Annotated in this window: 53 protein-coding genes (2 of these 53 only partly in view); 22 read left to right on the forward strand and 31 right to left on the reverse strand. The window is 55.7% G+C overall.

All coding sequences use genetic code 11. From position 1 onward, the window contains the following. The 9 genes from rlmC to nfsA all read right to left on the reverse strand — a co-directional run. Window positions 1–371, reverse strand: partial view of a 23S rRNA (uracil(747)-C(5))-methyltransferase RlmC gene (gene rlmC / locus VSX58_RS04405; protein ID WP_327616974.1) — the start only. Its footprint begins 769 nt before the window's first position; 371 of the gene's 1140 nt are visible here — the first part of the coding sequence; it begins with the start codon at window positions 369–371; its stop codon lies off the left edge, out of view. A gap of 96 nt (window positions 372–467) precedes the next feature. Continuing rightward, complete coding sequence (locus VSX58_RS04410) at window positions 468–953, reverse strand: YbjO family protein (RefSeq protein WP_327616975.1); 486 nt, start codon at window positions 951–953, stop codon at window positions 468–470. Between the two features lie 117 nt (window positions 954–1070). Then, a complete protein-coding gene (gene potI / locus VSX58_RS04415; RefSeq protein ID WP_327613263.1) occupies window positions 1071–1916 on the reverse strand; it encodes a putrescine ABC transporter permease PotI in 846 nt (281 codons plus the stop codon). Further along, the gene (gene potH / locus VSX58_RS04420; protein ID WP_327616976.1) at window positions 1913–2878 is read right to left on the reverse strand and encodes a putrescine ABC transporter permease PotH; all 966 of its coding nucleotides are present in this window, start codon (window positions 2876–2878) and stop codon (window positions 1913–1915) included. Before potH ends, potI begins: the two co-directional genes overlap by 4 nt. Window positions 2879–2892: 14 nt before the next feature. Continuing rightward, the gene (gene potG / locus VSX58_RS04425) at window positions 2893–4026 is read right to left on the reverse strand and encodes a putrescine ABC transporter ATP-binding subunit PotG (protein WP_327617072.1); all 1134 of its coding nucleotides are present in this window, start codon (window positions 4024–4026) and stop codon (window positions 2893–2895) included. A 154-nt stretch (window positions 4027–4180) separates the two neighbouring features. Beyond that, window positions 4181–5290, reverse strand: coding sequence for a spermidine/putrescine ABC transporter substrate-binding protein PotF (gene potF / locus VSX58_RS04430; RefSeq protein ID WP_327616977.1), 1110 nt, complete (start codon window positions 5288–5290; stop codon window positions 4181–4183). Window positions 5291–5713: 423 nt separating this feature from the next. Next, window positions 5714–6193: a type III secretion system chaperone family protein gene (locus tag VSX58_RS04435; RefSeq protein WP_327616978.1), complete on the reverse strand. Its 480-nt coding sequence runs from the start codon at window positions 6191–6193 to the stop codon at window positions 5714–5716. Window positions 6194–6355: 162 nt separating this feature from the next. Continuing rightward, a complete protein-coding gene (gene rimK, locus VSX58_RS04440; protein WP_327613259.1) occupies window positions 6356–7252 on the reverse strand; it encodes a 30S ribosomal protein S6--L-glutamate ligase in 897 nt (298 codons plus the stop codon). A 136-nt stretch (window positions 7253–7388) separates the two neighbouring features. Further along, the gene (gene nfsA, locus VSX58_RS04445) at window positions 7389–8108 is read right to left on the reverse strand and encodes an oxygen-insensitive NADPH nitroreductase (protein WP_327616979.1); all 720 of its coding nucleotides are present in this window, start codon (window positions 8106–8108) and stop codon (window positions 7389–7391) included. 289 nt (window positions 8109–8397) lie between these two features. Between nfsA and VSX58_RS04450 the strand changes: the two genes are divergently transcribed. Next, window positions 8398–8664 carry a GrxA family glutaredoxin gene (locus VSX58_RS04450; protein WP_327613257.1) on the forward strand — a complete coding sequence of 89 codons (267 nt, stop codon included), beginning with the start codon at window positions 8398–8400 and terminating at the stop codon, window positions 8662–8664. Between the two features lie 63 nt (window positions 8665–8727). On the opposite strand, the gene VSX58_RS04455 is transcribed toward VSX58_RS04450, so the two are convergent. After that, window positions 8728–9099, reverse strand: a complete 372-nt coding sequence (locus tag VSX58_RS04455; RefSeq protein WP_327613256.1) for an inner membrane protein YbjM — start codon at window positions 9097–9099, stop codon at window positions 8728–8730. Window positions 9100–9682: 583 nt separating this feature from the next. On the opposite strand from VSX58_RS04455, the gene VSX58_RS04460 reads away from it, so the two are divergent. Beyond that, entirely contained in the window at window positions 9683–11371 is a 1689-nt protein-coding gene (locus VSX58_RS04460; protein ID WP_327613255.1) for an aspartate:alanine antiporter, read from the forward strand. A 178-nt stretch (window positions 11372–11549) separates the two neighbouring features. Here VSX58_RS04460 and VSX58_RS04465 read toward each other — a convergent pair whose 3' ends face one another. Genes VSX58_RS04465 through rbsK form a run of 3 tightly spaced genes read right to left on the reverse strand, consistent with a single transcriptional unit; the run spans window position 11550 to window position 14861 of the window. Next, window positions 11550–12563, reverse strand: a complete 1014-nt coding sequence (locus VSX58_RS04465; RefSeq protein WP_327616980.1) for an aldose 1-epimerase family protein — start codon at window positions 12561–12563, stop codon at window positions 11550–11552. Window positions 12564–12585: 22 nt separating this feature from the next. Continuing rightward, window positions 12586–13917: an L-fucose:H+ symporter permease gene (fucP, locus tag VSX58_RS04470; RefSeq protein ID WP_327616981.1), complete on the reverse strand. Its 1332-nt coding sequence runs from the start codon at window positions 13915–13917 to the stop codon at window positions 12586–12588. A 14-nt stretch (window positions 13918–13931) separates the two neighbouring features. Further along, on the reverse strand, window positions 13932–14861 hold the full coding sequence (gene rbsK, locus VSX58_RS04475) for a ribokinase (protein WP_327616982.1): 930 nt from the start codon (window positions 14859–14861) through the stop codon (window positions 13932–13934). Window positions 14862–15061: 200 nt separating this feature from the next. Here rbsK and deoC point away from each other — a divergent pair, with 200 nt between their 5' ends. Together deoC and deoR are read left to right on the forward strand one after the other, a co-directional pair. Continuing rightward, window positions 15062–15742, forward strand: coding sequence for a deoxyribose-phosphate aldolase (deoC, locus tag VSX58_RS04480; RefSeq protein ID WP_327616983.1), 681 nt, complete (start codon window positions 15062–15064; stop codon window positions 15740–15742). Between the two features lie 280 nt (window positions 15743–16022). Further along, a complete protein-coding gene (gene deoR / locus VSX58_RS04485; protein ID WP_327616984.1) occupies window positions 16023–16796 on the forward strand; it encodes a DNA-binding transcriptional repressor DeoR in 774 nt (257 codons plus the stop codon). On the opposite strand, the gene VSX58_RS04490 is transcribed toward deoR, so the two are convergent. The 4 genes from VSX58_RS04490 to VSX58_RS04505 all read right to left on the reverse strand — a co-directional run bounded on the left by VSX58_RS04490 (window position 16793) and on the right by VSX58_RS04505 (window position 20931). Further along, window positions 16793–17998 (reverse strand): serine hydrolase, encoded by a 1206-nt coding sequence (locus VSX58_RS04490; protein WP_327616985.1) that lies wholly within the window; start codon window positions 17996–17998, stop codon window positions 16793–16795. The genes deoR and VSX58_RS04490 overlap by 4 nt on opposite strands. 253 nt (window positions 17999–18251) lie before the next feature. Further along, window positions 18252–18911, reverse strand: a complete 660-nt coding sequence (locus VSX58_RS04495; protein ID WP_327613248.1) for a methionine ABC transporter permease — start codon at window positions 18909–18911, stop codon at window positions 18252–18254. Next, window positions 18904–19920: a methionine ABC transporter ATP-binding protein gene (locus VSX58_RS04500; protein WP_327616986.1), complete on the reverse strand. Its 1017-nt coding sequence runs from the start codon at window positions 19918–19920 to the stop codon at window positions 18904–18906. The genes VSX58_RS04495 and VSX58_RS04500 overlap by 8 nt, the downstream gene beginning before the upstream one ends. Before the next feature lie 165 nt (window positions 19921–20085). Continuing rightward, window positions 20086–20931, reverse strand: coding sequence for a MetQ/NlpA family ABC transporter substrate-binding protein (locus tag VSX58_RS04505; protein ID WP_327616987.1), 846 nt, complete (start codon window positions 20929–20931; stop codon window positions 20086–20088). A 159-nt stretch (window positions 20932–21090) separates the two neighbouring features. On the opposite strand from VSX58_RS04505, the gene VSX58_RS04510 reads away from it, so the two are divergent. Continuing rightward, a complete protein-coding gene (locus VSX58_RS04510) occupies window positions 21091–21708 on the forward strand; it encodes a glutathione S-transferase family protein (protein ID WP_327616988.1) in 618 nt (205 codons plus the stop codon). 121 nt (window positions 21709–21829) lie between these two features. On the opposite strand, the gene VSX58_RS04515 is transcribed toward VSX58_RS04510, so the two are convergent. Both VSX58_RS04515 and VSX58_RS04520 read right to left on the reverse strand, forming a co-directional pair. Then, the gene (locus VSX58_RS04515; protein ID WP_327616989.1) at window positions 21830–22978 is read right to left on the reverse strand and encodes a PQQ-dependent sugar dehydrogenase; all 1149 of its coding nucleotides are present in this window, start codon (window positions 22976–22978) and stop codon (window positions 21830–21832) included. A 248-nt stretch (window positions 22979–23226) separates the two neighbouring features. Then, window positions 23227–23562, reverse strand: a complete 336-nt coding sequence (locus tag VSX58_RS04520) for a EutP/PduV family microcompartment system protein (protein ID WP_327616990.1) — start codon at window positions 23560–23562, stop codon at window positions 23227–23229. A gap of 162 nt (window positions 23563–23724) precedes the next feature. On the opposite strand from VSX58_RS04520, the gene rimO reads away from it, so the two are divergent. After that, window positions 23725–25038, forward strand: a complete 1314-nt coding sequence (gene rimO, locus VSX58_RS04525) for a 30S ribosomal protein S12 methylthiotransferase RimO (RefSeq protein ID WP_327616991.1) — start codon at window positions 23725–23727, stop codon at window positions 25036–25038. Window positions 25039–25223: 185 nt separating this feature from the next. Then, complete coding sequence (gene sanA / locus VSX58_RS04530) at window positions 25224–25988, forward strand: outer membrane permeability protein SanA (RefSeq protein WP_327616992.1); 765 nt, start codon at window positions 25224–25226, stop codon at window positions 25986–25988. A gap of 18 nt (window positions 25989–26006) precedes the next feature. Here the strand turns inward: sanA and yeiB are convergent, their stop codons facing one another. The 3 genes from yeiB to VSX58_RS04545 all read right to left on the reverse strand — a co-directional run bounded on the left by yeiB (window position 26007) and on the right by VSX58_RS04545 (window position 30063). Then, the gene (gene yeiB, locus VSX58_RS04535) at window positions 26007–27179 is read right to left on the reverse strand and encodes a DUF418 domain-containing protein YeiB (RefSeq protein WP_327616994.1); all 1173 of its coding nucleotides are present in this window, start codon (window positions 27177–27179) and stop codon (window positions 26007–26009) included. Between the two features lie 115 nt (window positions 27180–27294). Continuing rightward, the gene (gene folE / locus VSX58_RS04540) at window positions 27295–27957 is read right to left on the reverse strand and encodes a GTP cyclohydrolase I FolE (protein WP_327613238.1); all 663 of its coding nucleotides are present in this window, start codon (window positions 27955–27957) and stop codon (window positions 27295–27297) included. A gap of 420 nt (window positions 27958–28377) precedes the next feature. Further along, window positions 28378–30063: a methyl-accepting chemotaxis protein gene (locus tag VSX58_RS04545; RefSeq protein WP_327616996.1), complete on the reverse strand. Its 1686-nt coding sequence runs from the start codon at window positions 30061–30063 to the stop codon at window positions 28378–28380. Window positions 30064–30534: 471 nt separating this feature from the next. On the opposite strand from VSX58_RS04545, the gene VSX58_RS04550 reads away from it, so the two are divergent. The 3 genes from VSX58_RS04550 (at window position 30535) to VSX58_RS04560 (ending at window position 33171) form a co-directional block, all read left to right on the forward strand. After that, complete coding sequence (locus tag VSX58_RS04550) at window positions 30535–31656, forward strand: S-(hydroxymethyl)glutathione dehydrogenase/class III alcohol dehydrogenase (protein WP_327616997.1); 1122 nt, start codon at window positions 30535–30537, stop codon at window positions 31654–31656. 25 nt (window positions 31657–31681) lie between these two features. Next, window positions 31682–32527, forward strand: coding sequence for an S-formylglutathione hydrolase (gene fghA, locus VSX58_RS04555; protein WP_327616998.1), 846 nt, complete (start codon window positions 31682–31684; stop codon window positions 32525–32527). A 431-nt stretch (window positions 32528–32958) separates the two neighbouring features. Next, window positions 32959–33171, forward strand: coding sequence for a KTSC domain-containing protein (locus tag VSX58_RS04560; RefSeq protein ID WP_327617000.1), 213 nt, complete (start codon window positions 32959–32961; stop codon window positions 33169–33171). A gap of 77 nt (window positions 33172–33248) precedes the next feature. On the opposite strand, the gene VSX58_RS04565 is transcribed toward VSX58_RS04560, so the two are convergent. Further along, the gene (locus VSX58_RS04565; RefSeq protein ID WP_327617002.1) at window positions 33249–34355 is read right to left on the reverse strand and encodes an oxidoreductase; all 1107 of its coding nucleotides are present in this window, start codon (window positions 34353–34355) and stop codon (window positions 33249–33251) included. A 250-nt stretch (window positions 34356–34605) separates the two neighbouring features. Here VSX58_RS04565 and VSX58_RS04570 point away from each other — a divergent pair, with 250 nt between their 5' ends. Next, window positions 34606–36120 (forward strand): sugar ABC transporter ATP-binding protein, encoded by a 1515-nt coding sequence (locus VSX58_RS04570; RefSeq protein ID WP_327617003.1) that lies wholly within the window; start codon window positions 34606–34608, stop codon window positions 36118–36120. A gap of 71 nt (window positions 36121–36191) precedes the next feature. After that, entirely contained in the window at window positions 36192–37112 is a 921-nt protein-coding gene (locus VSX58_RS04575; RefSeq protein ID WP_327617073.1) for an ABC transporter permease, read from the forward strand. A gap of 53 nt (window positions 37113–37165) precedes the next feature. On the opposite strand, the gene VSX58_RS04580 is transcribed toward VSX58_RS04575, so the two are convergent. The 3 genes from VSX58_RS04580 to yieE form a co-directional block, all read right to left on the reverse strand. Beyond that, window positions 37166–38146: an NAD(P)-dependent oxidoreductase gene (locus VSX58_RS04580; protein WP_327617005.1), complete on the reverse strand. Its 981-nt coding sequence runs from the start codon at window positions 38144–38146 to the stop codon at window positions 37166–37168. Between the two features lie 668 nt (window positions 38147–38814). Next, a complete protein-coding gene (locus tag VSX58_RS04585) occupies window positions 38815–40305 on the reverse strand; it encodes an amino acid permease (protein WP_327617006.1) in 1491 nt (496 codons plus the stop codon). Window positions 40306–40445: 140 nt separating this feature from the next. Further along, entirely contained in the window at window positions 40446–41318 is an 873-nt protein-coding gene (gene yieE / locus VSX58_RS04590) for a DNA-binding transcriptional regulator YeiE (protein ID WP_327617007.1), read from the reverse strand. Between the two features lie 119 nt (window positions 41319–41437). Between yieE and VSX58_RS04595 the strand changes: the two genes are divergently transcribed. Next, window positions 41438–42532, forward strand: coding sequence for a YeiH family protein (locus VSX58_RS04595; RefSeq protein ID WP_327617074.1), 1095 nt, complete (start codon window positions 41438–41440; stop codon window positions 42530–42532). Between the two features lie 64 nt (window positions 42533–42596). Further along, a complete protein-coding gene (gene nfo, locus VSX58_RS04600; RefSeq protein WP_327617008.1) occupies window positions 42597–43457 on the forward strand; it encodes a deoxyribonuclease IV in 861 nt (286 codons plus the stop codon). 169 nt (window positions 43458–43626) lie between these two features. Here nfo and fruA read toward each other — a convergent pair whose 3' ends face one another. Genes fruA through fruB form a run of 3 tightly spaced genes read right to left on the reverse strand, consistent with a single transcriptional unit; the run spans window position 43627 to window position 47406 of the window. Further along, entirely contained in the window at window positions 43627–45321 is a 1695-nt protein-coding gene (gene fruA / locus VSX58_RS04605; protein WP_327617009.1) for a PTS fructose transporter subunit IIBC, read from the reverse strand. Between the two features lie 16 nt (window positions 45322–45337). Next, on the reverse strand, window positions 45338–46276 hold the full coding sequence (gene fruK, locus VSX58_RS04610; RefSeq protein ID WP_327613226.1) for a 1-phosphofructokinase: 939 nt from the start codon (window positions 46274–46276) through the stop codon (window positions 45338–45340). After that, the gene (gene fruB, locus VSX58_RS04615; RefSeq protein ID WP_327617010.1) at window positions 46273–47406 is read right to left on the reverse strand and encodes a fused PTS fructose transporter subunit IIA/HPr protein; all 1134 of its coding nucleotides are present in this window, start codon (window positions 47404–47406) and stop codon (window positions 46273–46275) included. Before fruB ends, fruK begins: the two co-directional genes overlap by 4 nt. Window positions 47407–47742: 336 nt before the next feature. Between fruB and VSX58_RS04620 the strand changes: the two genes are divergently transcribed. Next, window positions 47743–48921 (forward strand): sugar efflux transporter, encoded by a 1179-nt coding sequence (locus tag VSX58_RS04620; protein WP_327613224.1) that lies wholly within the window; start codon window positions 47743–47745, stop codon window positions 48919–48921. Here the strand turns inward: VSX58_RS04620 and VSX58_RS04625 are convergent. Beyond that, complete coding sequence (locus tag VSX58_RS04625) at window positions 48908–49186, reverse strand: YkgJ family cysteine cluster protein (RefSeq protein WP_327617011.1); 279 nt, start codon at window positions 49184–49186, stop codon at window positions 48908–48910. The genes VSX58_RS04620 and VSX58_RS04625 overlap by 14 nt on opposite strands. Before the next feature lie 214 nt (window positions 49187–49400). Between VSX58_RS04625 and yeiP the strand changes: the two genes are divergently transcribed. After that, a complete protein-coding gene (gene yeiP, locus VSX58_RS04630; RefSeq protein ID WP_249246346.1) occupies window positions 49401–49973 on the forward strand; it encodes an elongation factor P-like protein YeiP in 573 nt (190 codons plus the stop codon). Between the two features lie 73 nt (window positions 49974–50046). Here the strand turns inward: yeiP and VSX58_RS04635 are convergent, their stop codons facing one another. After that, window positions 50047–50370 (reverse strand): hypothetical protein, encoded by a 324-nt coding sequence (locus tag VSX58_RS04635; RefSeq protein WP_327617012.1) that lies wholly within the window; start codon window positions 50368–50370, stop codon window positions 50047–50049. Window positions 50371–50592: 222 nt separating this feature from the next. Here VSX58_RS04635 and VSX58_RS04640 point away from each other — a divergent pair, with 222 nt between their 5' ends. The 6 genes from VSX58_RS04640 to VSX58_RS04665 form a co-directional block, all read left to right on the forward strand. Continuing rightward, entirely contained in the window at window positions 50593–51579 is a 987-nt protein-coding gene (locus VSX58_RS04640) for a CobW family GTP-binding protein (protein ID WP_327617013.1), read from the forward strand. A 42-nt stretch (window positions 51580–51621) separates the two neighbouring features. Next, window positions 51622–52338 carry a phosphatase PAP2 family protein gene (locus tag VSX58_RS04645; RefSeq protein WP_327617075.1) on the forward strand — a complete coding sequence of 239 codons (717 nt, stop codon included), beginning with the start codon at window positions 51622–51624 and terminating at the stop codon, window positions 52336–52338. 435 nt (window positions 52339–52773) lie between these two features. Then, window positions 52774–53355, forward strand: coding sequence for a bifunctional murein DD-endopeptidase/murein LD-carboxypeptidase (mepS, locus tag VSX58_RS04650; protein WP_327617014.1), 582 nt, complete (start codon window positions 52774–52776; stop codon window positions 53353–53355). A 586-nt stretch (window positions 53356–53941) separates the two neighbouring features. Next, a complete protein-coding gene (locus VSX58_RS04655) occupies window positions 53942–55750 on the forward strand; it encodes an extracellular solute-binding protein (protein WP_327617015.1) in 1809 nt (602 codons plus the stop codon). 14 nt (window positions 55751–55764) lie between these two features. Further along, a complete protein-coding gene (locus VSX58_RS04660; RefSeq protein WP_327613217.1) occupies window positions 55765–56850 on the forward strand; it encodes a microcin C ABC transporter permease YejB in 1086 nt (361 codons plus the stop codon). Further along, window positions 56847–57671, forward strand: partial view of an ABC transporter permease gene (locus tag VSX58_RS04665; protein WP_327617016.1) — the 5' portion only. The gene runs 201 nt beyond the window's last position; only the first 825 of its 1026 coding nucleotides appear in the window; the start codon lies at window positions 56847–56849; its stop codon lies off the right edge, out of view. Before VSX58_RS04660 ends, VSX58_RS04665 begins: the two co-directional genes overlap by 4 nt.

Below are 57671 nucleotides of genomic sequence, written 5' to 3' on the forward strand. Positions count from 1 at the left end.
TATTTCAATTCGCCGCGCCGGCGCGAGACGTTATAGGGCGTCAGCCCCGCCCTGGCGATAAAGACCTTCAGCGTCGCAAACACCGGAGCGAAGCCGGCGGGATAGAGCGGACAGTCGCACAGATCGACCGCCGTGCCATCGCGCTGCAATATTCCCAGCAGCGGCCGCTCAACGCTGCCGCTGACCACCATCTTCGCTTTGTTGCGAAAAGCGGACGGCGCCGACGGACAGACGGGCAGCCACTGCTGAACCGAACGCGACCGTAACAGATCGGCGAGATGTTGCTGTTTATCAGCGAGTTGTTGTGGATAGGCCTTTGCCAGCCACTGGCAGGAATGACAGGTTCCCGCGCTATAGCGCGCACAATGCATAGAAAAAATCTAACGATAAGGGTAAAAAACGGAATGGCGCGGATTGTACCACCACAGCGCCGCATCTCCGCGCAGAAAAAACGCCGGGCGCGTTTTTCAACGCCGCTTGCGGCGGCCCGCAGGGCGAGTCTCAGGGACGGGACGAGTAAAAAAACGCCGCGAGCGTCGAGGCAGAAAAAGCAGCGCGATAACCAGCAGATCGGGGATCCGCTGTAATAACAGCTGGCGCAATACAGCCAGATTGTCATCGCCGGGAATATGAAATATCGCGGGGAAATACTCGCTGAAAGAGGCAAGAAGCATATACAGCGTCACCAGGCACTGGCAGGCCACATATCCCCAGCGGCCCCAGTCAGCCCCGGCAAGCACGGCCAGACCGCAGCGTATCTCCACGCCGATCGCCAGCAGCGACAGCAGCAAAACCAGCATGGCGTCCCACTCGCGCACGCTGCTTGCCATCCAGTCCCCCAGTTCGCTCGGCCCCAGTTCCCAGAACAGCAGTAAGACGCCAAGGAAACGCAGCGCAATAATAGCGATGCCCGCCACCATAACCGGAACGGGAGCCTGTTTTTTGCGCGTCATACGTTCGCTTTTGCTGTACAAAATCGCCAGTTTCTCCCTTTAGATAGAACAACAACGCCACCAGACGAAGGTGGCGTTGTTGTTAACGGCGGCCCGGCAACCGGAACAGACGGCGAATTAACCCCGCCTGGCCTTCTGCATATCGCGCTGATGCTGTTTCTCGGCTCTGGCCATAAACCACCAGGCGATAAGACCAATAATGCCGACGACCAACAGTATCAAAGAAGCGAGCGCGTTAATCTGCGGATTAACCCCCATCCTTACGCTGGAGAACACCAGCATCGGCAGCGTGGTGGAACCCGGCCCGGCGACGAAACTGGCGATAACCAGATCGTCCAACGACAGGGTAAACGCCAGCAGCCAGCCTGAAATCAGGGCCGGCGCAATCATCGGCACCGTAATAACGAAAAACACTTTTAGCGGCGCGGCGCCCAGATCCAGCGCCGCCTCTTCGATAGAGCGATCCAACTCCCGCAGGCGCGCGCTGATGACGACCGTAACATAAGCGGTACAAAAGGTCACATGCGCCAGCCAGATAGTGAACATTCCCCGCTCCGCCGGCCAGCCGATGGCATGCCCCAGCGCGACGAACAGCAACAGCAAGGAAAGCCCGGTGATCACATCCGGCATAACCAGCGGCGCGGTCAGCATAAAGGCAAAGCCGTTGGCGCCGCGGAAGCGCCCAAAACGCACCATCACCACCGCCGCCAGCGTGCCCAACACTACGGCCATGGTGGCGGAGGCGGCGGCGATCGTCAGGCTAAGCATCACCGCGCCGATCATCGCCGAATCATGGAACAGTTCGGTGTACCAGCGCGTCGACCATCCCGCCCATACCGTCACCAGCTTGGAGCTGTTGAATGAGTAAATCACCAGCATCAGCATTGGGGCGTAGAGAAAGGTAAAACACAGAACCAGAATAACAATGCGCCACGGCGAACGCACTACCGGCAAATTGTTCATGCCTCTCCCTCCGCCGTTCTGCTTTGATGTTTGTGGAACCAAATAATCGGCATAATCAGCAGCAGCAGCATGATAATCGCCACCGCCGAAGCGACCGGCCAGTCACGATTATTAAAGAACTCCTGCCACAGGATACGGCCGATCATGATGCTGTCGGGACCGCCCAGCAGTTCCGGGATCACGTACTCGCCCACGGTGGGAATAAAGACCAGCATCGAACCCGCGATGATTCCCCCTTTCGTCAAGGGGACGATAACGCTGAAAAAGGTTTTCATCGGGCGGGCCCCCAAATCGAGCGAGGCTTCCACCAGCGAATAATCCAGCCGCGTTAACGCGGTATAGATCGGCAAGACCATAAAGGGCAGATAGGAGTAGACCACGCCGATATATACCGCCAGGTTGGTATGTAGAATCACCAGCGGCTGATCGATAACCCCCAGCCACATAAGAAAGTTGTTCAACACGCCGTTATTTTTCAATATCCCCATCCAGGCATACACGCGAATAAGAAACGATGTCCAAGAGGGCAGAATCACCAGCAACAGTAAAATATTACGGGTGGAAGGCTTGCTGTGCGCCACGGCCCAGGCCAGCGGATAACCGATCAGCAGACAGCACAGCGTCGATACCGCCGCAACCTGCAGGGACTGCAGGTAGGCTTCGACATACAGCGGATCGCTCAGCAACTGCAGATAGTTCGCGAGGTTTAACGAAATATCCAGCTTATCGTCCGCCCAGGAGATCAGGTCGGTATACGGCGGCACCGCGCGCGCCATCTCCGCCAGGCTGATCTTGAATACAATCAGGAACGGCAGCATAAACAGCAGCAGCAGCCAGCAATAAGGCAGCGCAATAACCAGCTTGCGTCCGTGCTTCTGGCGCCAGCGCGCTATCAGCATGGCGAAGCGCCCCCGCTCCTCTGCCGGCGGCACGGCGGCGCGATGTTCAGAAAATAGAGTCATGATGCGATCCCCCGCTATACCGTCAACACCACGCAGCTATCAGCTTCCCAGCACAACCGCACTTCGTCGCCCCAGGTCGGCGCGCCCTTGCGATAGCGATAGGCATTCTGCAACTGCGCGCTGATGACTTGCCCGCTGTTCAGCCTGACGTGATAAATCGACAGGTCGCCCAGGTAAGCGATATGCACCACTTCCCCGACGGCGAAGTTACAGCCGTCGGCCGGCGTCTCGTCGCACAGCATGATCTTCTCCGGTCTTAAGGCGATATACACCGGCACGCCGTCGACGATGGACACATCGGAATCGACCTTCAGCGGATGGACCAGCCCGGGGCTGCGTATAATCAACTCATCGTCCCGGCGCTCCGTCAGCACGCCTTCGAACATATTGACGGAACCGATAAACTCGGCGCTGAAGCGGGTATTCGGATGTTCGTATATCTCTTCCGGCTCGCCGATCTGCACAAACTTGCCGCGGTTCATGATGGCGATACGGCCGGCCATCGTCATCGCCTCTTCCTGATCGTGCGTCACCATGACGCAGGTCACGCCGACGCGCTCCAGAATATCGACCACCTCGAGCTGCATACGGTCGCGCAGTTTTTTATCCAGCGCGCCCATGGGTTCATCCAGCAGCAATAATTTGGGGCGTTTCGCCAGGCTGCGGGCCAGCGCCACGCGCTGGCGCTGGCCGCCGGAAAGCTGATGCGGTTTGCGGCCGGCGAACTCCTGCATATGCACCAGCGTCAGCATCTCCTGCACGCGGTCTTTGATCTCGGCGCGCGAGAGGCGATCCTGCTTCAAACCGAAGGCGATATTCTTTTCCACCGTCATATGGGGAAACAGCGCATAGGACTGAAACATCATATTGATGGGGCGCTGATAAGGCGGCACCAGAGACAGATCCTGACCATCGAGGACAATCTGCCCCTGAGTGGGATGTTCAAAACCGGCCAGCATACGCAACAGCGTGGATTTACCGCAGCCGGATGCGCCTAGCAGAGCGAATATTTCGCCCTTATAGATTGTCAGACTGACGTCGTCGACCGCGGCCTGCCCATCAAAGGACTTGGTTAGATTACGGACTTCCAGCAGCGGCGTAACCGCTTTTTGGGGTTTGGGCTGAGGACGGGGAATGGATTCACTCACTTCGTATTGCTCTCCGGCAAAGCAGAACAAGCCGCCGCCTCTGGCTTCAGGCAATGACGCGGCCTTTGGGCGCATCAAGCGGCGACGCGATAAATTAATCGTGCAAACAGGCGGTATTCGCCGCCTGTTTGCCTAGCTTCAGGATGAAAAACGCCTATTTGCCGCTTTTTACCCTGGTCCATGCGCGCGTACGGGTGCGGTCGATTTGCGGCGATTGCACCTTAAGCGTAAACAGCTTGGCGCGCACGTCCGCCGGCGGATAGATACCGGGATCGTTGCGAATATCTTCGTTCACCAACGGCACCGCTTCTTTATTCGCATTAGCGTAATAGACATGGTTGCTGATATTGGCGATGACGTCCGGCTTCAACAGATAGTTCAGGAACTGATAGGCGGAATCGACATTTTTGGCATCGGCCGGAATGGCGAAAACATCAAAGAACGCCAGCGCTCCCTCTTTCGGGATGCTGTAATGAATATTGACGCCGTTCTTGGCTTCTTTGGCGCGGTTGGCCGCCTGCATCACGTCGCCGGCCCAGCCGATGGCGACGCAGATATCGCCGTTCGCCAGATCGTTGATGTACTGAGAAGAATGGAAATAGCGGATATTGGGACGCAGCTTCAGCAGCAGATCCGTCGCCGAGGTCGTGTAGTCGTTCGCCTTGCCGCTGTTGGGATCTTTACCCTGATAGTTCAATACGGTGGCGAAAATCTCTTCGGGCGCATCCAGGAAAGAGACGCCGCAGCTCTTCAGCTTTTCCAGGTTTTCCGGCTTCAGCACCAGATCCCAGCTGTCAACCGGCGCGTCGGCGCCCAGCGCCGCTTTGACTTTATCCACGTTATAGCCGATGCCGGTGGTCGCCCATAAATACGGCAGCGCATATTTATTATCCGGATCGTGCTGAGCAATCAGTTTCAATAGTTCAGGATCGAGATTTTTATAGTTCGGCAGCTTACTTTTATCCAATGGCTGAAATACGCCGGAAGCGAGCTGACGCTCCAGGAAACTTGCCGAAGGCACAACCAAATCAAACCCGGTGCTGCCGGCCATCAGTTTGCCCTCCAATACCTCGTTGGAGTCAAACACGTCATAAACCACTTTAATGCCCGTTTCCTTCTGGAAATTCTGCAACGTGTCTGGCGCGATATAGTCGGACCAGTTGTAAACATGCAGCACTTTCTCTTCCGCAGATGCGGTGACGGACGCGGCCATCATCAAGCCAGCAACAACACCCGATAACCATTTTTTACGTTGGGTGAACATCCGTTCCTTCCTCCATACCAGGATGTGATTTATGAAAGTAAACTTAATGACTCGAATTATTTAGAGTATATATCCGTCGGATACAAAACTCGCCCTGCGTCTATGCCGTCGCGATGGCAAGCGGTTATATTCTTCATCATTTCCCGGATATCTACGTTGAAATCAGTGTAGTAGACCCCGTCATAAATACGACCATATCGCGAAACTGTTACAGAAATTAAGCATAACCGCACCGCGCCAGCCGTACCATAGCCGAACGTAAAAAATGAGTTTTATCGATTATTTATTCATATTTTATCTATGCAATATGGGAGATAGCCGATAAACGCCAATTAATGCTCGGTGAAAACGGCAAAAATGCAGAATAAATGACGGTTGATATTAAATAAGAAAAACTAATTGCTGCCATTGGCAGCAATGGTTTCAATGCAGAAAGGAGGTATTTACTCTACTAGCAGAGGCGTCTTCTTCATCGCCAACAAACAGAAGATTATTTGCTCCGGCCTCTAAAATGACCATCGAGATCTGTTCTTCCGATTGCTGCATAAAGTGCCTGAACTGTTCCAGCGTCATACCGGCGGCGACGCTGAACGACTGACAGACGATCAGCTTCGGCAAGTTATCATCCTGAACATCGATAAAGGCTTTTACCGTCAGGGAGCTGGCGTTGATTTGGCTCAGATCGCCCACCAGCGGGATCAACGCGCTGGGCTTAACCTCGGCCAGCGCCGAAAACAGCACCACGTTATCCACCAGATCGACCTTCGCATCAAATACGCCGTCAAAATTCTGCATGTGCGGCAAATGAAGCGCCTGACAGGAGTCGCACTCGAAAAACAGAATATTTAATTGATCCAGCCACCGCCGTAGCATAGCCAAATCCGGGACGATGAGTGAATCCATTATTTTGCCTCATACCGACTGTTGTAAAAAAGGGCTCATAGCTTACGGAATATTGCGTTCCGATGCCATGATAAACACGCTTTAACTCGCGAGAAATCACCAAATAGCGAATTGCTATTTTATGGCGGACTGTTTTATGCCCGCCGCCGCCGGCTCAGGAGGCTAACTTTTATTCACCGATAACGCCCGGGTATGCTGTTCGATAAATTCAACGATCATGCCGGCGATATCAATGCCGGTGGTGCTTTCGATGCCCTCCAACCCCGGAGAGGCGTTCACTTCCATTACTAAAGGTCCGCGATCGGCGCGCAGGATATCCACTCCCGCGACGTTCAGTCCCAATGTTTTCGTGGCCTTAAGGGCAATGGCCCGCTCGCGGGCGGTAATTTGCACCTTGCCTGCCGATCCGCCGCGGTGCAGATTGGAGCGGAACTCCCCGGCCTTGGCCTGGCGTTCGATGGCCGCCACAACCCGGTTGCCGATCACCAGACAGCGGATATCCCGCCCCTGCGCCTCCCGAACGTACTCCTGCACCAGAATATGGGCATTCAGCCCGCGAAAGGCGTCGATAACGCTCTCCGCGGCCTGACGGGTTTCCGCCAGCACAACGCCGATCCCCTGCGTGCCTTCCACCAGCTTAACCACCAGCGGCGCCCCGCCGACCATATCTATCAGGTCGCTGGTATCGTCCGGCGAATGGGCGAAGCCGGTAACCGGGAGATCGATTCCGGCGCTGGCCAGGAGCTGAAGCGAATGCAGTTTGTCGCGGGCGTGGATAACCGCCACGGCGTTGTTCAGCGGAAAACTCCCCAGCATTTCAAACTGGCGCAGCACCGCCGTACCATAAAACGTAATTTGCGAACCAATGCGCGGAATAACCGCGTCGTATTTCACCAGCCGGCGCCCCTGATAATGCACCGACGGCGCCGCCGGATTGATATTCATGTAGCAGGAGAGCGGATCGATAATATCAATTCGATGTTTGCGCTCCTCCGCCGCTTCACGCAGACGTCTGCAGGAATATAACGAGCCATCACGAGACAGAATCGCAATCTTCATAAATGTCCTATACCCAATAGATTTATGGCGGGCTCTCCTGCCCACCTCCGGGCAACGCCTTACGCGGTGAAAAACACGTCCGGCGTGTTCTGTTCGCCCTGCCGCCGGGGGGCGCAAAACAACGGCGACGCGCGGACTAACGCACCGCCCACCCTTGCCGGCGTAAGTAGTCCAACATAAACGGGCGCAGCTCCTTTTTCAGCGTGCGCTGTACATGTTCGCTCCAGCTATCGCGACGCTGCGTGGTTCGCTGTAGGTAGTACTCCACTATCCGCTGGTCATATTCGGCCAATTTTTCACCATCGAGCGGCCGGTAGGCGTTTTCATGTACGACGATTTCCGGCGGTAAACGCGGCTTCAACAGCGGATCGGCATCGGGGTAGCCCAGACAGAGACCGAACAACGGCAGCACCTGTTGCGGCAGTTTCAGCAAGGCGGTGACTTCCGCGATGTTGTTGCGGATCCCGCCGATAAACACGCCGCCCAACCCTAACGACTCTGCGGCGACCAGCGCGTTTTGCGCCATGATGGCCGTATCCACGCAGCCGATCAGCAACTGTTCCGCCATTCCGGTTTCGGCCTGCGGAAAGATCTGCAGATGGCGGTGAAAATCCGCGCAGAACACCCAAAATTCCGCCGCTTGCGCCACATACTCCTGATCGCCGGAATAGTGGGCCAGCGCCTGCCGAATCGCCGGATCGGTAATGCGGATAATGGAGCTGCACTGCAAGAAACTGGAACTGGAGGCGCTTTGCGCCGCGGCGATAATCGCGCCGCGCTGTTCGTCCGTCAGCGTTTGCCGGGTAAAGGCGCGGATGGAACGGTGCTGTCGTAATAGATCGATGGTAGGCGTCACGCTGGTATCCTTAAGACATTTAGGGTATGGCAATAAAAAAGTTATCATGCGCGGCGCTATTATATGCCAGCCGCTACGCCAGACCAATGTCCCGCAGCGCCGCGCCATATTGGGACAGAAGACGCCGCCACCGCAGCAGGCGAGGAATGGAAAGTATATGATAGATAAAATAAATTGCTGCGACAGGGAATGACGGCTTTTTTTCATATGCTAATGCGGGCATAGTAGCCGCATTCAATTCCGGCATTCGCCGACAATTTTAGAACATCCCATTTTATAAGGAGCTTACATGTTTGCTGTTATTTTCGGACGTCCTGGTTGCCCATACTGCGTGCGCGCTAAAGAGCTGGCGGAAAAACTGGCCGAACAGCGCGACGACTTCCGCTTCCGCTATGTGGATATCCGCGCGGAAGGCATCACAAAAGAAGATCTGTCGAAAACGGTCGGCAAACCGGTTGAAACCGTGCCGCAGATATTCCTCGATGAAAAACATATCGGCGGCTGTACGGATTTTGAGGCTTACGCGAAAGAAAATCTGAATTTGTTTCAAAAATAACCGGCATAAGAGAAAAAAGGCGCGATACGCGTCTTTTTATCTTTCTCAACGCGCGCCGGCCGCTTAGTGAAAATAACGCCGGTAGGTGGCATGAAAACATAGCATGCCCAACGCGCCCAGCACGCTCCAGAACACCGCGCTCGATATATAAGCCAGTTCTTGCCAGAAAGAGTGATTAGGGGCGCGGCCGAAATGCAATATAAGCAGGCACACCGGCATCGCGATTAGCGCGCCAATCAATGGATACAGCAGCCGACCGCGCGCGGACAAACAGCTCGCCGCCACGCCGGGCAATAAAAACAGCAGCATCCCGGGGTCGCCGCGCAGCCCATCGTCAGTGACCACATCAGGCACGTTCATCTTCTGGCTCAAAAAGACCACGGTAAACAATAAAAAACAGCAGGCCGCACCCATCCAGCCTTTATCGTTCGCCATACGTTTCCTCTCTTGATACGCCGTCCGCTTCTCTATCCGCCGCGGTCTTCCCGATAACCTGCACGGCGCGCCCCGCGCATTCCCTGACGATAGCGCCGGGATGCGTTCGGTTTGCGCCTGAAACCCGATGGATTCCAAGTCCGACACGGTAAATATGAATGGCTGAATATCCCTGATATGACATATACCCGTTATTTTTCAATCTATTGCTGCGTTGTCTTAGCGACTCGCTTGCCGCGTGATTCGGCCTGATGGCCTCCCCTTTCAGGGTCAGCGTAAGCGCCGTTTAAAAACGCGTTGGCGTTTTTGTCCCGCATCACGAAATCTATTGGGTATAAAATGAGGCATCGCCGCTATTTATTCAGCGAATACTGGTTGTAAGACCAACAAACATCTAGAATAGCGACGCCGCAATAATTGCGATGAACAATTTGTACAGCATAAATTATACTGTCGTTCATGCTGATTCCTTTTAGCCGACGGTTATTTATGATGTCAGCGGAATCTGTGTAGCCAATGGCTAAATCTAGCTTTTATAATCATTTATATCAAGCACTTACTGGTAAATAACAAGTTACATCCCATGAATATAAACGTCGCTGATTTGTTAAACGGGAATTACATTCTGCTGTTATTCGTGGTTCTTTCATTAGGACTTTGCCTTGGGAAGTTACGCCTGGGACCGGTACAACTCGGTAATTCTATTGGTGTTTTAGTTGTATCGTTATTACTCGGCCAGCAGCATTTCTCGATTAATACCGAAGCGCTCAATCTCGGTTTTATGCTGTTTATTTTTTGCGTCGGCGTTGAAGCCGGCCCCAATTTCTTTTCCATTTTTTTCCGCGACGGCAAAAATTATCTCATGCTCGCATTGGTCATGGTTGTCAGCGCCATGCTGCTGGCGCTGGGATTAGGGAAGTTATTCGGCTGGGGGATCGGGCTGACCGCCGGTATGCTGGCGGGCGCCATGACCTCTACGCCGGTATTGGTCGGCGCCGGCGACACCTTGCGAACCCTGTCCGGCCTCGGCGCGCAAATAGGCATTGAGCAGGATAACTTAAGCCTGGGCTATGCGCTCACCTACCTTGTCGGCCTGGTCAGCCTGATCTTCGGCGCGCGCTATCTTCCCAAATTACAACATCAGGACTTACCGACCAGCGCGCAGCAGATCGCCCGCGAACGCGGGCTTGATACCGACAGCCAGCGAAAAGTATACCTGCCGGTTATTCGCGCCTACCGCGTCGGTCCTGAGCTGGTCGCCTGGGCGGATGGGAAAAACCTGCGCGAGCTGGGCATTTATCGCCAAACCGGCTGCTATATCGAACGCATCCGCCGCAATGGCATTTTGGCCAATCCCGATGGCGACGCCGTACTGCAGCTCGGCGATGAAATTTCCCTGGTGGGCTACCCCGACGCCCACGCCCGCCTTAACCCCAACTTCCGCGACGGAAAAGAGGTGTTCGATCGCGACCTGTTGGATATGCGCATCGTCACCGAAGAGATCGTGGTGAAAAACCACAATGCGGTCGGTAAACGCCTCAGCCAGCTGAAACTTACCGATCACGGCTGTTTTCTTAACCGCATCATTCGCAGCCAGATTGAAATGCCGATCGATGACGGCGTCGTGCTGAATAAAGGGGATGTGCTACAGGTAAGCGGCGACGCGCGGCGGGTAAAAAGCATTGCCGACAGAATCGGGTTTATCTCTATTCACAGCCAGGTGACCGACCTGCTGGCCTTCTGCGCGTTTTTCATCATCGGCATCATGGTCGGCCTGATCACCATCCAGTTCAGCACCTTCACGTTTGGCATCGGCAACGCCGCCGGTCTCTTGTTCTCCGGTATCATGCTCGGCTTTCTGCGCGCCAACCACCCCACCTTCGGCTACATACCGCAGGGGGCGCTGAACATGGTAAAAGAGTTTGGCCTGATGGTGTTTATGGCCGGCGTCGGCTTAAGCGCGGGCGGCAGTATCGGCCGCAGTTTCGGCGAGATAGGGGCGCAAATGCTGGTATCGGGATTAATCGTCAGCCTGGTGCCGGTGGTTATCTGCTTCCTGTTCGGCGCCTACGTGCTGCGCATGAACCGCGCCCTGCTGTTCGGCGCCATGATGGGGGCCAGAACCTGCGCCCCAGCGATGGAAATCATCAGCGATACCGCCCGCAGCAACATCCCGGCGTTGGGATATGCCGGCACCTATGCCATTGCTAACGTGTTGCTGACGCTTGCCGGCTCGCTGATCATTATTATTTGGCCCGAATTACCGGGATAATGAGAAAGTATAAAAAATTGTCAATATTTCTGACGATGGCAGAACTTTTCATTGGGGCCAGAGTCTGAATTATTGCCACTGCTTTTCTTTGTTATCCCCATATTGAGGAGCCCGTCGTTCCCGCCTTTCAGGTTCAAGAACGATGGGCCTTTTCTTTTTGCCTCTCCGCCCAAAACCCTTAGGCCAGTCCGGTTTCCACATGAAAATGCCGCGTCTCTCCGGCCGCCATTTCAATTAAGGCGCCGGCGCGGCGCGCGGCCTGATGCCCCTCTGGGCGACAGGTCGCCGGCAATGCGAAAGCGGCTACTTTTTGATCGCCGTTATACAAAATCCAGCGGGTCGCATAATTCAGTTGCGCGGTGGAAAAACGGGTAACGAAACGGTGCCCCTGCGGCGCATGCATGCTGAACTCCGCCTGCCGCGCATACTGGGAGAGGTTATCGGCGAAAAAAACGATTTCAGGATCGTAAAACTCGGGTTCGTCCAGCGCATTGAAATTTTCCGGCGCCTGCGCCAGTCTCTCGGTATAGTTCAGCCATTGCGGCGTGGGATGCACATGTCCCGGGATAGAGCTGCGCAAGGCGAAAGCGCGCTCGGGGATATTCTGGCTAAACGTCGCCCCGGCGACATAGGCGTAGTTCATATGGCACATATACTGCAACGGCATTGGCGCGCTCGCCAGGTTCGTTACCGTCATATCAATGCCCAGCAGCGTGCTGTCCGCCGCGATGGTCACCGCCGGCGCCGCCCGGTAATGGTGGCCGAATCCCTTCACATACTCATAGCTCCCCGTCAGCGCCAGGGTGTTATCGCCAAGCACCAGACGCGCGTCGTCCATTGGCGCGCAGGCCATTTCGCCGTGCAACGGATGGCGATCGTCCTCGGCGGGACACCCATTGCTCAACAGGCCGGAATGAAAGGCAAAGCAGCCATAGGTGTCGATAATCGTGCTGCCGGGTTTCGGCTCGGTAAACGGATTGCTCATCGTCAGAGAGTGGCCGTCGAATTCGGCGTCCCAAATCATCTGCCCGTAGAACGGCAATACGATGGCATACCCGCGCGCATTCTGTAATTTGATGGCCTCAATTCCTGATGCATAGCGAAAAGCGGTTGCCGAAAAATGTTCGTTTTCCAGCAATATTCGCGGCAGTTCCGTAAACATCGAACGCGATAAATGAATTTGCGTACTCATTACATTTCCCTCCCTTCAGGCGTCATTGCTGGTTACCGGCCGGCCGGCCGGCGGCCAGACGCTGTTTATTGCGCATTTCGCCCCAGAAATAGAAGCCGACATAGGCGAAGCACAGCAGCGACACGCCGAACGATTTCTGCATGGAGCCGAGATGATCGGAGACATATCCCTGAATAGCCGGCACCACCGCCGCGCCGACGATCGACATCACGATGATGGCGCCGGCGACCTCGGTATATTTTTTATCGACGGTATCCAGCGTGCCGGCATAAATCGTCGCCCAGCACGGCCCGAACAATACGCTGACGAAAACGGCGGCATAGACGGCGGTAAAGCTCGGCACCATGACCACATAGGCCAGCGTCGCCACGCCCAAGGCCGAGTAGGCGATCAGCACCTTTTCGGCGCTGAAACGCGTCATCAGGAAATTGGCCACGAATTTCCCGATAAAGAAGCAGATGAAGCTATAAATCATGAAGTTAGAGGCGTCACGTTCGTTAGATGCCCCTAAGGTTAATGCCAGCCGGATGGTGAAAGACCATACCGCGACCTGCATCCCGACATAGAGAAATTGCGCTGCGATGCCGCGCTTAAAATGGCTGTTGCCCGCCAGGTAGCGCAGGGTTTCGCCGAGCGACGGCAGCGGCTTCTTGTTGTGCCCCTCATCCTGCACCTTGCACGTTGGATAACGCGTCAGCAGGAACAGGAACAGGACGACCAGCAGCACAAAAATCAAATACTTATAGGGTTCCAGCGTGTATTCCAGCATTTGCAGACGAAACGCGTGGATCTGATCCGGCGTCATGTTCGTCATCTGGCTTTCCAGGCTATCGCCCTCCTGGAATACCAGGTATTTGCCTAACACAATCCCCATGAGCGCGCCGACGGGATAAAACGTCTGGCTGATGTTCAGGCGCAGCGTGGCGTAGTCGCGATGACCAATCATCGAGCTATAGGTGTTCGCCGCCGTCTCCAGGAAACTTAGCCCAATGGCGATGGCGAAAATCGCCGCCAGAAACATGGTATAGGTCGCCATGTGCGATGCCGGGTAAAACAGGCTGCACCCGACAATATAGAGCGTCAGGCCGATCAGAATGGCGATTTTATAACTGCTTTTGCGGATCACCACCGATGCCGGGATCGCAATCAAGAAATAGCCGCCGTAAAAGGCGCTCTGCACCAGCGCGCTGGCGAAATCGCTGAGCTCAAATACGCTTTTGAACTGCGTAATCAAAATATCGTTCAGACTGGCCGCGCATCCCCATAGCGGAAACAGACACGACAGCAAAATAAACTGAAACAGTGGCGTCTTATTCAGATAGCCATCCGGCATTTGGATTATGTCCTGACGCATGATGTTTTCCCCGGTTAGTTGGCGAGAGAATGACTGGCAAGAAAATCACGAAATTGCGCCGCATCCGGGTAGGCGCGCTGAGTGCCCTTTCCCGTAACGCTATAGGCCGCAAAAGCAGAGGCATACTCCATCGCCCGTTTTATATTTCCATCCTTCACGAAGTAGTGCGCGAAGCAGCCGATAAAAGCATCGCCGGCGCCGCTGGTGTCAATGGCATGAACGCTGACCGGCTTAATATGCTCAACCCGTTCGCCCGTCATCCATACCGAACCGCGATGCCCCATAGTGATAATCAGGTTCTTCAATCCCCTGGCCAGCAGCGAACGCCCGGCGCTGAAAATATTCTCTTCGCTATCAACCGGCATGCCGGTCAGAATTTCCAGCTCGGTTTCGTTCGGCATAAAGAAATCACACTGGCAGGCATAGCCGATATCCAGCTCGCGGGAGGCTGGCGCCGGATTCAAAATGACCGGGATATGATGCCGGCGGGCAAAATCGATGGCGTAATAAACGGTTTCCAGCGGGATCTCCAACTGGAGGATGAATAACTTGCAGCGCGTAAGCGCTTCGGCCGCCGCGTCGATATCCCGGGGAGACAGATGATTATTCGCGCCCTTAATAATCAAAATCCGGTTCTGCGACGACTTATCGACGAAGATCGGCGCCACGCCGCTTGATACGCCGGGAACAGGCGTAACATACCGGGTGTCCACCGCAAAACTCTGCAGATTCCTGAGCGTATTGCCGGCAAAAAGATCGTCGCCGACCCGGCTGACCAGCATAACCGACGCCCCCAGCTTGGCGGCTGCGACCGCCTGATTCGCCCCTTTACCGCCGCAGCCTATTTTAAAATCCGGCGCTTCCAACGTTTCGCCGGTTTTAGGCATGTCGTCGATATAAGTGATGAGGTCCACCATATTTGAACCGATAACTGCAATATCCATAGCGCGTTTCCCCCAGATGGTTTTTTCATCATTTAATGTTACATTAATAACAATAACAATCGATTAATGTTATTATTGTGACAAAGATCGCAGAGGAAAAGCGATTGATTGCGCATAAAGAAACAAATAAGATTGATGATACAGTTTAAATGTTATAATCATAACACCTGTATTTTATTGAACCGTCAAAGGAGCCAGCCATGACCACCGAAACGCGCGATTACGCCCCCTATATTGACCATACGCTGCTCGCAGCCGATGCCACCGAACAGCAGATCGTCAGGCTGTGCGAGGAGGCGAAAACGCACCATTTTTATGCGGTTTGCGTTAACTCGGGCTATGTCCCCTTAGCGGTCAGCCAGTTAAAAGACACATCGGTTCATGTTTGTTCGGTGATTGGCTTTCCGCTGGGGGCGGGCCTGACATCCGCCAAAGCCTTTGAAGCCAAAGCCGCCATTGACGCCGGCGCCGAAGAAATCGATATGGTGATCAATATCGGCTGGTTGAAGAGCGGCAACATTAGCGCCGTTAGGGCCGATATTCAGGCGGTGCGCGAGGTTTGCGCCGCTATACCGTTGAAGGTAATATTGGAAACCTGTCTGCTTAGCGACGAACAGATCGTACTGGTTTGTGAAATGTGCCGGGATCTGCAAGTCGCTTTCGTCAAGACATCCACCGGATTCAGCACCGGCGGCGCCAGCAAAGAGCATGTGAAGCTGATGCGCGACACGGTGGGCCCAACGGTTGGCGTTAAGGCTTCCGGAGCGGTGCGCGACCGCCAGACGGCGGAAACCATGATTCGCGCCGGCGCGACCCGTATAGGCACTAGCTCCGGCGTCGCCATCGTTTCCGGCGCCTCGGCGGCGGCGGGAAGATATTAGCGGGTAAAATCGCGCCTATTGCGGCATGATGACGGCGAAAACGATCGGCTGAGCCCCCCAGGAGCGCTTCCCCCGAGGAACCCCGGACATATCAGAATGCCGATCGTTTAAGCATCGCAATACAAGGTGCAGCCACAGGGGCGAGGCATCCCGACGGGAACCTCCCCCGGCGTTTTCCCTAAAGACCGGCTTATGTGAAGAGTATTACGGACAGATCAAGCTTTATCTTTATGATGTAGGCGCTACTCCCCGATTACGCAACTCATTATCAGGACACCACATGGAAACGCGGCGCGAAGAACGGATTAACAAACTTGCCCAAGCCTTGAAATCATCCGACAAGCTGCATCTGAAAGACGCCGCTCAGCTATTGGGCGTCTCCGAGATGACGGTGCGCCGCGATCTGAGCGCCGAATCAGCCTCCGTGGTGCTGCTCGGCGGCTATGTGGTTAGCGATTTGAAGGGGGGCAGCGCCACCAACTACTTTGTTTCCGATCAACAGACCAAGCATGTGGCGGAAAAACGCGCCGTCGGCGCGCTCGCCGCGCGCCTGATTGATGCGAACGATACGCTGTTTTTCGATTGCGGCACCACCACGCCTTTTATTATTGAAGCCATTCCTGAAGATCTGCCTTTTACCGGCGTCTGTTATTCCCTGAACACTTTCCTGGCGTTACAGGGGAAAAGCGCCTGCAAGGTGGTGCTCTGCGGCGGCCAATTTCACCCGGACAACGCGATTTTCGCGCCGCTCAGCCAACGCAGCGAGCTTGATAATATCTGCCCGAATAAAGCGTTTATTTCAGCAGCAGGCATCGACCTCGCTGCCGGCGCAACCTGTTTTAACTTCGCCGAGCTGAGTATGAAACACCGGGCGCTGGCGATGTCGCAGCGGGCCGTTCTGGTCGCCGACGGCAGTAAGTTCGGCCAGATCAAGCCGGCCTGCATCGGCTCGCTGACGCTGTTCGATACCCTGATAACCGACCGTCAACCGGCGGCGGATTATCTTCGCCACTTCGCCGATAGCGGTATTCGGTTAATGAGTATCGACCGTTAATCCAATAGGCCGCCAAACCACTGCTGCAGCTTCATCATCACCGAATCCCAAAGCCGGCTAAAGAACCCCGCTTCCGGGATCTCGTCCAACGCCACCAGTTGGCGCTGCCCGATGCTCTTGCCGTCAAGCTGGAAATCAATAGCGCCGACCACCTGATTCTTCGCCAAAGGCGCCGTCAGTTGCGGCTGACGCAGCGTAAAGCTGGCTTTCAGGTTTTTCATCTGTCCCCTGGGGATCGTCAATGCGGCGTCTTGCGCCACGCCAAGCCGGGCCTCTTTTTGCGTGCCGAACCAGACCGGCTGCGTGGTAAAGGGAACGCCCGCCTTGATCGGCGTGACGGTTTCAAAAAACCGGAATCCCCAGGTAAGCAGCTTCTCGCTCTCGCGAAAACGCGTCGCATCCGTCGGCGCTCCCAGCACGACGGAAATTAAGCGCATATCGCCTTCGGTGGCCGACGCCACCAGATTATGTCCGGCGCCGCTGGTGTGGCCGGTCTTAATCCCGTCCACATTCAGGTTGGAACTCCACAGCAGGCGGTTTCGGTTAGGCTGGCGGATGTTGTTGAAGGTGAACTCTTTCTCTTTATGCAACGCATACTCGTCCGGCACATCGCGGATCAACGCCTGGCCCAGTAACGCCATATCGCGCGCGGTGCTGTACTGCCCCGGAGCGTCCAGCCCATGCACGGTAAGAAAATGGGTATTGGCGAGCCCCAGCGCTTTAACATAGTTGTTCATCAGGCTGACGAACGCATCCTGGCTGCCGGCCACATAGTCGGCCAGCGCGATGCTGGCGTCATTGCCCGACTGAATGACGATACCTTTATTCAGTTCCGAAACCGGAATACGATCGCCGGGCTTCAGAAACATCAGCGACGACCCCCGCAGCACCGGATTACCGGTCGCCCAGGCATCCTTCCCGACGGTAACCTCATCCGTGGGGCGAATTTTTCCGGCTTTTATCGCCTGTCCGGTGACATAGCTCGCCATCATTTTCGTCAGGCTCGCAGGGTCAAGGCGTTCATCGGCGTTGGACTCCGCCAGCACTTTTCCGCTGTGATAATCCATCAGAATAAAGGCCTTCACGTCAATCTGAGGCGCGGTCGGGATCTGCTCGGCATGCGCCAGCGGAGTTAACCCCGTCAGCAATACCGCGCCCAGCGTAAAAGATTTTAGATTGGAAACGAGAACAGTTTTCTTCATGAGATCGCCAGATATCCACAATTCATTTAAAAGATTTAACTTTCAATATGTTTCGAAAACTTTAGCAACACCCAAGGTATCCCGTCGTCTCCATCAAGGAAACAACTCACTTTGTAAAGATAATCAAAGAAATGAAAAGGGCTAAAAAAGATCGCCGGCGGAAACATCAGCCCCTCGGCGCCGCCTGCGCGGAACGGGATGGAATGACGCGGCGCCGGACGGCGCCGCGTAGGATTAATGCGTGAAAGGACAATCAGCGGCGTTCGCGCTTATCGGCCCGTTTCGACAGCCAGTCGCCCAGCGTTTGCACAATTTGCACCAGGATAACCAGCGCGATCACCGTGACGATCATCACCTCGGTTTCATAGCGATAATAGCCAAAGCGGATCGCCAGGTCGCCGACGCCGCCGCCGCCGACGATCCCGGCCATCGCCGAGTAGCCGATAAGGCTGACCAGCGTAATCGTCAGACCGCGTAATAAACCGGCTTTGGCCTCCGGCAGCAATACGGTGCAGATAATCCGCATCGGGCTGGCGCCGAAGGCCTCCGCCGCTTCGATAATCCCCGGCTCGACTTCGCGCAGCGCGCTATCGACCAGCCGCGCGTAAAAAGCGATGGCCGCGACCGACATCGGCACCGCCGCCGCCACCGGCCCAATGGTGCTGCCCAGCAGAATCTGCGTCAGCGGCAGCAGCAGCACCAGCAGAATCACGAACGGAATGGAGCGAATAATGTTCACCACCACGGTGCTGAGCAGGTACACCGCGCGGTTCTCCCAAAACAGGCGCCGGTCGGTGACGTAAATCAGGAAGCCCAGCGGCAATCCGCCGATAATCGCCAGCAGGGTCGAAATCCCCACCATCTGGAATGTTTCGCCGAATGCCGTAATCAGATCGATCCATAAATCAGCCATGCAACACCTCCACCTGCGCCGTCGTGGCCTGAATATGCGCTAACGCCTGCGCCACGTTTGCCGGATCGGTCGGGTGCGTTAACAGCGCGACCAGAATGCCTAATGCGCGATTGCCTATGTATTCAATTTTACCATGCAAGATATTGACGGATACGCCATAGCGGGTCGCCACGTCGGACAGCACCGGCTGTTCCGCCGATTCGCCGACGAACAGGATTTTCAACAACGTGCCCTGCAGGTCTTGCCGCAGCCGGGGAGGCAGCTCAAGATTCAGCGTGTGGGCCACCAACTGGCGGGTAAAGGCGTGCCGCGGCGCGGCGAAGATATCGAACACGTCGCCCTCTTCCACCACTTTGCCGCCGGTCATCACCGCAACCCGGTCGCAGACCGATTTGATAACGCTCATCTCATGCGAAATCAGCACGATGGTGATGCCCAGCTTCTGATTTATCTCTTTGAGCAACACCAGTATCGCCGCCGAGGTTTCCAAATCCAGCGCGGAAGTCGGTTCGTCGCACAACAGCACTTCCGGGCGATTGGCGATGGCTCTGGCAATCCCCACGCGCTGTTTCTGTCCGCCGCTTAGCTGCGAAGGGAACGCGGCGGCCTTATCGCTCAGCCCCACCAGGCTAAGGATTTCCGGCACCCGCTGCGCGATTTCCGCGCCGGATTTGCCGGCCGACTTCAGACTAAACGCCACATTCTCCGCCACGGTGCGCGTCTGCATCAAATTGAAATGCTGGAAGATCATCCCGATTTTTTGACGTTGTTCGCGCAGGCTTTTGCCGCGCAGCTCGTTAACCTTGACGCCATTAACCCGCACAACCCCGGAAGTCGGGCGCTGCAATACGTTGATCGTCCGTAACAGCGTGCTCTTTCCCGCGCCGCTGGTGCCGACAATGCCGAACACCTCTCCCGGTTTGATATGCAACGTCACATTATCAACGGCACGATTTCCCTGCTGCTTCCCCTGAGAGAAGTCAACACATACACCTTCTAACTTAATCATTATCCGCAAACTCCTGGCATAGCGGAAAAGAAGAAAGCCGGTCACTGACCGGCCAGACAAATACTACAGATTAATCGCCGGCTCAGCCTTGCGCTGGCCTGAGCCTGATATCTTCCCACTCCCTGGCGCCCTTCCCCGACATTTCGCGCCTTGAACCGACGGCGCTTACTGTGCCGGCGCCGGCGTTGTCGCCCGCATCCATTCCGGTTTCTGGAACTGGCTGAACATGGAACCCGGTTGGTCAATCACCGCGGCATAGGCCGGTGATTCAACCACGGCTTTGGTATCTTTGACAAACGGCTTATCCAGATCTTCCGTGCGCACCGCGATCACGTTCTTCAGATTTTCATCCAGCGTTTCCAGCTTGATCGCCGAAGAGAGCTTCAACCCCGCCGCAAAAGCGAAATTGCCATTAACCAGCGAACCGGCCACGCTATCCAGCGTTCTGGGCAACTGCGCGGCTTCCAGCGGTTTGAAAACCAATCCGCGCGGATTTTCAACAATATCTTTTTCCGATGCTTTGGTCGGATCGATATCGGGCTTAATGGTAATCAAACCCAGCGATTGCAAAAAGCGCAGGCCGCGGGCGAGGTTGGTGGCATCGTTGGACAAGGTGATCACGTCGCCTTTTTTAAGTTCATCCAATGATTTGATTTTATGGGAATAAAACCCCATGCTCGCCGTTGGCACCACGATTAACCGGCTGATTTTCAGATTTTTATCGGCGGCGAATTTTTCCAGATACAGCGAATGCTGAAACAGATTGGCGTCAATGCTGCCGTTGGCCAGAGCGAGGTTGGGCTGAACGTAGTCGCTGAACTCGCGCACCACCACTTTGTAACCTTTTTTCGCCAGTTCGGGCTTAATCGCCTGATTGACCATATCGCCGTAAGGTCCCGGCGCCACGCCGAAGACAATAGTGTGCGGATCGCTATTGGCCCAGGCCAACTGAATCCCGGCCGCCAGCAGCGCAACGCCTAACGTTGCGCGAAGAGAGTACGTCAATTTCATTGAACTATTTCCTGTCAAAACACGACTTTTGGTCATTATTGAGAATAACAAGTTAAATCATAAAGATTAAAAAGGCATATCATTATTTCTCATCTATCATTCACTGGGTAGCTCGCTTGACCCGTCACAGCATAAATTTTTTCTTCGGAGGGGTGTCAGATGGTAACAATTTGGGGGCGTGAAAATTCAACTAACGTTAAAAAGGTGCTGTGGTGCGCGGCGGAACTGGCGCTGCCTTATCGCCACATTCCGGCCGGCGGGCAGTTCGGCCGCAATCATGACGCGGATTATCTAGCGATGAATCCCAACGGCCTGATCCCCTGTCTGCAAGACGATGAACGGGTACTGTGGGAGTCCAACACTATCGTGCGTTATCTGGCCGCGCAGTACGGAGCCGACTCGCTGTATATTGCGGATGCCGGCGCGCGGGCAAGCGCCGAAAAATGGATGGACTGGGCCATCTCGCTGGCAGGCGTTTTTGGCGGCGTGTTCATCAATATGGTGCGGGTCGCGCCGGAAAAACGCGATATGGCCCTGGTGGAAAAAGGAATGGCGGAATGCGAACGACTGCTGGCCATCGCCGACTCCGCGCTGGCGCGCCAGCCGTGGCTATCGGGCGATAAATTCGGCATCGGCGACATTCCGCTGGGCTGCATTATCTATGGCTGGCTTAACATGGATATTACGCGTCAGCCGCATCCCCATCTGGAACGCTGGTATCAGCAGTTAACCCAGCGTCCGGCGTATCAAAAACACGTTATGATCCCGCTATCCTGAGAGTACAGCCATCGTCAGGCGCCCCGGTGGATGCAGATCCCCGCCTAAATAAGCGGGGATGACGAAAAACGGGGCGCCGCCAATGGATGTAGATCCCCGTCGACTCTTAACCCGTCCTTCCCTATTCCAGCCCGACTTTCAGCAGCTTGCCGTTATCGTGATCGGTCAGCACATAGAGATAGCCGTCCGGCCCTACCCGCACATCGCGAATACGCTCATTGCGTTCATTCAATAGGCGCTCTTGCGCGACAATATTGTCGCCGTCCAGCGTCAGGCGAATTAAATTCCGCTCGGCCAGCGCGCCGATAAACAAGGCGTTTTTCCACTGCGGAAAACGGTCGCTGTTATAGAACGTCATACCGCTGACGGCCGGAGACTTTTGCCAGTAAAAAATCGGATCCGCCATGCCCGACCCCCGTTCGCCCTTGGCCTCGGGAATTTTCAGCCCGGAGTAATTAACGCCGTAGGTGGCTAGCGGCCAGCCATAGTTTTTACCGGCCTGGGGAATATTGATTTCATCGCCGCCCCGCGGACCGTGCTCATTCTCCCACAGCGCGCCGGACCAGGGATTCACCGCCATGCCCTGCGGATTCCGGTGCCCGTACGACCATATCTCCGGGCGCGCATCGGGCCGGTTAACCAACGGATTATCCGGCGGAATTTTCCCATCGGCGCTTAGACGCACGATCTTGCCCTGCAGCTTATCCAGATCCTGCGCCGTCGGCCGCTGATTATTCTCGCCTAACGCAATAAACAGGTATCCCTGGCGGTCAAACGCCAGCCTGCCGCCGAAATGGTTTCCGCTAGATAGCTTGGGCTGCTGGCGGAAAAACACCGTGAAATTTTCCAACCGCGCGGCGTCTTCCGTCAGGCGGCCGTAGCCGACGGCCGTACCCGCTTTGCCGCCTCCGCCCTCTTCGGCGAAGCTCAGATAAAGGCGCCGGCTGCGCGCGAAATCAGGCGCTAACGCCACATCCAGCAGGCCGCCTTGCGATCTGGCGTAGACCGGCGGAACCCCGGCAATCGGCGCCGAAAGCCCGGAGTCCGGCCGCCAGCGCCGTAAATTCCCGCTGCGTTCGGTAATCAGTATGCCTTCATCGCCCGGTAGAAAGGCCAGCGACCACGGATGATCGAGCCTATCCTGCAACTCCGTTACCTCGATCTGCGCCGCCAGCAAGGAGCCGGAGAACAGCAACGCCGCGGCCGCCAATAGCCCGCGGAAGCGGCGTGACCAGGATAAAAAACCGTTAGACTGCGCGCGGCGCGCCATAGCGTTCTCTCCGTTCAACTCAATTTTTGTAACTCTAGGCGGCGGATAAGATTTGCGCAAAAAATCGACGGCGGGTTTACATTTATTGAAGAACGGCGAGGGGTAAGGGAACAAGAGTACGGCGTAAAGGACACAACGCTTTGCGTTGTGCAAAACGATAACATTTTATCCTGCAACTCCAATTATCTGGGGTATATATCGGGAAAATTTTGTTATTAATATGGGAAAACAGGCGAATTATCTTGGCTTTATCGTTCTATTTGGTTGACGTTCCATAACTTAATCACATAGCCATAAAACCAACGCGCCTGAACTTTATCAAACGAAGCTTCGACAATATCCAGATAGCCGTCAGGCGTCACTTCGCCAATAAAGGTAAGTATGGTCGTTGAGTTATCAAAAAATAAGAGCGATGGCATAAGCTCACCATTCCCAACAAATATTCCAGGCAAGTCAATATGCTTGGCGATATCATCAGGATTAAGATATTGTCCCAGCGGAACGGAGTAAGTCTCGCGTAACGTTTTCGTCAGCGTCGTCTTTCCTGAACCATTTGGCCCGACAATCAATCTTAGGTGCGGCACAGTAAATCCCTAAGTTTGATCGTCTCCTGACTTTCCGTGCTTTTTATCTCCTCGGTGGCGCCATCGGGAGCCTGCCGACTTGAGTCGTATGACTATAAGGCGCAACAACTATGGTGTAAAATCCCGCGGTTTTTCCTTTTGAATGAATTGTGAGCAAATAACATGCAACAACCCCGTATTGGATTCGTTTCCCTCGGCTGCCCGAAAAATCTGGTGGACTCCGAGAGGATCCTGACCGAGTTGCGTACTGAAGGCTATCAGGTGGTGCCGCGCTATGACGACGCCGAACTGGTGATCGTCAATACCTGTGGCTTTATCGACAGCGCCGTGCAAGAGTCGCTGGAAGCCATTGGCGAAGCGCTGAATGAAAACGGCAAGGTTATCGTCACCGGCTGCCTGGGCGCGAAAGAGAACCAAATCCGTGAGGTTCACCCTAAGGTATTGGAGATCACCGGGCCCCACAGCTACGAACAGGTACTGTCGCACGTGCATCAGTACGTGCCCAAGCCGCAACACGATCCGTTCACCAGCCTGGTTCCGGCTCAGGGCGTAAAGCTGACGCCGCGCCATTACGCTTACCTGAAAATATCGGAAGGCTGTAACCATCGCTGCACCTTCTGCATTATTCCGTCCATGCGCGGCGATCTGGACAGCCGGCCGATTGGTTCGGTGCTGGATGAGGCGAAACGGCTGGTCGATGCGGGCGTCAAAGAGCTGCTGGTGATTTCTCAGGACACCTCCGCCTACGGCGCCGACGTTAAGCAGCGAACCGGCTTCTGGAACGGACAGCCGGTTAAAACCAGTATGGTTAGCCTGTGCGAACAGCTTGCTTCGCTGGGCGTGTGGGTGCGCCTGCATTACGTCTACCCTTATCCATACGTGGATGACGTGATTCCCTTGATGGCCGAGGGCAAGATCCTGCCGTATCTGGACATTCCGCTGCAGCACGCCAGCCCCCGCATCCTCAAGCTGATGAAGCGCCCTGGCGCGGTGGAAAGAACGCTGGAGCGAATCAAACGCTGGCGGGAAATTTGCCCGGAACTGACGCTGCGTTCGACGTTTATCGTCGGGTTCCCCGGCGAAACGGAGGAGGATTTCCAGGTGCTGCTGGATTTCCTGCGACAGGCCAGACTGGATCGCGTCGGCTGTTTTAAATACAGCCCGGTGGAAGGCGCGACGGCCAATGCGCTGCCCGATCAGGTGCCGGAGGAGATCAAAGAGGAGCGTTATCACCGTTTCATGCGGCTTCAGCAGGAAATTTCCGCGCAGCGCCTGCAGGAGAAGATCGGGCGCCGATTACCGGTGCTGATCGATGAAGTCGACGATGAGGGAGCGATTGGGCGCAGTATGGCCGATGCCCCGGAGATCGATGGCGTGGTGTACCTGAATGGCGAAACCGGCGTGAAGGTCGGCGATATCGTCAACGTGAAAATCGAGCACGCCGACGAATATGATTTGTGGGGCAGCCGCATCTGACCGCCATACCCCACCGCCGGTCTTTCACTCACTCGAAGACCGGCATTTTCTTCCCCCGCTTTCACGCCGTTGCGGTAAAAACCATCAATCACCCTCCCCCTGCGACGCCTGCGCCTTGCGTCTAACTTTCAGGTAAAGTAGCCTTGAGGAATGACTATCCCAATCGCCTTACCCGAGGCATAAGCATGTGGAAACGCTTGGTATACAGCCTGTTAACAATTATCGGCGTACTCTTGCTGTCTGCTTTTGCCCTCGATCGCTGGATCAGTTGGAAAACCGCGCCTTTCGTCTACGACGAATTACAGGATTTGCCGTCTCGCCAGGTCGGCGTGGTGTTGGGAACCGCCAAGTATTACCGCACCGGGGTGATCAATCAGTATTATCTCTTTCGCATTCAGGGGGCGTTGAACGCCTATAACAGCGGCAAAGTCAGCTATCTGCTGCTGAGCGGCGACAACGCCCAGCAAAGTTATAACGAGCCCATGACCATGCGACGCGATCTTATCGCCGCCGGCGTATCGCCGACGGATATCGTGCTGGACTATGCGGGTTTTCGCACCCTGGACTCGATCGTCAGGACGCGCAAAGTGTTCGACACCGATGACTTCACCATTATCACCCAGCGTTTTCACTGCGAACGGGCGTTATTCATCGCCATGCATCTTGGCATTCAGGCGCAATGCTATGCGATTCCATCGCCTAAAAATATCATGACGGTGCGCGTACGGGAGTTCGGCGCCAGGCTGGGCGCGCTGTTCGATTTATATATTCTGAAGCGCGAACCGCGCTTTCTCGGCCCCACCATCTCTATTCCCGCACGGCATCAAATTCCTGACGACGCGCAGGACTATCCGGCGGTGCTGCCTGAACAGATCCCGAATATCGCGCCTTCCGCCGCCGATCGGCCGGCGAGCGCGCCCAAGTACGCGACGGAGAAAACGGCGCCGTAGCGGCGCGCGGGCCTGGCTTTAAGATGCGCGCGGCGCGGCTTTGGCGATGCCCACGGTAAGCTTCCGCCACAGCCATTCGCATGGCCCCTGTGGAAAAAACTTCAGCCAGTAGTGGGAAAAGAGCAGATTTACCCCCCAGACAAGCGGAACGATAGCCGCCAGCTGCAGGCGATCCAGGCGCATAAACAGCCCGAGCCGATCGAACAGCATGGTGCACACCAGCGTTTGCAGTAAATAATTGGTCAGCGCCATGCGGCCGACATCAGAGATCCAATACGTGAGACGCCATTTACATAACGTCGGCCAAAAGCCATAGCACAGAGCCAGGTAGCCTATCGCCTGTAGTGGCGCGCTCAGTTCACGCGGGATCTGCAACAACAGGCCGCTCCAGCGGTATTCCCAGTGCGTCAGCCACTGCGCCGCCACCCCGAAGCCGTTGATAAGCAGCCCCAGGGGGATCATCCATAAGGCCAGCTTGCGGTAATGCGCCAGGCGAAACTCCCCCTTGAGCCAGCCGCTGCGCATCAGCCCGGCGCCGAATAACATTGAGCCGGCCAATAGCCAGCCGTACTGAACGCCCAGCGACAATAAACTGTCGATCAGCAGATCCACCCGATTACGCCACGCCTCCGCGCCTCCCGCCGTCCGCCAATAGGTTTCATAGGCGATATCCGCCGCGCCCGGTTGCCAGAATTGCCCCGGCTGCTGGGTAAGCAGCCGGCTTAACACCAGCAGGACGCAAACGCCGACCAGATACATGACGGCGCCGCTGCGCAACAAAACCCGGCTTCCCTGCGCATGGCGAATCATGCCGTAACACACCAGCCCAATCAGGCCGTAGTCCAGCAGGATATCGCCATCCCAAAAGAAAACGGCATGGGTCAGCCCTATCGCCATCAGCCAGAACAGCCGGGCGTGGGTCCACGACGCGCCGCGCGGCAATAGCAGTTGCAGGCCGGCGCCAAACAGAAGAGAAAATAGCGCCAGAAATTTCGCCTGCGCCGTCAGATCCAGGATGGCCCAGGTCCAGGCGTCGCCCGGCGAGGGCAACCCCTGCCAGGCGGGATTGAGATAGGCGGCCTTCGGCAGGCCGAATGCCGTGATATTCAGCAATAAAATGCCAAGCACCGCGATGCCGCGCGCAAAATCCAGCGTCGCAATACGGGGGGACGGAGCGGTTTTAGCAGACATAGCACTCGGGTATCAGACCGTTGGAAAAGATGATTGTATTAACAGACGGCGGGAAATAATACGTATTTTATTTATCGCCGGGCGCTATTTGGCGCAGCGCCCGGCGATGGATGAATCAGTTGTGATGGCGTACCGCGCGCAGAAATTCCTGACGGGTATTCTGGCTGGACTTGAACAGCCCGCCCAGCGACGTCGTGGTGGTGGCGCTGGTCGCGTCGCGGATGCCGCGCGCTTTGACGCAATAGTGCACGGCATCTATCGATACGGCAACATTATTGGTGCCCAACAGCGTTTGCAGAGCAATCAGAATTTGTTGCGTCAGGCGTTCCTGAACCTGCGGACGTTGAGAAAAGAACTGCACGATACGGTTGATTTTTGATAAGCCAATCACCCCGTCCTTCGGGATATAGGCAACGGTCGCCTTACCGTCAATCATCACGAAGTGATGCTCGCAGGTGCTGGTCAGGGTGATGTCGCGCACGGTGACCATTTCATCCACCTTCATCTTATTCTCAATAATGGTGATCTTGGGAAAATTGGCGTAATCCAAACCGGAGAATATTTCATCAACATACATTTTCGCAATACGATTAGGGGTTTCCGCCAGGCTATCGTCTTGCAAATCGAGACTTAGCAGGTTCATCACCTCGGTCATATGCTCGGCGATCCGTCTTTTCCGCGTATCCCGATCCAACAGCTCGCCGCGCAGCGGCGTTTCAAGACCTCGCGCCATCAACGCTTCATGAACCATGACGGCTTCTTTACTTAAGGATGTCATTATTATTCTCCAGCAGGCGTTACTCATATTGACGTTGGCCGGGCCAAAACGTCGTCACCACTGTAGTTGAGAGAGAAACGATTATCCAGTGATAGCGTCTCATGATCGTTGAAATAGATTCAGCTTATCATTAACCGGATATTCCCTTGCCAACCCAATAGGATGGTAAAAAGCAAAAAGCACCGGGAGTGACTCCGGCGCTTGCTTAGAGTTTATCTGTTTCCTCTTTCAGGTTGCAACGGCGTTCGCTCTCTCAAAAACGCCCGCAGGCGTCATACCGATCGTTTCAGCATCGAGATACACGGGGCGAGGCGTCCCTCCGGGAGCCTCACCCTGCCTTTCCCCTAAAAACGACTTAGGCGGCCCGCATTCCCCGAAGGCGACCCTTTTCCTCCGCCTGACAGTTTTCCTACGCCTTAATTAGAACGTTTCCCAATTATCAGCGGCGCTGGCGTTTTTGGAGCTTTTATCCGCGGCGATCAGCACAGGCTTGGCCGCGGGCGGCGTTATTTCCGGCTGCCGATTGCCGCCCGGCCGGCGTTTTTCATTTACCGAGAGTTGGAAAACCGCCACCGCTTCGGTTAACTGGCGGGCCTGCTCTTCCAGCGATGCCGCCGCCGCCGCCGACTCCTGCACCAATGCGGCGTTTTGCTGGGTCACGCCGTCCATCTCTACCACCGCCTGACCAACCTGATCGATGCCGCGGCTTTGTTCGTCCGAAGCCGAGGCGATCTCCCCCATCAGGTCGTTTACCCGGGTAATGGCGGTAATGATTGACGACATGGCGTCCCCGGTTTGCGTGACCTGGTGCGATCCGGTATTCACGCGTTCGACCGACTCGGCTATCAGCCCTTCAATCTCTTTCGCCGCCTGGGCGCTGCGCTGCGCCAGATTGCGAACCTCGCCGGCCACCACGGCGAAGCCGCGCCCCTGCTCTCCGGCCCGAGCCGCCTCCACCGCGGCATTCAGCGCCAATATATTGGTTTGGAAAGCAATACCGTTAATCACGCTGGTAATGTCGGCAATTTTCTTCGAACTGGTGGTGATGTTCGCCATGGTTTTCACCACATCGGTCGTCACTTCGCCGCCTTTTTTGGCGGCAATGGCCGCATCCTGAGCCAGATTGCGCGCCTGATGGACGTTTTCGGCGTTCTGTTTCACCGTGGCGCCGAGCTCTTCCATGCTGGCGGCCGTTTGCTCCAGCGCCGCCGCCTGTTGCTCGGTGCGGGAAGAGAGATCGCTATTGCCGCTTTTTATCTCGCTCGCGCCTTGGTGTATTGAGTGGGAGCTGTCGCGAATCGTGGAAACCGTATTGATCAAGCTGCTTTGCATATCCCGCAGGAAAGGGATCAGCTGACCGACGCAGTTGCGGCCGAAATCTTCAATATTCTCCCCTAACTGGCCGCTCGTCAGCACCTTAAAGTGATGTTTAACGATATTCAGCGGCCTCACCAGGTAATTCACCAGATAGCGATCGGTCAATAGCAAAATCAGCAGACCGGCGATCGCCGCTCCCAGCAGGATACCTTTATTCCAGACCACCAGCCCATACACGCCGTCGAGCGAACGGCTGGAGGAAGCCATAGCGTCGGCCTGGTATCTATCCATGATATTGCCGAACGCGATGCTTAAAGGAGGGTAAACATCTCTGAACAGATGGCGAAACTCATCGGGACGATTGTCGCGCACCGCGGCATACAGCGGCCGCAATCCGCTTTCAATCACCTGCGTCCAGGCGTTTTGCACCCCCTCAACCGTAGCGCGATCGATGGCGCCGTGATCGGCGGTTTTAAATACCGCCAGCTTATCCGAGGTATTTTTTATCGCGTCGTTCGCGGCGCTAAGCAGCTTTTCCACCTCGGCCGTTTCGCCGCTTTGGTTATAATCCATAGCCCGCACCAAACGGATAGCCGCGCGAAAATATTGATCGCTGCCATCCACAATGGTATCGGCATTTCTTTTCTGTATTTCCCCCGATTCCAATAACTTGGTCATCTCACTCAGCGATGATGACATATATAACGATACGCCGCCCCATAGAACCAGGAATACTCCCAGGATGGTTAACAGCATAGCCCTGATGGTGATATTTTTTAAAAAGCCCACGGAAGACCTCTACTCATTATTTAGCTAACGCTTTCATTTACTTAAATATTACCCCCCCCCCCAGAAAATATTTTGTTACATTCGTGGGCGGTAATACACTTTCTCTCATCCGTTATCGGCAGTAATCACCGGGGGTTTACCTGTTTTGATCAATTAATTCGATGGTAATCACTAAAGTAATAGTCAGAGTCTATTATTTAGTCGCAACTATTAATTCGGGCCTTATCCCTCTGTCGTCCTCAATAATTCGCGTCGTAGGAAAACGTTATCGTTTCAAATAACGGAGCGCGCTGGCCCTTGGCGGGCGAGGCGTATTGGTAAGCCCCGAGCCGGCAGCGCCTCGCCGCAATACTGCGGCCAGAGAAAAACGCACTGGCGAACCGCGCCACAATAAAGGTAATCTTCGCTAAAATAATTTAGCAACCAAGGTTAAACTTCCCTGCAACATACTGCCGACATGAGAGAAACACGATGAAAATGATCAAGACGCGTGCCGCCGTCGCCTGGGGGCCAAACCAACCGCTTTCCATTGAAGAAGTGGACCTGATGCCGCCGCAGAAAGGCGAAGTGCTGGTGCGCATCGTCGCCAGCGGCGTTTGCCATACCGATGCCTACACCCTTTCAGGCAAAGATCCGGAGGGCGTTTTTCCGGCTATTCTCGGACATGAAGGCGGCGGAATCGTCGAAGCCATCGGCGAAGGCGTCACCAGCGTCTCCGTCGGCGATCACGTCATTCCGCTCTACACCCCCGAATGCGGCGAATGCAAATTCTGCCGCTCCGGCAAAACCAATCTGTGTCAGGCTATTCGCGCCACCCAGGGGAAAGGTTTGATGCCCGACGGCACCAGCCGCTTCTCCAAAAACGGTCAGCCGATTTTCCATTATATGGGCACCTCGACGTTTGCCGAGCTCACCGTGGTCCCCGAGATCTCTCTGGCTAAAATCAGCAAAGAAGCGCCGCTGGAGGAAGTTTGCCTGCTTGGCTGCGGCGTAACGACCGGCATGGGCGCGGTCATCAACACCGCCAAAGTGAAACCCGGCGATAGCGTGGCCATCTTCGGGCTTGGCGGCATCGGGCTATCGGCGATTATCGGCGCGCAAATGGCGGGCGCCGGACGGATTATCGGTATTGACGTCAATACCGGCAAATTCGATCTGGCCCGCAAGCTGGGCGCCACCGACCTGATCAACCCCAAAGATTACGCCAAGCCCATTCAGGAGGTGATTATTGAGCTCACCGACGGCGGGGTCGATTTTTCCTTTGAGTGTATCGGTAACGTCAATGTGATGCGCTCGGCGCTGGAGTGTTGCCATAAAGGCTGGGGCGAATCGGTCATTATCGGCGTCGCCGGCGCGGGCGAAGAGATCTCAACCCGCCCGTTCCAACTGGTAACGGGACGCGTGTGGCGCGGCTCCGCCTTCGGCGGCGTAAAGGGACGCAGTCAGCTGCCGGGCATTGTGCAGCGCTATCTGGACGGCGAGTTCCCGCTCAGCGATTTTATTACCCACACCATGGGGCTGGAAGAGATCAATACCGCTTTCGATTTAATGCATGAAGGTAAGTCGATCCGCTCCGTCATCCATTTCCGCTAACCGCGACCAGAGAGGCTAAGCTGCGATGAGCACATCACTGGAACTTCTGACGGAACACCGCCTGTTCGGCGGTTGGCAACGGCGCTACCGCCATGCGTCCGATACGCTGAACTGCGGCATGACGTTCAGTATCTATATGCCGCCGGCGTCCGATGATGCCCCGCCGCCGGTGCTTTACTGGCTGTCGGGGTTAACCTGCGATGATGAAAACTTCACCGTCAAATCGGGCGCGCAGCGCACTGCCGCCGAGCTCGGCGTGGCGCTGGTGATGCCGGATACCAGCCCGCGTGGGGAGAACGTCGCGGATGATGCCGGATACGATCTTGGCAAAGGCGCCGGATTTTACGTCAATGCCACACGGCAGCCCTGGGCCGCGCACTATCGGATGTATGACTACGTACGCGATGAGCTGCCGGCGCTGATTCAGCGGCATTTTAACGTAAGCGGTAGCCAATCGATCAGCGGACACTCCATGGGCGGGCACGGCGCGCTGATGCTTGCGTTGCGCAACCCCGAAAGCTATCGGTCCGCGTCCGCTTTCGCGCCTATCGTCAACCCCAGCGAGGTTCCCTGGGGGCGCAAAGCGTTAAGCGCGTATCTGGGCGAGGACGAAACGCAGTGGCGGCAATATGACAGCTGCTATTTGCTGGCCAACGGCCAACGCAAACTGCCGATCCTTATCGATCAGGGGGACGGGGACCGGTTTCTTCCCGAGCAATTACAGCCGGAAAAGCTGGCCGAACTGGCGAATCGGCACGATTGGCCGTTCACGCTGAGAATACAGCCCGGCTATGACCACAGCTATTTCTTCATCGCCAGCTTTATTGAAGATCACCTGCGCTTTCACGCGCGCTATTTGCTGCAGCCATAATCCGGCGCGCGATCGGGAACGGAATTAACCGGTTCCCGATCGTTTTTCCGGGTAAAGGAAAGCGCCGAAATGCCGATAACCTACCTCTATATACCCTAAATAATTCGAGTTGCAGGACAAAAACGCCAAAGCGTTTTTGAACAGCGCTTGCGCTGACCCCGAAGGGGTGAGGCCATCAGGCCGAATAACGCGGCGACGCAGCGAATCCTCAGGAGCTTACAGCAGTAAGTGACTGGGGTGAGCGACAAATCCGCCAAGAGCAGATTTGAACGCCGCTTGCGGCGGCCCCAACGGGGCGAGCTCCATGGATGGAGCGAGTAACAAAGCCAACGCACAGGCAACTTGAAGTATGACGGGTATAAAGGCGCATAGCGGCCTTTGCGCCAGCTAGCCCGCCGCCGTAAAAATAATCAAATTGGGAGTGCAGGATTTTGCAAAGAAAACGAGTTTCATCATCGGAACTGTTTTCCGTCGGGTACGATGCGGAAAACAGCGTATTGGAAATAGAGCTGCTGAACGGAAATATCTATCAATATCGCGGCGTGGCGCGGATGATTTATGAAGAGCTAATGTCGAGCGCGGTCAAATCCCGCTATTACGCCCGCTACATCAAAAACGCCTTTCCCTACGAAAAGATTCAGTGATAAACGGGCGAATCAGGCGCCTGTCGCGACAGCCTCCTCATCCGCCCGTTGCCACCGTCTAATCAATCGACAACGGCTCAATCAAGCGCGCTCTCGGCCGCGCCGACGCTTTCCACCGTTTTAAGCGCGTCTGACAATACGGAATCGTTCAGCGCCAACGGCAGATAGTGAATCGACTCCCCCGGCTGCAGCGCGCGCTTAACCACGGCCTGAATAGAGGCGCGATCGTGAATATCCACATTCAGTTCGGCCAGCGAAGTCGGCAGTCCGAACCGCTTAAAGGCGGACTTCAGCTGCCGTAGCGTGTCGATATCCCCTTGTAGCGCGCTTTGCACCAGAATGCCGTACGCGACTTTGGTGCCATGCAAAAAGGCTTCGGTCTGCGGCAAGACCGTTAACCCGTTATGCACCGCATGCGCGGCGGCCACCCGCGTGTAGCGCTCTCCCAGCCCGCCGACCATGCCGCCGCCGGCGATAATGGCGTCGACGACGTCAAGAAAGTCCTGCGTCAGCGTACCGGCCGCCGCCGCCTCCAGGGCCGACGCGCTTTTTTGCAGCAGCACGTCGCGGATGGCCAACGCAGTTTGCAGCCCGAGCCGCGCGGTCAGCGGCAAGGTTTCAGGACGGGGGCTCAACACCACCGCTTCATACCACTTCGCCAGGGTATCCCCCACGCCGGCCAACAGATATTCCACCGGAGCCGCCAGGATAATGCGCGGCTCCACCAGCACCAGGTGGTTGGCGTCGCTGAAAATCTCGAAGCGCAGCGCCTGCCCCTCATCGCTATACCATACGGAAAGCGGCGTCCAGGCGGCGCAGGTCGCGGCAATCGTCGGGATCGCCACCAGCGGCGCGCCGATTTTGCGCGCCACCACTTTCGCCGTGTCCAGCACCGCACCGCCGCCGATGCCAATCACCACCCGGCAGTCGTCCCGCGCCTGCGCCGCCAACTTCGCCACTTCGCCCTCGCTGCAGTGCGCGCCGAACAGCGCCCGCCGCGCCGACGGCGCATCGAATTCAGCGGGAAGGTAAGGCCGCGCCGCCGTCAACGCCCGCTCGCCGTATATCCATAACGCATTGTTCAGAATATCCGGCGAATAAAAATCCAGCAGCTTATCGATGGCGCCGGAGAAAGAAAAATAGTTGGCCGGTCCGACCTGTACACGGATTGCCGTTGTGTTCATGTTCTGATGTTCCTCGCGCTGCCGCGCCAACAGTTAAGATAAGAGACGGCGGTAATCAGGGGAATGATTGATAACGCCATCTTATTCACTTGCCCGGCATGATTTAAGAATTTTTTTGCTTAACTTATTCTTTTTTCATTCATAGATTAGCGCCCTTCTCACGCTGAATCCGAATTGCATCATGTTAGTTCTGTGTTACATTTCAGGCCAGTTTTTTTGCCGATACACACCGCCAAGAGCGTGACTGAACATGACATCTCAGCCCCATCGAACGCGACTGGAAATGCGCAACATTTCCATCTCATTTTCTGGCTTTCATGCGCTGAAACAGGTTGATTTCATACTGGAGGGCGGCTCTATTCATGCATTAACCGGCGCCAACGGCGCGGGTAAATCGACGCTGATGACCATTCTGTCCGGCGCTTACCGCCACTACAGCGGCGAGATCATTATCGATGGCTCACGGGTTGATATCTATTCGCCGCGCGCGGCCAAACGGCACGGCATCCATTTGGTGCAGCAGGAGGTGGATGTCGCCCTGGTGCCTACGCTGTCGGTGGCGGAGAATATTATGCTGGATACGCTGGCGCAAAACGGCCATGTGCTCAACTGGCGCCAGGTCTATCGCCAGGCGCAGGCGCTGCTCGACCAGCTCGGCATCCGCCTGAATCTACGCCAACGACTGGAGCGCTGTTCGCTGGCGGAAAAACAGCAGATTCTGTTAGCCAGAGCCTTATCCCACCAATGCCGTTTTTTAATTTTGGATGAGCCGACGGCGCCGCTCGATCGGGAAGAAAGCGCGCGCCTGTTTCAGGTGGCGCGGCGTTTACAGGCGGCGGGCATCGGTATCGTTTTCATTTCTCACCGTATTCATGAGCTCAGCGAGATTTGCGACACGCTGACGGTGCTGCGTGACGGCGAATTCGTCAGCAGCGGCGCGATGCAAGGGCTCAGCGGAGAGCAGATCGTCGAGAGAATGCTGGGACACCGGCTGGAGGCTATTTTCCCGCCGCGTCGGCGCACGCCGTTATCTACGCCTCTGCTGCAGGTTAAAGGGCTGCATGACGAAACCCTGCTGCGGGATATCTCGCTCACGCTGCGTAAAGGCGAAATCCTCGGCGTCGCCGGACTGGCGGGCGCGGGAAAAACCGAGCTGTGCAAGGCGCTGTTCGGCGCGACGCCCAGCCGGATCGAGCAAGGCGAATATAACGGCGCGCCCTGGCGTCCCCATTCGCCCCATCGCTCCGTTGAGCAGGGCATCGCCCTGGTGCCGGAAGAGCGGCGCAGGGAAGGTATCTTTATTGACGAATCCGTCGCCATGAATCTCAGCATCGGCGCCAGCGACAGTTTTTCCCGCTGGGGCGTGTTCAGCCGCCGTCAGGCGCTATCCTGGGCAAAACAGATCGTTGCGCGCTTAACGATTCGCGCCGCCGGGCCGATGCAAAAACTGGCGCGGCTATCGGGCGGCAATCAACAGAAGGTGGCCATCGGTAAATGGCTGCGCAGCGAAGCGCGGGTGCTGATCTTTGATGAGCCCACCAAGGGCGTCGATATCAAGGCCAAACAGGATCTGTTCGCGCTGATCGACGGCCTGGCCCGGCAGGGTAAAGGCATTATCTACGCCTCGGGCGAATTTTCCGAGCTCGTCGGCCTGTGCGATCGCATCTGCGTACTGTGGGATGGGCGAATCGTCGCCGAACTGGACGCGTCAACCATTGACGAAGAAACACTACTATTGTATTCAACCGGAGGAACTCCCCCGTGAGTCAGCCACTTTCACCTAACGGGGTTCTCCCCTGGCGCCACCGTTTTTTCGACTTTTTGTATAAATGGGGCATGCCGATCACCGTCGTCGCGCTGGTCGCGCTTTTCGGTCTGGCGTCGGATAACTTTCTCGATCCCTACAACATCATCAATATCCTGCGTTCGATCGCCATCGTAACCGTAATCGCGATCGGCGTATCCATCTCTCTGTCGGTGGGTGGGTTCGATCTCTCCGTGGGTTCAACCGCCTCGCTGGCCAATGCGCTGGTGATCTCGCTGTTCGTCTGGCATGGATTCGGCACGACGGGGGCGATCGTTCTGACGCTGCTGCTGTGTACGCTGGTGGGACTGTTCAACGCGTTTCTTATCGTGGCGCTGAAAATTCCCGATATGCTGGCGACGCTCGCCAGCCTATTTGTCATTCAGGGCGTCGCCATGACCTACAGCTACGGCGGCTCCATCACGCAAAATATGGCGCTGCCGAGCGGCGAAATGGCCGAAGGCGTCATTCCTGAGTTTTTTTCCGCGCTGGGGCAGGTTCCGGTGATCGTCGTCATTATGCTGGCGGTGACCGTCATCGTTCAGCTCTATCTGTCGCTCACCAAGCACGGCCGCCGCATGTACGCCATCGGCGGCAACCCTGAGGCGGCGCGTCTGGTCGGCATCAGAACGGCGCGCTATCGGATTCAGGCCTATGTGCTCTCTTCCTTGCTGGCGGCGCTGGGGGGGATTTTATTGGCCTCGCGTATCGGCTCTTCGCAGGTTAATGCCGGCGGCGGCTATTTAATGGACGCCGTCGCCGCCGCCTATATTGGCTTCTCTCTGGCCGGTTCGGGCAAACCGAACGCCTTGGGCACGCTGGTCGGCGCGGTCATTCTCGGCGTGCTGCAAAACGGTCTGGTGATGCTTTCCGTGCCCTATTACGCCATGGATATCATCAAAGGCCTGGTGCTGGCCCTCGCCCTGGCGATCACCTACATCCAGAAACGCTGAGCGTCCAGCGCCGTCAATAACCCACGACGCTCATTTACGGACGCTTGCCTGAGTCAGCGTCCGCCGCCGTTATCCATACCTTTTTGCTGCACGAACTCATCAATATTTTCGATCGTCCTTTCCAGCAAAATCTGCAGCGCTGAAGCCGAAGTCCAGCCGATATTCGGCGTAATCAACAGGTTAGGCAACCTCTTCGCCGCCGCCACCAGCGGATCCGCACAGGAAAACGCTTCCTGCGCCAGGCAGTCCAATGCGGCGCCGGAGACGGTGCGCCGCTCCAACGCGGACAACAGCGCCGCTTCATCGATCAGCCCGCCGCCGGCCGTGTTCACAATGGCGACCGTCGGCTTGCACAATGCCAGCGTTCGCGCGTTGATCAGACCGCGGGTTTCATCGCTTAGCGGGCAGTGTAGCGAAATAACGTCCGCCGATTGCAATACCTGCTCAAACGGCAAATAGCCCTGCCGACACGTCGCCGCCCCTTGACGTTCGGCGAATAGCGGCTTCATCCCCAGCGCCGTCGCCAGGCGGGCGACCTCGCGCCCCACCGCGCCGGCGCCGATGACGCCAAGCGTTGAGCCGGCGATATCTTTTACCGGATGGTTAAAATAAGAGAACTGCGACGCCCTCGCCCAGCGGTCGTCAAGCAGGTCGCGATACCAGGCGTTCAGGTTACGCTTCAGGGCGAAGATCAGGGCGATGGTATGTTCAGAAACCGCCTGGGTAAAATAGTTCGGCACGTTTTTTACGGCGATCCCCAGCTCAGCGGCCGCCGCGGTATCAATGCTCTTCGTCCCGGCCGCGGCTACCGCAATCAGCTTTAAGGAGGGCAACGCCGACAGGGTTTCCCGGGTTAATACGGTTTTATTGGTGATAATGATATCGCTGTTTTTTGCCCGGACGATAACCTGATCGGGCGCGGTATAATCATATTCGATCCATTGATGGCGGCATTGCGGCCGCCTAAAACTATTCTTTTTCAAAAAAATGGTTTCAGGCAACGCGCCCCTGTCCAAAAAAGTAATTTCCAGCATCGCGTCCACTCTGATTATTATTTATACGGCAAGGCCTGAATATCGATATCCCCTCCATACTTCAAGCCGCAGGTGCGTTGACTTCGCTGTTCGTCCTTATGGCCTCCCCCTCCGGGGCGGCGCAGGCGCCGTTCAAAAACACGTCGGCGTTTTTGTCCTGCAACGAGAATTATTTGAGACGTGATAACGACATCTATTTATCACAACCCGCCTCGCCGACCTCCGCTAAATAAAGTAGGAGATTAATCGTTTATATTTACGCGCCGAAAACATAGCGCATTAATTATTTCCTTAAAAAAATTACCGGAGGTTAAACATATTCTCATTACATGGTGCCCCATACCGCATGGGTGGTAACAGAGTAGACAGCAACGGAACAATTAACAATGCCTGACATAATGAATTTCATTCATTATGCATTTAATGCCGATCGGCGACTTGCAAAACGCAGGGGATAAAAAAAATTGCCTGGCGTCCGCCAGGCAATAGAAAAGGTTATTTCGACGAGTTTGCTGACAACCTCGTCTGTCGGACCGAGAGACTCGGGACGACCATGGAGGTGAGGCATCCCCGCGTTTCCCCTGACAAAAACGCGTGCGCTTTTGAACGCCGCTTGCGGCGGCCCGCAGGGCAAGCCCCGCTAACGGGGCGAGTAATCTCTAACTTTGTCAACAGTCTGATTTTGACTCATCGTGATCGGGAAAAGTCATATCTTCATATCTGATGAAATGCGTGCCGCGGGAAAGTTTATAACCGAACCAAATCAGCAGGAACAGCGGAATGCCGATATAGGTAGCCGTAACGCCGTACCAGTCGATTTTATCTTCCAGAAAAGCCTGATAGTTCTGCCCCAGCGTAATCACCAGGCAGAGCACGAAGGCGAACAGCGGCCCCAGCGGAAAGAAACTGGAAAGATAGGGAAGACGGCTTAAATCAAAGCCGGCCTTAACATAGCCGCGACGAAAACGGTAATGGCTGATGGCGATCCCCAGCCAGGCGATAAAGCCCGTCATGCCGGACGTATTCAATAGCCAGAGGTACACCGTCTGGTTGCCGTACATAGACGACAGGAAGCACAGCGCGGCGACCACGGTGGTGGCATACAACGCATTGCGCGGCACCCCGCCGCTGGAGAGCTTGGCGAAAATACGCGGCGCCTTTCCTTCGCGCGCCAGGGTAAACAGCATGCGGGTACAGGCGTACATTCCGGAATTCCCCGCCGACAGCACCGCCGTGAGGATAACGGCATTCATTACCGCGGCCGCAGACAGCAGGCCGGCATGCTGAAAAACCAGCGTAAACGGGCTGACGGCGATATCTTTGACGTCGTTGCGCAGCAGGTTGGGATCGGTATACGGAATAATCAGGCTGATAATTAAAATGGCGAAGATATAAAACAGAAGAATACGCCAGAATACCTGGCGGATCGCCCGTGGAATATTTTTCTGCGGATCTTCCGACTCCCCGGCCGCCACGCCGATCAGTTCGGTTCCCTGGAATGAAAAGCCCACAATCATCGCCACGCCGACCATAGCCGAAAATCCGCCCGCGAAGGGCGCGTCCCCAATCTGCCAGTTATGTATTCCCGCATTTTCCGCGCCGCGCAAAATGCCCGCGATCATCAGAACGCCGACGGCGATAAAAATCACCACCGTCACCACTTTGATCAGCGAGAACCAATATTCGGCTTCGCCGAAGCCTTTTACCGAAATGATGTTCAATAACACCATCACCGCCAGAAATAGCGCGCTCCATATCCAGCCGGGAACGTCCGGGAACCAATATCCCATCACCAACTGCGCGGCAACCAGGTCGACCGCAATCGTCACCGCCCAGTTGTACCAATAATTCCAGCCCAGCGCGAAGCCAAAACCCTCTTCAACATAGCGGGAGCCATAAGTGGCGAACGAACCGGACACCGGTATAAATGCCGCCAGCTCACCGAGGCTGGTCATCAAAAAATAGACCATGACGCCGATAAGAACATAGGATAGCAGGGCTCCGCCCGGCCCGGCCTGCGAAACCGTGGCGCCGGATGCGACAAACAATCCGGTGCCAATCGAACCGCCGATCGCGATCATCGTCAAATGCCGTGCTTTAAGCTCACGGCGCAGGGATGTTCTACCCTGAACAGAATGCTGAATATCTTGCTGAGCCATTATTGTCCTGACTGCTCTTGCTAAAAATTGAGGCGGGATTGTAACAAATAGCCCGAATCAGGATCGCCGGGATCGTCGAGTTATAAGTTAGGTTCATAACTCAAGACCGATCATTAGCAATACCTATTTTTCCGCTGCCGTTATTCCGCATCGCGGCAGTAGCTTAGGAAACGCTGCAGAACATTGGAAAGATGCTTCTGCCGATGGTGCACCAGATACAGCGTGCGCGTAAATTTAGGCAGCGGAATCGGTAACTCAACCAGCGAGCCCATCTCCAACTGTTCGGCGATAACATGGCGCGACAGGCAGCTCACGCCGATGCCATGGCGCACCGCGTGTTTAATCGCCTCTGAATTGCCCAGCTCCATCACGAGACGGAAGCGCGGCAACTGCGCCAATAGCAGATGGTCGAGCACCTCACGCGTCCCGGATCCGGGCTCGCGTAAAACCCAGGGAACGTCGTTCAGCGCCGATAAAGAGAGCGTCTGCTGACTGAGCGGGTGCGTCGGCGCGCAGAATACCACCAGTTCATCCTCCATCCAGGGCAGCGTCACCAAATCGGGATGGTGACACGGCCCTTCGATCAGCCCGAGATCGACGCTAAACTCGGATACGCTGGCGATCACATCCTGGGTGTTGCCGACATGCAATTCCAGAGGAATTTCAGGAAAATCATGGCGATAGCGGGCAATCATGGCCGGCAACAGGTAGTTGCCGATGGTGCTGCTGGCATAAATGCGCAAGGCGCCGTTGTCACGGCGAAAAAGTTGCTCAATCTCCGCTGACTGTTCAAGCAGCGACAAGGCCTTGGGATAAAGCAGACGGCCGTGCTCATTGACGACCAGCCGCTTGCCGACGCGATCAAATAATTGAACCCCCAACTGCCCTTCCAGATCGGCCAGCGCGGCGCTGACCGCGGATTGAGAAAGAGCGAGTACGACCGAGGCCTGAGTGGTTGAACCACTTTTCAGGACTTCAGTAAACACTTCCAACTGACGTAATGTGATATGCATAGCAGGCTCTTTATCTGAAATACCTATAAGTTATAAATATATAATCAATTACTCTTTTAACTGCTCTGATAATAGGATTGGACATCGATTAATTATTCTCGGAACAGGTAAATAAAATGATGGCTATTCCCGCCGTCCAACAGCTTACTCAGTGTCGCAACCGAACAATTCAGATTCTCCCAGGCCTATTAATAATAGGTTTAACGACATACATTCTTCTTTGGCTGGCGGCAATACCGAAAGTCGTACTGTGGGGACCAGGCACATTAACACTGGCAATCGTGGCAGGTGTCATACTGGGTAATACGGTATATCCATGGACACGCGCATTGTGCGATCCGGGCGCGCAGTGGGCAAAACGACATCTGCTGCGATGGGGCATTATACTCTACGGATTTCGACTTAATTTTCAGCAAATTGCCGCCATCGGCATCACGGGCGTCGCCATCGACTTCACCATCGTGACATCCACTTTCCTGCTCGCCTGTTGGCTCGGCCGCAGGGTATTTAAACTCGACGATGAAACCGTCATCCTCATTGGCGCAGGCAGCAGTATCTGCGGAGCGGCGGCGGTTATGGCGACGGCCCCCGTGGTGAAAGCGTCTGGAGACAAAATTGCGGTTGCCGTTTCAACCGTCGTTATTTTCGGCACGACGGCGATGTTCCTATACCCCTGGCTATACCAGCTTAATCTTTATTATCACTGGTTGTCTTTCAATCCGCAAACCTTCGGCATCTATCTGGGCTCGACGCTGCATGAGGTTGCTCAGGTTGTCGCCGCCGGACACGCAATTGGCGCTGAAACAGAAAATATCGCCGTTATCAGCAAAATGCTGCGCGTCATGATGCTGGCCCCGTTCCTGCTGTTGCTCGGCATGGCGCTAAAAATAACGCGGCAAAAAACCGCGCCGGCCGCGCTAGAATCGGTTGCGCTGGTTTTTCCCTGGTTTGCGCTAGGGTTTGCCGCCGCCGCCGCGCTCAATTCAACCGATGTGTTCTCGCCGGCGCTGACCAGCGCATTAACCCGGCTGGATAATCTGCTGCTGACCATGGCGATGATAGCATTGGGGCTAACCACCCGCATTAGCGACATCCGTAATGCCGGGACAAAACCGCTGCTGCTGGCGCTGCTGTTATTTATCTGGCTGGTTGTCGCCGGCGCGGGCATTAATCTGACTTTTGACCGCTTATTCAGCCAGGCATCGATAAATTAACGCTTAACGACTGGTTAACCCGGGCGACGATGCCATAATGCTCCGTCATCAAGAGGAGAAGAGCATGAAATACGTAGGTGCGCACGTCAGCGCGGCGGGCGGCGTCGATCGGGCCGTCATACGCGCTCATGAGCTGGAAGCGACGGCTTTCGCCCTGTTCACCAAAAATCAGCGCCAGTGGCAAGCTGCGCCATTAGCGCCGGATGTGATTGCACGCTTTAAATCCGCGTGTCTGGACTATGGCTATACGCCGGCGCAGATTTTACCGCACGACAGCTACCTGATTAACCTCGGCCACCCGGAGACGGAAGCGCTGGAGAAGTCGCGCGCCGCCTTTATCGACGAGATGGCGCGTTGCCAACAGCTGGGGCTGACGCTGCTGAATTTCCACCCCGGCAGCCACCTGAAGCAGATTGACGAAGCGCGCTGCCTGTCCCGGATCGCCGCATCGATTAATATCGCGCTGGCGGCGACGCAAGGGGTCACGGCGGTGATCGAAAACACCGCCGGGCAAGGCAGCAATCTGGGATTCCGTTTTGAACATCTGGCCGCCATTATTGATGAGGTTGAAGATAAAAGCCGCGTGGGGGTCTGCATCGACACCTGTCATGCCTTTGCCGGCGGCTATGATTTACGCAGCAAAGACGCGTGTGAAAAAACCTTCGCCGAGTTCGAGCGGGTCGTCGGATTTGGTTATTTGCGCGGCATGCATCTGAACGACGCGAAAAGCGAATTCAATAGCCGGGTAGACCGTCACCACAGCCTGGGAGAGGGAAACATCGGCAAAACCGCTTTCAGCTATATCATGGGCGATGCGCGTTTCGACGGCATTCCGTTGATTCTGGAGACCGTCAACCCCGATATCTGGGCGCAGGAAATAACCTGGCTCAAGTCGCAGGATACGCACTCAGCTACGCCAAAGTAAGCGCCTCGAACGCGGCTTGCGGCGGCTCCAGCGACCGGGCCATTCAAGGACGAATAAGCGTCTGCGCTATGCAGCTTGAAGTACGAAGGTTCTAAAACGAAACAGGCGCCGCCGGATTGCCCCAGCGGCGCCTGTTTTCTACCTCCCGGTATAACGACTCGCGCTCTGATTAAGCGGCCGTTTTCACCGGTTGTTCATCCGGACGTTTCAGCAACGCGTACAACACGCCCGCCACCACGCTCCCGGCGATAATGGCGAACAGATAGCCCAGTACCGGCGTAATCGCGCCAGGGATCAGCAGCACGAACAGACCGCCGTGCGGCGCCATCAACTTAGCGCCGACCGCCATCGAAATAGCGCCGGTCAGCGCGCCGCCGATGATGCTGCACGGCAATACGCGGATAGGATCACGGGCGGCGAAAGGAATCGCCCCTTCGGAGATAAAGCACAGCCCCAGAACCAGCGCCGCCTTACCGCCTTCGCGTTCCGTCGGGTTGAATTTCTTGCCGGCCAGCAGCGTCGCCAGACCCATCGCCAGCGGCGGCACCATCCCCCCCGCCATAATCGCGGCCATAGGGCCATAGATCTGGCTGCTCAGCAGCGTGGTGCCGAATACGTAGGCCACTTTATTTACCGGCCCGCCCATATCGGTACACATCATGCCGCCCAGCAGGGCGCCCAGGATCACCGCATTCGCCGTCCCCATGGATTGCAGCCAGTCGGTCAGACCGGTCAGGATCTTGGCTACCGGCGTACCGACGCCGTAAACCATGATCAAGCCCATAATCAACGTTGCCAATAGCGGGATAATCAAGATCGGCTTCAGCGCCGACATACTTTGCGGCAAGTTGATATGCTTATTGATGGCTCTGGCAATATAACCCGCAAGGAAACCGGCGATGATTCCTCCCAGGAACCCGGCCCCCATGCTATTCGCCAACACGCCGCCAACCAGCCCCGGCGCCAGACCAGGACGGTCGGCAATGGAAAACGCGATATACCCGGCCAATACCGGAACCATCAGCATAAACGCCGAATCACCGACCGTCTTCAGCGCGGCGGCCAGCGTGCCCGGTTCTTTAAACGCTTCGATACCGAACATAAACGACAGCGCGATGCACAGACCGCCGGCGACCACCACCGGCAGCATATAGGATACGCCGGTCAGCAGGTGGCTATAAGGACCGGTGCCGCCTTTTTTAGCCTGTTTGGTCTCCTCGGCGCTGCTCTGTCCGCTCGGCTGGTAAACCGTGGCTTCCGCCAGCGCCTTATCCAGTTCCTGCGCGGTCTTTTTCAGCGCCAGGCCGGTGGAGGTGCGGTACATTTTCTTGCCGGCGAATTTGCTCAAATCGACTTCGATATCCGCGGCGACGATCACCACATCGGCCTGTGCGACCTCTTCCGGCGTAATGGGATTGCCGGCCCCGACGGAGCCGCGGGTTTCGACCTTAACCCACCATCCACGTTTTTTCGCTTCGGTTTCAATAGCTTCCGCAGCCATAAACGTATGCGCCACGCCCGTCGGACACGCCGTCACGGCGACGATACGTTTTGCCACGCCGCTTTGCTGAGCCGGTGCCGCGGCCGCCGCCTGAGCCTGATAGGTCGCGGCCTCCGCTTTAGCCTTCGCCAGGAAAGCGCTCGGCTGGCTCGCGGCCAGTTCGACGTCCCCCACGTAAACCTGTTTGCCATTCAGCGCCGCATCCGCGGCGGCGGCGGCGCCAAGAACGATCGCCAGTTCGGCCTCGTCAGCCTGTTCTGTAAACGTCAGCCCTGCTTGCGCAGCGGCCGAGCCGAGTAGATTTTTCACCAGGTGGCTTCTCGCCAGGCCCAGTGATTTATCTAAAATCAGCAGCGTTTTCATAGTTCGTCTCCTGCTGTCAGTTAAAGGGTTTTAGATCGACGCGCGCCATCATTGCAGCTAACTGAGGACGGTCGGTAATACCAACATTGCTTTGACTCACGGCAAGTGCTGCAACCGCCGTTGCCAGGCGCAACGTGTGTTCGCTGGACTCACGCATTAATAAGCCATAAATCAGTCCCCCGACCATGGAGTCTCCGGCGCCCACCGTGCTGACCACGTTGCAGGCGGGCGGTTTCGCCAGCCATGCGCCCGAGGCGTTGACCCACAGCGCACCTTCGGCGCCCAGGGAAATCACGACATGAGCGATGCCTTGCTCGCGCAGCGCGTGCGCGGCGTCGACCACATCATCCAGCGTCGGCAGCTTGCGGCCCGCCCAAATTTCCAATTCACGGCGGTTCGGTTTCACCAGCCACGGGGACGCTTTCAACCCCGCCACCAGCGCATCGCGGCTGCTGTCGAAAATAATGCACGGACAATGGGTACGTAACCGGGACATCCAGTCGGTAAACGCATCCGGATCGACGCCGGCGGGTAAACTCCCGCTGACGGCGACCATATCGAATTGTCCGAGCCAGCTCAGGGAGTCGTTGACGAAACGCTGCCAGTCTTGCGGCGTGACCTCAAACCCTGAAAAGTTGAGATCGGTAACGTCCCCGTCTTTTTCCGTCAGTTTGACATTGATACGCGTACGTCCCGGCACAACCTGAAAACGGTTTGCAATGCCCAGTTCGCTGAACAGTTGCTGGAAACCATCCTGATTGTCTTTTCCCAGAAACCCACCTACCGTGACATCAATCCCGAGGTCTTTCAGCACCTTGGCAACGTTAATACCTTTGCCTGCGGCATGCAGACCCGCAGTCTGAACCAGGTTGACCTCGCCCTTTTCAATTTCAGGGCAGTAGCCGACCAGATCATAAGCCGGATTCAGGGTAATGGTGGCGACTCTCCTGCTCATGCTGCCCCCTCGCCCAATCCGGAATTAATCGCTTCGCCGATAGCGGCCAGCGCTTGTTCGGCATCGTCGCCGCTCGCCGTAAAGCGTAGTCTGTGACCTTTCTTCACGCCCAGTGCGATAACTTTCATCAGGCTGCGTCCATTCACCGGTTTACCCGTGCCGTCAAGATTGGTAACGGTAATCTCGCTGCTGAACTGCTTGATGACGTTAACCAGCATAGTGCCCGGCCGGGCGTGCAAGCCATGTTCGTTGCGTACGGTAAACTCTTCCGTCAGCACGTCGTTCTCTTCCGGCACATCGCTGGTCAGCAAGGCCAGCAGGGTTGGCGCATCGGCCTTCAGCAGGCGTTCAGCTTTTTGTTCGGTTAACAGCTTCGTCAGATAATCAATCGGCGCGTATACCTGATCGTCCGCCGCGGCGACCGTTACCAGCAACGCGACCGATTCGCCGTCGACATCGAAAGGCGCGGCGGGACGGGCTACGGCGGCGGCGCTGCTGAGGTTGCCTTCGGCGCTGTCGCTGAACCAGACGCCCTGTCCCAGATTAAGCGGTTTATTGCTCACGACATGGCTGACGAAGCGGGTATCCGCGGCGCCGACCTGTTGCAGGCGACCGGCGTTCAGCGCCTGTAGCGTCAGCAGATTGTCCGTCGCCACATCCAGCGATATCAGCGAGGTATCAAAACGGAACTCCGGCATTTGCTGCTCGCCCATCAGCAGGTCATGCAGCTCTTCCGCCGACGTGGTGCTCGCCAAGCGCGCCGCGACGCGATCGTCGCTGAGCACATGCGTCAACTGGCGCAGCAGCGCCAGATGCTCATCCGAGCGTGCCGCAATGCCCAATACGACGTAGGCCGTTTGGTCTTCGCCCCAGGTAACGCCCTGAGGAAACTGAAATACCTGGACGCCCGTTTTCAGTACCAGATCGCGAGTATCCGTTGTGCCGTGAGGGATAGCGATGCCATTCCCCAAATAAGTGGATGTTTGCGTTTCGCGCTTCAACATGCCGTCGACATATGCCGCGCTGACGCACCCGGCCTGAGTCAGAGCCGAAGCAACAAGCTGTATGGCTTCCTGCTTGCTGCTGGCTACCGCGCCCAAATGAATATCTTGCTGTGACAACTGGAACATAGCTCTCCTCTCTTGCTGAAAGTTGAATCGTTTCAGCTTTCATGAGAAAAAATGTGTCTATTGAGAAAAGCGTTTCAAAAAAAGTATCGCTGAAACGTTTCAATGAGTCTCTTGCCATTACGCCATGAATGCAAGCATTCCGCACTATCGGCGTAACGAATTTATGACGTCACGCACATTTTAGCCGACGAACGAGATCCTCGAGAGATAAAAAACCTATTTAGCTGAAGCGCTGCTGAAGAAAAACATCCAAACAGTTTTTTTATTTTTTTATAAACCGGCGTAACATGGCGCGCTCATCTCATTTTCCGCCGGCTTTTTCAGCGTTGTCACCGTATGCACACATCCGTCAGTTCCGCTCGACGTCAGCCCGATCTGACTTCATCCGCGTTTTTAGTTATCGCCTTTCTGACCGGAATCGCCGGCGCGTTGCAGCTTCCGACGCTCAGTCTTTTTCTGACGAATGAAGTGCGGGTGCGGCCGTTTCTGGTGGGGATGTTTTATACCGGCAGCGCGGTCATCGGCATCATCGTCAGCCAGATATTGGCGGCGCGCTCGGACCGGCAGGGCGATCGCAAAACGCTTATTTTCCAGTGCTGTTTGCTTGGCGCGCTGGCCTGCATATTATTCGCCTGGAACCGCAACTACTTTATTCTGCTGTTCGTCGGCGTGCTGCTCAGCAGTTTTGGCTCGACGGCGAATCCCCAGCTATTCGCGCTGGCGCGCGAGCATGCCGATCGCACCGGCCGGGAGGCCGCGATGTTCAGCTCCATATTGCGCGCCCAGATTTCACTCTCCTGGGTAATCGGCCCCCCGCTCGCCTTTGCGCTGGCGCTGGGTTTCGGCTTTACGGCCATGTATCTGACGGCAGGCGCGGTATTTGTGATCTGCGGGATATTGGTCAGGATATTTCTTCCGTCCATGCCGAAACAGGCGGTAAAGACCGCCGCCACGCTCGAATCGCCTCGCAACAATCGTCGGGATACGCTGCTGCTGTTTACCGCCTGCACGCTGATGTGGACCTGCAACGGTATTTATCTCATCAATATGCCGCTTTATCTGGTACACGAGCTTAATCTGCCGGAAAAACTGGCGGGAATCATGATGGGTACCGCCGCCGGGCTGGAGATCCCGGCCATGCTGGTCGCGGGATATGTCGCCAGCCGTTTTGGCAAACGCTTTTTGATGCGGCTGGCCATCGCCTCCGGCCTGCTGTTTTATGTGGGGCTGCTGTTTTTCGATCGCGAAGTCGCCCTGCTGACGCTGCAATTGCTGAACGCGATTTTTATCGGCATTCTCGCCGGGATCGGCATGCTCTATTTTCAGGATCTCATGCCCGGCCAGGCGGGCGCGGCCACCACGCTTTTCACCAATACCAGCCGCGTAGGCTGGATCATTTCCGGTTCGCTGGCCGGCATCGTCGCGGAAATATGGAGCTATCACGCGGCATTCTTTATCGCATTGATGATGATCGCCGGCTCCGGGTACTGCATGTGGCGAATTAAAGATGCGTAGCGCGTCGGGCATCCGGCGCCGTATCGGCCTCCAGCTTGATCAGGTAAATAAGCGCCTCATCACGGTGGCTGAAGCACATATCCGCCCGCGCCTGTAGCCCCGAACAGACGGCCGGCCTGAGCGGCGAATGGAATATTCCGCAGCGCATTCGATCATCCAGATGAATACAGGGCGTATTGGCGGGCTTGCCGTGCGGCATGCCGGGCAGCGGGGTCGATATCGAGGGAGCGATGCAGCATGCGCCGCAATCGGAACGACACTTCATCGGCAGGCTCTCCGGCGGGCGATAAAGAAAAAGTCATCCGCCAACATAGCAGTCATGCGGGCAAACGCCAACGGTTGTTCACGCCGCGCGTGCTCTATATCCTTAAATGACGCCGACAGCGCCGCGCGCCGCATAAAATCCTGCTTGCCTGAATCCGGCGGCGCGAGTAACGTGTCGCCACAAAAATCTCACTCCTCATAGACAGGTAATCTTTATGGCAAGAGCGAACGAAATTAAACGCGGTATGGCGGTTAACTATAACGGCAAACTGCTGCTGGTGAAGGACATCGATATTCAGAGCCCAAGCGCCCGCGGCGCCAGCACGCTGTATAAAATGCGCTTTTCCGACGTGCGCACCGGATTAAAGGTTGAAGAACGCTTCAAGGGCGACGATATCCTCGACACCATCTCCCTGACGCGCCGGACGGTCACCTTTTCCTATATCGACGGCGACGAATACGTCTTTATGGACGATGAAGATTACACGCCATACAACTTTAAGAAAGATCAAATAGAAGAAGAGTTGCTATTCATTCCCGAAGGCGGCATGCCGGGTATTCAGGTGCTGAGCTGGGACGGCGAAATCATCGCGCTGGAACTGCCGCAAACGGTAGATATGGAGATTGTCGATACGGCGCCCGGCATCAAAGGCGCATCGGCCAGCGCCCGCAACAAACCGGCGACGATGGCCACCGGTCTCACTATCCAGGTGCCGGAATATCTGAGCGCCGGCGAAAAAATCCGCATTCATATTCCGGAGCGCCGCTATATGGGACGCGCCGAATAAGCGTTAAACGCGCTGTTTAAGCAGCGCCGCCATAGCCACCGCGGCGCCGCTTGCGAATACCACAGCATATTGATTATCGGTAGGTAATCGTCAGCACGCTCATCGTCCGTTCGGGATTAATCCAATCCAGGCGCGTGCTCTCGATCGTTTCAGGCAACGCATTGTTGGCCGTTACCGGCGAACGCGCGTTATATTTATAGGAAACCGGTTTGCCATCGCGGTGGCATGCCAGGTTGACCATCGTTTGCTCGGTACTTACGACACAAGGCGCTTCAACGATTTGCCCGGTAAACCGGATAATCCCCGAAGCCTTACCGCTTGAGGCCGCCGCCGCGCCCGCCGCCAACGAACACAGCGTCAGCCCGCCGAGCAACGCCCATTGCTTTACTCTACGCATAAACCGCTCCACTTTTTTGGAAACTATCTGGGTATCGGCAAAAGGCGGGCGGAACATTAATTAAATGTTGCGTTTGCTGACAACTCCGTCGGTCAGATCGAGATACCCGGGGCGAGTAATATCTGACGTTGCCAGCAGTCTGATATGATTTCTGATGTAACATAAGTCAATCCCATACATCTCCATATCGGTTTCTGATTACGTTTCAACGAGGAGCTTATATTGCTAACCAAAGTCAATCTAATCACCGGATTTCTCGGCAGCGGGAAAACCACCACCATCCGTTACCTTCTTGCGCAGAAGCCCGCAGATGAGGTCTGGGCCGTATTGGTTAACGAATTTGGCGAAATCGGGATTGACGGCGCGCTGCTGGCGGATAGCGGCGCCGTATTGAAAGAGATCCCCGGCGGCTGTATGTGCTGCGTGAACGGATTACCTATGCAGGTCGGTCTGAATATGTTGCTGCAGCAAAAAAAACCGCACCGTCTGTTGATTGAACCCACCGGCCTGGGTCATCCGAAGCAGATCCTCTCGTTGCTGACGGGCGACAGCTACCGGCCCTGGCTGACGTTGCAGGCAACATTATGTCTGCTGGATGCGCGCCAGTTAAGCGAAACGCGCTATACCGAAAACGAAAATTTCCGCGACCAACTGGCCGCCGCCGATATTATCGTCGCCAACAAACAGGACGCCTACCTTGATGCCGATCGCCGCGCATTGCGCAGCTGGCAGCAGCACAATAGCGATACGCGTCAGGTGGTGATGGTCAGTCAGGGACGCATCGATCGGCAACTGCTGGATCGGCCCCGCAGCAATAGGCGCGAACTGCCCGACGGCGCCCACCATCACCGGCATAAAGCCTCGTCCGGCCTGGCCGCGCTGCGGTTGCCGGGCAACGAACCCTGGCGTCGCTCATTGAATGAGGGCCAGGGGTACTACGCCTGCGGCTGGATTTTCTCTGCCGAAACCCGCTTTGACACGGCGGCGCTGCTGGACTGGGTTCGTCTGTCGCCGGTCAGCCGGGTCAAAGGCGTAATGCGAATTCAAGAAGGGACGCTGATCGTCAACCGGCAGGGGAACGATCTGCACATCGAAACGAAAGCCGTCGCGCCGATCGATAGCCGCATCGAGCTTATCAATGAAGCCCCCGCCGATTGGAATAGCCTACAGTCGGTGTTGTTAAAGGCCCGTTTAACTACCGTAGGATAAAATAGCCGTTTGCTTTAATCGAGATATTGAGTGATTGATTTTATGCCACGGCGCAACGTTTTCTCTATTCTGCTGCTCAACATATTGGGAATCGGGCTTTTTTTATCATGGTATTTACCGCCGGACCATAGTTTCTGGTTTGGCTTGGACAGCCATATTTTCTTCTATTTCAACCACCTTCTCATCCAAAGCCCGCTGTTCCTGAAACTGGTGGCGATAACCAACCTGCGGGCCTTCGACGCCTGCGCGCTGATTGCGATGGGGCTGTTGTATCTATCCTTTTATCTGCCGGCCGCGGCCTCCGAGCGCCGGCGTTTGCTGATTATCGGCGGCGTAATGCTGCTCAGCGCTTTGGTATTAAATCAGCTGGGACACCTATTGCCGGTGCAACATGCGAGCCCGACGCTCTATTTTCATGATATCTACCGGGTCAGCGACCTAAGCGGTATTCCGGCGAAAGATGCCTCCAAAGACAGTTTCCCGGGCGATCACGGCATGATGCTGATGGTGTTCGCCGCATTTATGCTGCGCTATTTTACCCGCGGCGCCTTCGCCATCGGCGTCGCCATCGTGATTATTTTCTCACTGCCGCGCGTCATGATCGGCGCCCACTGGTTTACCGATATTGCGGTGGGCTCGCTTTCGGTGGTGCTGGTCGGCTTAAGCTGGCTGCTGCTTACGCCGGCCAGCGATGCGTTAATCAATCTGCTGCATCGTTATCTGCCCTGCCACGACGCTCCGGAGAAAAAACCTTCGTAATAGCGTCCGCCGCGAGGATCCGCTTACCGGCCGTTTAAGCGGCCGGCCTCGCCGCCGGTAATTTTTTCCGCTTATCGCAACGCGCTTTAGCGCCCTGCCTCTATTTTCTCCTTCCCTGACACATCTTTTTAAAAAAAGAGCCGCTATTTAAGATTTTTTCACATCGACATTTTTTTGCTGATTACATCATTAAACCTTATAAATAAAATAGTTAAAACTGCTCGCAATCTGCCTATCAATGCGGTAGTCTCGGTAAAGTTTGCTTTTTTCATCCCGTTAAGCTAGCGGCGGAAGGAAAATAGTGTGCTTCCCAACACACTTTCATCGCCCGGCGTTTGGAGAAACGCAAGCCCTGTTTTAGTCTGAATCTCGTTTTCGTTTGGCATTTTACATAACGATATCCATCGTTAAGGACATCAAGGAAATATAACGCTAATGGTCAAGTCTCAACCGATTCTGAGATATATCTGGCGGGCATTGCCTGCTATTGCGATAGCGATGACGCTTTCCGCATGTGGTAGTAACAGCGTCAACAACCGAAACCCGCAAACTGAGATGCATGCAGTTAATGATAAAGACGGCCTTTTACTGCAAGCCTCTCAGGATGAATTTGAAGCCTTGGTTCGCAATGTGGATATTAAATCCAAATTGCTTAACCAGTACGCCAGTTGGAAAGGCGTGCGTTACCGCTTAGGCGGCGACAGCAAAGGCGGCATTGATTGCTCCGCATTCGTTCGGCGCACTTTCCGCGAACAGTTTGGCATGGACCTGCCCCGCTCAAGCTATGAGCAGCAAGAAATCGGACAGAAAATTCAGCGCACGAAATTACGTCCGGGCGATCTTGTCGTGTTCCGCGCCGGTTCAACCGGACGCCATGTCGGTATTTATATGGGCAACAACCAGTTTGTTCATGCTTCGACCAGCAGCGGCGTTATGATCTCCAATCTGGACGAAACCTATTGGAAGAAACGCTATCACGAAGCCCGTCGCGTGCTGAATAAGGGAACCAACAGCTAATCAAGACGCTTTCCTTGATGTGCGGGAAAATACCAAACGAGACAATAAAACGTTGCTTAGCGATAAGCAGCGTTTTTTTATGGCTGGCTTCCGGCCGCCGCCTCAAGGCACCTCTCAGAGTCGCGCACGCCCGGAGATTTTTTAGCATAAAAAATAACGAACAGTATCTTATTAACAATATGTTACGGCTTTTGGGGTGACACGCGGAAATTGCATGTTTATACCCTAAATAATTCTCGTTGCAGGACAAAAGCGCTAAAGCGTTTTTGAACGGCGCTTGCGCTGGCTCCGAAGGGGTGAGGCCATCAGGCGAATAACGCGGCATTGCCGCGACAAATTGGTCAGGAACGCATTTGACCAGCCAAAGGCTGGCCTGCGGTGAGAGAGACATGGATGGCGCGAGTAACAAAGCCAACGCACAGGCAACTTGAAGTATGACGGGTATATGGTAGGTTTATCGGTCCGCTTCGTGATAAAAAGGGAAAATCGGGGTTAATGGATGTCATGCTAATGATTGCAAGAACTTTATGCTGTAAAAAAGCCCTATATGCAAAAATTGCCTAGACCGCGGGAGATTGCCGTCAAGATGTTAAAAACTGTTATCGCCGCCGCGCTGCTGTGCGTCATGCCTGCGGGATTATATGCGCAAACCATTGAGCATAGCGTTTCTCTCGCCGTTTTAGGCGAGCCTAAATACCCTACCGATTTCCGCCATTTCGACTATGTAAACCCCGACGCCCCGAAAGGCGGCAGCATTACGCTCAGCGCGCTCGGGACCTTCGACAACTTTAACCGCTTTGCCCGACGCGGCGTGGCGGCGGCCCGAACCGAACGGCTTTACGACTCTCTGTTCGTCACCTCTGACGATGAGCCGGGCAGCTATTATCCGTTGGTGGCGAAATCCACGCGCCATGACAAAGATTTTCACTGGATAGAAATCGACTTAAACCCGCGCGCGCGTTTTCACGACGGCGCGCCGATTACCGCGGCCGACGTGGCTTTTACCTACAATATGTTTATGACGCAGGGCGTCCCGCAGTTTCGCATCTACTTTAAAGACGTAACGGTAAAAGCCGTGACGCCGCTGAGGGTGCGTTTCGACTTTCCCACCCCGGATAAAAACCGCATGTTCAGCCTGCTGACCTTGCCGATTATGCCGGAAAAGTTTTGGAAGAATCAGAATCTTAGCGAGCCGTTGCCCTATCCGCCGCCCGCCAGCGGCCCCTATCGCATCACCGCGTACCGCACCGGGCAATATGTCACTTACTCACGGGTTAAGGATTACTGGGGCGCCGATCTGCCGGTGAATAAAGGGCAATACAATTTTGATCAAATCCGCTACGACTATTATCTGGACGACAGCGTCGCGCTGGAAGCGTTCAAGGCGGGCGCGTTCGATCTGCGCCTCGAAGATTCGCCAAAACATTGGGCGACGCAGTATCAGGGCGGTAACTTCGATCGCGGTTATATTATCAAACGGGACCAGGAGAATCAGTCCGCGCAGAGTACCCGTTGGCTGGCGTTTAATGTCCAGCGCCCTATCTTCAGCGATCGCCGGGTGCGGCAGGCGCTGACGCTGGCGTTTGATTTTAACTGGATGAACAAGGCGATGTATTATAACGCCTATCAACACACCGACAGCTATTTTCAAAATACCCTCTATGCGGCGAAAGGCGAGCCGAGCGCAGCGGAGCTGGCCTGGCTGACGCCGCTAAAAGATAAAGTGCCCCCCGAAGTATTCGGCCCGAGTTATCAACCGCCCGCTTCCGATGGCAGCGGTTATGACCGCGGAAACTGGCTAAAGGCGCTGAAACTGCTGGAACAGGCGGGATGGGAATTGAAAAATCAGCGGCTGATCAATCGACAGAGCGGCAAGCCCTTTACCTTTGAGCTGCTATTGCCCAGCGCGGGCAACGCGCAATATGTACTGCCTTTTCAGCAAAACCTGAAGAAGCTCGGTATTACCATGAACATAAGAAGCATCGATAGCGCCCAATTTAACAGCCGCTTGCGTAAGCGCGACTTTGATATGCTCCCAACGCTGTATAACGCCTACATTTATCCCAATCCCTACTTGCAAATGGATTGGCACTCTCACTATATCGACTCCACTTACAATACCTCCGGGGTGAAGGATCCGGCGATCGACGCGCTGATTGAACAAATCATCGCGCATCAGGGCCAGCCCGAGCCGCTGCAATCCTTGGGACGGGCGTTGGATCGCGTACTGACCTGGAATCAATTTATGATCCCCATGTGGTACTCCAACCATGACCGTTTCGCCTATTGGAACAAGTTCGCCATGCCGGCGGTGCAACCCATGAATTCATTAGGTTTTGACGGCTGGTGGTATGATGTTAAACAGGCGGCCACGCTGCCGGCAGAGCGACGTTAAGTTAAGGAGTCAACGTGGGAACTTACCTATTACGCCGCCTTTTACTGGTGATCCCGACGCTGTGGGCGATTATCACGATTAACTTCTTTATCGTGCAAATCGCGCCGGGCGGGCCGGTCGATCAGGCGATTGCCAATATCCAGATGGGGCATGGCGGCGGCTATGGCCCTAACGCGGGCCTGACCCATTCAGGCGGCGCGGGCGCGCCCAATATTGAAAACAGCTATCGCGGCGCGCGCGGGTTGGACCCCGAGGTGATTGAAGAGATCACCAAACGCTATGGGTTTGATAAGCCGATTCACGAACGTTATTTCACGCTGCTGTGGGACTACGTGCGTTTCGACTTCGGGGATAGCCTGTTTCGCGGCTCTTCCGTAATACAGCTGATTAAAGAGAGCATGCCGGTTTCCATTACCCTGGGATTATGGAGCACGCTGATCATCTATCTGGTTTCCATCCCGCTGGGGATCAAAAAGGCGGTCAAAAACGGCAGCGCTTTCGATATCTGGAGCAGTACGTTGATCATTATCGGCTACGCCATCCCGGCGTTCCTGTTTGCCATCCTGCTTATTGTGGTGTTCGCCGGCGGTAGCTATCTGGACTGGTTCCCGCTGCGGGGGCTGGTCTCCAGCAATTTTGATACGCTATCCTGGTACGGCAAAATCACCGATTATCTGTGGCACATCGCCCTGCCGGTTTTCGCTACCGTTATCGGCGGCTTCGCCACCTTGACCATGCTGACGAAAAATTCATTTATGGATGAAATTCGCAAGCAATATGTGGTGACGGCCCGGGCCAAGGGGCTGGATGAAAAAAGCATTCTCTACCGCCACGTATTCCGTAACGCGATGTTATTGGTGATTGCCGGTTTCCCCGCCACCTTTATCAGCATGTTCTTTACCGGTTCGCTGTTAATCGAAGTGATGTTCTCGCTGAACGGCCTGGGGCTTCTAGGCTATGACGCCACCTTGCAGCGCGACTACCCGGTGATGTTCGGCACGCTCTATATCTTTACGCTCATCGGCCTGTTGCTGAACATCATCAGTGATATGACCTATACGCTGGTCGACCCGCGTATTGATTTCGAGGAGCGCCAATGAGCCGATTGAGCCCCATAAATCAGGCGCGCTGGGCGCGCTTTAAAAGCAACCGCCGCGGATACTGGTCGCTATGGCTTTTCCTGGCACTATTTATCACCACGCTATTTTCTGAATTGATCGCCAATGACAAGCCGCTGCTGGTGAAATATGAGGGCCGGATCTATACGCCGTTCATCGCGGACTACAGCGAAACCACATTCGGCGGCCAGCTCGATACCGCAGCGGATTTTCGCGACCCTTATATCGCCCAACGCATTGACGACCGCGGCTGGGCCCTATGGCCGCTTATCCGCTACAGCTACGACACCATCAATTATGCGACGACCGCCTCGTTCCCCACGCCCCCATCCTGGCAGAACCTGCTGGGAACCGATAGCCAGGGCAAGGACGTCGTCGCCCAGGTGTTGTACGGATTCCGAATTTCAATGCTGTTTGGTTTGGCGCTGACGATACTCGCCAGCCTGATCGGCATCAGCGTCGGCGCCGCCCAGGGATATTACGGCGGCCGCCTGGATTTATGGGGCCAGCGCTTTATCGAGGTCTGGTCCGGCATGCCGACCCTGTTTCTGATTATTATGCTTTCCAGCGTGGTTCAGCCCGATTTCTGGTGGCTGCTGGCTATCACCGTGCTATTCGGCTGGATGACCCTGGTCGGCGTCGTGCGGGCGGAGTTCCTCCGCACGCGGAATTTTGACTATATTCGCGCGGCGCAGGCGATGGGCGTCAGCGATCGGGTCATTATGTATCGCTGCATGTTGCCGAATGCGATGGTGGCCACGCTAACCTATCTGCCGTTTATTCTGTGCGGTTCCATTACCACG

The organism is Brenneria populi (genome assembly GCF_036016195.1).
Classification (GTDB): domain Bacteria; phylum Pseudomonadota; class Gammaproteobacteria; order Enterobacterales; family Enterobacteriaceae; genus Brenneria; species Brenneria populi.

Bases quoted from the DNA above. Each gene is read 5' to 3' on its own strand.
- VSX58_RS04645 (WP_327617075.1), top strand. From the start codon at position 51,622: ATGCCACGGCGCAACGTTTTCTCTATTCTGCTGCTCAACATATTGGGA.
- VSX58_RS04500 (WP_327616986.1), bottom strand. From the start codon at position 19,920: ATGATTAAGTTAGAAGGTGTATGTGTTGACTTCTCTCAGGGGAAGCAG.
- VSX58_RS04505 (WP_327616987.1), bottom strand. From the start codon at position 20,931: ATGAAATTGACGTACTCTCTTCGCGCAACGTTAGGCGTTGCGCTGCTG.
- VSX58_RS04490 (WP_327616985.1), bottom strand. From the start codon at position 17,998: ATGAAGAAAACTGTTCTCGTTTCCAATCTAAAATCTTTTACGCTGGGC.
- potF (WP_327616977.1), bottom strand. From the start codon at position 5,290: ATGTTCACCCAACGTAAAAAATGGTTATCGGGTGTTGTTGCTGGCTTG.
- fghA (WP_327616998.1), top strand. From the start codon at position 31,682: ATGAGCACATCACTGGAACTTCTGACGGAACACCGCCTGTTCGGCGGT.
- VSX58_RS04410 (WP_327616975.1), bottom strand. From the start codon at position 953: ATGACGCGCAAAAAACAGGCTCCCGTTCCGGTTATGGTGGCGGGCATC.
- VSX58_RS04565 (WP_327617002.1), bottom strand. From the start codon at position 34,355: ATGAACACAACGGCAATCCGTGTACAGGTCGGACCGGCCAACTATTTT.
- yeiP (WP_249246346.1), top strand. From the start codon at position 49,401: ATGGCAAGAGCGAACGAAATTAAACGCGGTATGGCGGTTAACTATAAC.
- VSX58_RS04570 (WP_327617003.1), top strand. From the start codon at position 34,606: ATGACATCTCAGCCCCATCGAACGCGACTGGAAATGCGCAACATTTCC.
- VSX58_RS04620 (WP_327613224.1), top strand. From the start codon at position 47,743: ATGCACACATCCGTCAGTTCCGCTCGACGTCAGCCCGATCTGACTTCA.
- deoC (WP_327616983.1), top strand. From the start codon at position 15,062: ATGACCACCGAAACGCGCGATTACGCCCCCTATATTGACCATACGCTG.
- VSX58_RS04510 (WP_327616988.1), top strand. From the start codon at position 21,091: ATGGTAACAATTTGGGGGCGTGAAAATTCAACTAACGTTAAAAAGGTG.
- fruA (WP_327617009.1), bottom strand. From the start codon at position 45,321: ATGAAAACGCTGCTGATTTTAGATAAATCACTGGGCCTGGCGAGAAGC.
- VSX58_RS04585 (WP_327617006.1), bottom strand. From the start codon at position 40,305: ATGGCTCAGCAAGATATTCAGCATTCTGTTCAGGGTAGAACATCCCTG.
- VSX58_RS04635 (WP_327617012.1), bottom strand. From the start codon at position 50,370: ATGCGTAGAGTAAAGCAATGGGCGTTGCTCGGCGGGCTGACGCTGTGT.
- VSX58_RS04495 (WP_327613248.1), bottom strand. From the start codon at position 18,911: ATGGCTGATTTATGGATCGATCTGATTACGGCATTCGGCGAAACATTC.
- VSX58_RS04655 (WP_327617015.1), top strand. From the start codon at position 53,942: ATGTTAAAAACTGTTATCGCCGCCGCGCTGCTGTGCGTCATGCCTGCG.
- VSX58_RS04455 (WP_327613256.1), bottom strand. From the start codon at position 9,099: ATGGCGAACGATAAAGGCTGGATGGGTGCGGCCTGCTGTTTTTTATTG.
- yeiB (WP_327616994.1), bottom strand. From the start codon at position 27,179: ATGTCTGCTAAAACCGCTCCGTCCCCCCGTATTGCGACGCTGGATTTT.
- rimK (WP_327613259.1), bottom strand. From the start codon at position 7,252: ATGAAGATTGCGATTCTGTCTCGTGATGGCTCGTTATATTCCTGCAGA.
- rbsK (WP_327616982.1), bottom strand. From the start codon at position 14,861: ATGGATATTGCAGTTATCGGTTCAAATATGGTGGACCTCATCACTTAT.
- VSX58_RS04625 (WP_327617011.1), bottom strand. From the start codon at position 49,186: ATGAAGTGTCGTTCCGATTGCGGCGCATGCTGCATCGCTCCCTCGATA.
- mepS (WP_327617014.1), top strand. From the start codon at position 52,774: ATGGTCAAGTCTCAACCGATTCTGAGATATATCTGGCGGGCATTGCCT.
- VSX58_RS04465 (WP_327616980.1), bottom strand. From the start codon at position 12,563: ATGAGTACGCAAATTCATTTATCGCGTTCGATGTTTACGGAACTGCCG.
- VSX58_RS04595 (WP_327617074.1), top strand. From the start codon at position 41,438: ATGGCTATTCCCGCCGTCCAACAGCTTACTCAGTGTCGCAACCGAACA.
- fucP (WP_327616981.1), bottom strand. From the start codon at position 13,917: ATGCGTCAGGACATAATCCAAATGCCGGATGGCTATCTGAATAAGACG.
- fruK (WP_327613226.1), bottom strand. From the start codon at position 46,276: ATGAGCAGGAGAGTCGCCACCATTACCCTGAATCCGGCTTATGATCTG.
- potH (WP_327616976.1), bottom strand. From the start codon at position 2,878: ATGACTCTATTTTCTGAACATCGCGCCGCCGTGCCGCCGGCAGAGGAG.
- VSX58_RS04435 (WP_327616978.1), bottom strand. From the start codon at position 6,193: ATGGATTCACTCATCGTCCCGGATTTGGCTATGCTACGGCGGTGGCTG.
- VSX58_RS04580 (WP_327617005.1), bottom strand. From the start codon at position 38,146: ATGCTGGAAATTACTTTTTTGGACAGGGGCGCGTTGCCTGAAACCATT.
- VSX58_RS04515 (WP_327616989.1), bottom strand. From the start codon at position 22,978: ATGGCGCGCCGCGCGCAGTCTAACGGTTTTTTATCCTGGTCACGCCGC.
- sanA (WP_327616992.1), top strand. From the start codon at position 25,224: ATGTGGAAACGCTTGGTATACAGCCTGTTAACAATTATCGGCGTACTC.
- VSX58_RS04450 (WP_327613257.1), top strand. From the start codon at position 8,398: ATGTTTGCTGTTATTTTCGGACGTCCTGGTTGCCCATACTGCGTGCGC.
- yieE (WP_327617007.1), bottom strand. From the start codon at position 41,318: ATGCATATCACATTACGTCAGTTGGAAGTGTTTACTGAAGTCCTGAAA.
- folE (WP_327613238.1), bottom strand. From the start codon at position 27,957: ATGACATCCTTAAGTAAAGAAGCCGTCATGGTTCATGAAGCGTTGATG.
- VSX58_RS04550 (WP_327616997.1), top strand. From the start codon at position 30,535: ATGAAAATGATCAAGACGCGTGCCGCCGTCGCCTGGGGGCCAAACCAA.
- fruB (WP_327617010.1), bottom strand. From the start codon at position 47,406: ATGTTCCAGTTGTCACAGCAAGATATTCATTTGGGCGCGGTAGCCAGC.
- nfo (WP_327617008.1), top strand. From the start codon at position 42,597: ATGAAATACGTAGGTGCGCACGTCAGCGCGGCGGGCGGCGTCGATCGG.
- potI (WP_327613263.1), bottom strand. From the start codon at position 1,916: ATGAACAATTTGCCGGTAGTGCGTTCGCCGTGGCGCATTGTTATTCTG.
- rimO (WP_327616991.1), top strand. From the start codon at position 23,725: ATGCAACAACCCCGTATTGGATTCGTTTCCCTCGGCTGCCCGAAAAAT.
- VSX58_RS04575 (WP_327617073.1), top strand. From the start codon at position 36,192: ATGCCGATCACCGTCGTCGCGCTGGTCGCGCTTTTCGGTCTGGCGTCG.
- deoR (WP_327616984.1), top strand. From the start codon at position 16,023: ATGGAAACGCGGCGCGAAGAACGGATTAACAAACTTGCCCAAGCCTTG.
- VSX58_RS04460 (WP_327613255.1), top strand. From the start codon at position 9,683: ATGAATATAAACGTCGCTGATTTGTTAAACGGGAATTACATTCTGCTG.